The organism is Pseudomonas sp. VEM90 (assembly GCF_054611535.1).
In genome coordinates this window covers 1-56933 of sequence record NZ_JBTRAR010000032.1, presented here as the reverse complement: position 1 = coordinate 56933, position 56933 = coordinate 1, and the positions used below count along the sequence as shown (strand labels likewise).

Here is a 56933-nt window from a genome sequence, read left to right as displayed (position 1 = left end):
CAGTTCGATTCGGATGGTGATCTCTTCCTGGGCCATCACTGCCGAACCCTGCGCCTCGGTATAGCTCGGGCTGCGGCCGCCTTGGCTCGCAATGCAAACGTTGTCCAGGTAAACATCGATCAGGCTCACATCCAACTCCGGTACGCCGGCACGGCCTACGGCGGCAAGGATACGGCCCCAGTTCGGGTCGGAGGCGAACAGCGCGGTCTTGATCAGCGGCGAGTGGGCCACGGCGTAGCCGACATCCAGGCACTCCTGGTGGTTGCCACCACCGTTGACCTGCACGGTCACGAACTTGGTCGCACCTTCGCCGTCACGGACGATGGCCTGGGCCACTTCCATGCACACTTCGAACACGGCCTTTTTCAACGCTTCGAAGAGCGCGCCGCTGGCTTCGGTCACTTCCGGCAGGTCAGCCTTGCCGGTAGCGATCAGCATGCAGCAATCGTTGGTCGAGGTGTCACCATCGATCGTGATGCGGTTGAACGACTTGTTGGCGCCGTCCAGCATCAGGTCCTTGAGAACCTTCGGTGCCACCTTGGCGTCGGTGGCGATGTAGCCCAGCATGGTCGCCATGTTCGGGCGGATCATGCCTGCCCCCTTGCTGATGCCGGTGACGGTAACGGTCACGCCATGGTGCTGGAACTGGCGGCTGGCCCCCTTGGGCAGGGTGTCGGTGGTCATGATGCCGGTAGCGGCCTCAGCCCAGTTGTTTTCCGACAGGTTGTCGAGCGCGGCCTGCAGCGCGCCTTCGATCTTCTCGACCGGCAGCGGCTCACCGATCACGCCGGTGGAGAACGGCAGTACCGATTCGGCCGGTACGCCAGCCAGTTCGGCCAGCTTGGCGCAGGTGCGCTCGGCGGCGGCCAGGCCTGGCGCGCCGGTGCCGGCGTTGGCGTTCCCCGTGTTGGTCAGCAGGTAGCGCACGGTGCCCTGTACACGCTGCTTGGACAGGATCACCGGCGCTGCGCAGAAGGCGTTGAGGGTGAACACGCCGGCCACGCTGGAACCTTCGGCACAGCGCATGACCACCACATCCTTGCGCCCCGGGCGCTTGATACCGGCAGAAGCGATACCGAGTTCAAAACCCGGAACCGGGTGCAGGGTGGGCAAAGGACCAAGACCAACAGCCATTAGAGCGCTCCTAGAAAAAACGATGATGTCGAAAAAGGGGCCGCTTCGCGCCCCATCGCGACACAAGGCCGCTCCCACAAGGATCGCGCCCGTTCATGGACGAGCGCGGCACCTGTGGGAGCGGCCTTGTGTCGCGAAAGGGCCGCAAAGCAGCCCCAGGCTTGTACAACGTAAGGTTCAGATCACTCGATCTGACCATGGCAATGCTTGAACTTCTTGCCCGAACCGCACCAGCACGGCTCGTTGCGGCCCAGCTTCTGGTCATTGCGTACTGGCGCCGAGGCTACCGCTACTTCGGCTCCCTCTTCGCTCAGTTGCTCACTTTCCAGGCCGGATACGGCGGCGTGCTGGAATTGCATGCGGCTAGCCAGCTCTTCAGCCTCGCGGCGCAGGCGGGCTTCTTCTTCGGCCGGGTCTTCGCGGCGAACCTGTACGTGCGACAGCACGCGGATGGTGTCGCGCTTGATCGACTCCAACAGTTCCTGGAACAGGCTGAACGACTCGCGCTTGTACTCCTGCTTCGGGTTCTTCTGCGCATAACCACGCAGGTGAATACCGTGACGCAGGTGGTCCATGGTCGACAGGTGGTCTTTCCACAGGTCGTCCAGCACGCGCAGCAGAATCTGCTTCTCGAAGGTTCGCAGGGCCTCGAGACCAGCCTGGTCTTCCTTCTCGTTGTAGGCAGCGGTGATCTCGCTCAGCAGCTTCTCGCGCAAGGTCTCTTCGTAGAGGTGGTCGTCCTCGTCGAGCCATTGCTGGATCGGCAACTTGATGGCGAAATCGCTGGCCAGCGAAGCCTCCAGGCCGGCTACGTCCCACTGCTCTGGCAGCGACTGCGGCGGAATGTGCTGGCTGATGGTAGCGTCCAGTACTTCCTTGCGGAATTCGACGATGGTGTCGCCAATGTTATCGGCAGCCAGCAGACTGTTGCGCATGTGGTAGATCACCTTGCGCTGCTCGTTGGCGACGTCGTCATATTCGAGCAATTGCTTACGAATGTCGAAGTTGCGGCCTTCGACCTTGCGCTGGGCTTTCTCGATAGCGTTGGTGACCATGCGGTGCTCGATGGCCTCGCCCGACTGCATGCCCAGTGCCTTCATGAAGTTCTTCACCCGGTCAGAGGCGAAGATGCGCATCAGGCTGTCTTCCAGCGACAGGTAGAAGCGGCTGGAACCCGGGTCGCCCTGGCGACCGGAGCGGCCACGCAACTGGTTGTCGATACGGCGCGACTCGTGGCGCTCGGAAGCGATTACATGCAGGCCACCCGTTTCGATCACTTGCTGGTGACGCTTCTGCCAGTCGGCCTTGATCTGGGCGATCTGCTCGGCGGTCGGGTTTTCCAGGGCAGCCACTTCGGCTTCCCAGTTACCGCCCAGCAGGATGTCGGTACCACGGCCAGCCATGTTGGTGGCGATGGTCAGTGCACCTGGCGCACCTGCTTGCGCGATGATCTCGGCTTCCTTCTCGTGATACTTGGCGTTGAGCACCTTGTGGTCGATACCTTCCTTTTTCAGGAGGTTGGACATGTGCTCGGAAGTTTCAATGGTCGCGGTACCCACCAGCACCGGGCGGCCCAGCTTCATGCTTTCCTTGATGTCGGCGATGATCGCGGCGTATTTCTCGTCAGCGGTCAGGTACACCAGGTCGTTGTAGTCCTTACGCGCCAGCGGCTTGTTCGGCGGAATGACCATCACGTTCAGACCATAGATCGACTGGAACTCGAACGCTTCGGTGTCGGCGGTACCGGTCATGCCGGACAGCTTGGTGTACAGGCGGAAGTAGTTCTGGAAGGTAGTCGAAGCCAGGGTCTGGCTCTCGGCCTGGATGTTCAGGTTCTCTTTTGCCTCGATGGCCTGGTGCAGGCCCTCGGACAGGCGACGACCCGGCATGGTACGGCCGGTGTGTTCGTCGATCAGCAGAACCTGGCCGTCCTGGACAATGTACTCGACATTGCGGTGGAACAGCTTGTGTGCACGAAGACCGGCGTAGACGTGTGTCAGCAAGCCCAGGTTGTGCGCGGAGTACAGGCTCTCACCTTCGGCCAGCAGGCCCGCCTGGGCCAGCATCTCTTCGATGAACTGGTGACCGGCTTCGTTCAGCTCGACCTGGCGGCTCTTCTCGTCGATGCTGAAGTGGCCTTCCTGGGTGACCTGGCCTTCGACCTCTTCGATGTGCTGGGTGAGGCGCGGGATCAGGCGGTTGATCTCGATGTACAGCTTGGAGCTGTCCTCGGCCTGACCGGAAATGATCAGCGGGGTACGCGCTTCGTCGATGAGGATGGAGTCGACTTCGTCGATCACGGCGAAGTTCAGTTCACGCTGGAACTTCTCGTCCTGGCTGAACGCCATGTTGTCGCGCAGGTAGTCGAAACCGAACTCGTTGTTGGTGCCGTAGGTGATGTCGGCGGCATAGGCGGCGCGCTTTTCTTCCGGCGGCTGGAAGGCCGAAACGATACCGACCGACAGACCGAGGAATTCGTACAGCGGGCGCATCCAGTTGGCGTCACGGCGCGCCAGGTAGTCGTTGACGGTGACCACGTGCACGCCCTTGCCGGACAATGCGTTGAGGTAGACGGCCAGGGTACCGACCAAGGTCTTGCCTTCACCGGTGCGCATTTCTGCGATCATGCCCTCGTGCAGGGTCATGCCGCCGATCAACTGCACATCGAAATGGCGCATGCCCATTACGCGCTTGCCGGCCTCGCGGGCCACGGCGAAGGCTTCGGGCAGCAATTGGTCCAGTGTCTCGCCTTTGGCCAGGCGCTCTTTGAACTCTACGGTCTTGCCCCGCAGTTGCTCGTCGGAGAGGGCCACCATCTTCTCTTCGAAGGCATTGACGATACTCACCGTCTTGAGCATGCGTTTGACTTCACGCTCGTTCTTGCTTCCAAAAAGTTTTTTTAACAAAGGCGCAAACATATCGGCAGGATCTTCCACACGTAGGGATGGAGGGCGGCCCCGTGAGTCGCCCGTGCAGCCCATAGGCCGCATGCGAACGAGCATTCTACCCGGAAACGATGGTGAGGAAAGTGGTGGATTTCCACGATGCTGATACAGCGTTTTGGCAGGGGCCTGTTTTAGATAGGGGCATTTTCCCTGAGTTCAAGGCTTGGCAACATGAAAGCTATCGAGAACCAGTCTTGTCTTTGGCTGCCTGTGCCGGACTCTTCGCGGGTGAACCTGCTCGAGGTATCGATAACCCTGTGGGAGCGGGTTCACCCGCGAAGAGGCCGGCACAGGCAACGGAGATGTTAGACTGTGCCCACGTCACCTCACGCGTACTCCCATGGCCTATAAACCCTCCCCCGCCCAGCCGCCCTCCGCCCTGCTGCGCCAGGTGCGCCCGCTGCGCCTGCTACTGAACCAGGCCGAGCGCCTGGAGCACTTGCAGCGCCTGCTGGAAAGCCAGTTGCAACCGGCTGCCCGCGAGCACTGCCATGTGGCGTCCTGGCGCGATGGCACTTTGTTGCTGGTGGTAACCGACGGCCATTGGGCCACCCGCCTGCGCTACCAGCAGAAGCGTTTGCTGGCGGCACTGCAGGCCATGGAAGCATTCGGCAACCTCAGGCGCATTCTGTACAAGGTACAGCCGCCGCTGGTGCCGGCCAAGCGTGGCGGGCATGCTGCCGAGCTTTCTAACAGCGCGGCCGAGAGCCTGCGCGACACCGCCGAGGGCATTACCGACCCCAAACTGCGCGCAGCACTGGAACGGTTGGCCGCCCACGCCCTGGACAAGCCATAGAAAAGGCCACCCGAAGGTGGCCTTAATGAACTAGAGAGTGTTCGAACTTACACGGCCGCAACAGGGCGCATGTACGAGATCGGTGCCGTACTGGCATCTTCGAAAGTGACCACTTCCCAGGCATCGGTTTCAGCTATCAGCTTGCGCAACAGCTGATTGTTCAGCGCGTGGCCGGACTTGAAGCCCTTGAACTCGCCGATCAGGCTGTTGCCCAGCAGGTACAGATCGCCGATGGCGTCGAGGATCTTGTGCTTGACGAATTCGTCTTCGTAACGAAGGCCGTCTTCGTTGAGCACGCCGTCCTCATCGACCACGATGGCGTTCTCGACACTGCCACCCAACGCAAGGTTGTGCTTGCGCAGGTACTCGATGTCACGCATGAAGCCAAAAGTACGCGCGCGGCTGACTTCCTTCACGAACGAGGTGCTGGAAAAGTCGACGCTGGCGCTCTGGGTCCGGTTGCGAAGCACCGGGTGATCGAAATCGATCTCGAAGCTCACCTTGAAACCTTCGAAAGGCAGGAACGTGGCGCGCTTGTCGCCCTCTTCCACGGTTACCTCACGCAGGATGCGGATGAACTTCTTGGCTGCGTCCTGTTCTTCCAGGCCGGCAGACTGAATCAGGAATACAAAAGGACCGGCGCTGCCATCCATGATCGGCACTTCCGAGGCGGAGAGCTCGACGTAGGCGTTATCGATGCCCAGGCCCGCCATGGCGGAGAGCAGGTGCTCGACCGTATCGACCTTGACGTCACCGTTGACCAACGTCGTCGACATGGTTGTCTCGCCGACGTTGGCCGCACGCGCAGGGATCTCGACCACAGGGTCGAGGTCGGCGCGGCGGAAGACGATGCCGGTGTCAACAGGTGCAGGCTTGAGGGTCAGGTAAACCTTCTCCCCGGAGTGCAGACCGACACCTGTGGCACGGATGGTATTCTTCAGGGTGCGTTGTTTAATCATGGCATTGGCCGCTTCAGCGCAAATTGCGAACAGGTATCAACAAAGGCTGGGGATGATAACAGACCCAACCTTTGATGAATACCAATCACCTTTATACCCCTGATAAATTCCATTAATCAGCCTGACGACGCAGGAATGCCGGGATATCGAGGTAGTCCAGGTCATCCTGAGGGTTCAGTTTAGCGGCTGCGGCAGCACCTGCATGCGCCTGGTTGCGCATGACGGTCGGGCGCTCCAGGTCACGGTAGTTGACCGCTGGCTGCTCCTGGCGCACCGGCGCAGGATTGGACGCTTCGTACGCCTGCTGGGCAGTCTGCAGGGTGTTGTCGACGACCTTCACAGGCTTCTCGATGCGTGCACCCAGACCAGTGGCCACCACGGTCACGTGCAGTTCGTCACGCATGTCGGGGTCGATCACGGTGCCGACCTTGACCATGGCGTGGTCGGAGGCGAAGGCTTCGATGATGCTACCCACGTCGGAGTACTCACCCAGCGACAGGTCCGGGCCTGCGGTGATGTTCACCAGGATACCGCGGGCGCCCTGCAGGTTGACGTCTTCCAGCAGCGGGTTACGGATAGCTGCCTCGGTGGCTTCACGCGCACGGTTCGGGCCGCTGGCGCAACCAGTACCCATCATGGCCATGCCCATTTCACCCATCACGGTGCGCACGTCGGCGAAGTCGACGTTGATCATGCCGGGGCGCTTGATGATGTCGGAGATACCGCGTACGGCACCGGCCAGTACATCGTCAGCCTTGGCGAAGGCGGACAGCAGGCTGGCATCCTTGCCCAGGATGGTCAGCAGCTTCTCGTTGGGGATGGTGATCAACGAGTCGACGCTTTCAGCCAGCATGCGGATGCCTTCATCGGCGATCTGCATGCGCTTGCGGCCTTCGAACGGGAACGGACGGGTCACCACTGCAACGGTGAGGATCCCCATTTCCTTGGCCACTTCGGCAATGATTGGCGCTGCACCGGTACCGGTACCGCCACCCATGCCAGTGGTGATGAACACCATGTTGGTGCCCTGCAGCACTTCAGCGATGCGCTCACGGTCTTCCAGCGCGGCCTGACGGCCGACTTCCGGATTGGCACCGGCACCCAGGCCCTTGGTCACACCCGTGCCCAATTGCAGGATGGTGCGCGCGCCAATGTTTTTCAGCGCCTGGGCATCGGTGTTGGCGCAGATGAATTCCACGCCTTCGATGCTGCTCTTGACCATGTGATTGACGGCGTTGCCGCCACCACCACCAACGCCGATCACTTTGATGACCGGGCTTTGCGGGACGTTGTCTACGAGCTCGAACATTTTCCCTCTCCTTACAGTTCTCTAGTTGTCGCGCCTACCACTACTGCTTTGAAACTTAGAAGTTGCCCTGGACCCATTTCTTGAAGCGTTCAAGCACTGGGGCCTTCGGTTCATCGCCATAGCTGTTGCTGCTGCTGTTGCTGTTACCGGTCAGGGCCAAGTCTTCGGACTGCTTCAGCAGGCCGTAGGTGAGCAAGCCCACACCAGTGGAATAGATCGGGTTGCGCACCACGTCGCTCAGCCCCCGAACGCTGTGCGGCACGCCCAGGCGTACCGGCATGTGGAAGATTTCCTCGGCAAGTTCCACGGCGCCCTCCATCTTCGCGGTGCCGCCGGTGAGGACGATGCCAGCGGGCACCAGGTCTTCGTAGCCGCTGCGGCGCAGTTCGGCCTGGATCAGGGTGAAGAGCTCGTCGTAACGTGGCTCCACCACCTCGGCCAGGGCCTGGCGCGACAGCTCGCGCGGTGGACGATCGCCCACGCTCGGCACCTTGATGGTCTCGCCAGCGCCAGCCAGTTTGGCCAGGGCGCAGGCGTAGCGGATCTTGATTTCTTCGGCGTACTGGGTCGGGGTACGCAGGGCCATGGCGATATCGTTGGTCACCTGGTCGCCAGCAATCGGGATGACCGCCGTGTGGCGGATGGCGCCCTCGGTGAAGATGGCGATGTCGGTGGTGCCGCCACCGATGTCCACCAGGCACACGCCCAGCTCTTTTTCATCATCGGTCAGCACCGAGTAGGCTGAAGCCAGCTGCTCGAGAATGATGTCGTCGATTTCCAGGCCGCAGCGGCGCACACACTTTTCGATGTTCTGGGCGGCGTTGACCGCGCAAGTGACCACGTGAACCTTGGCTTCCAGGCGCACGCCAGACATGCCCAGCGGCTCGCGCACGCCTTCCTGGTTGTCGATCACGTAGTCCTGCGGCAAGGTGTGCAGCACGCGCTGGTCGGCCGGAATCGCCACGGCCTGGGCAGCGTCGAGTACGCGCTCCAGGTCGGCCAGGCTGACCTCGCGGTCACGAATGGCGACGATGCCGTGGGAGTTCAGGCTGCGGATGTGATTACCGGCCACACCGACGAACGCCGAGTGGATACGGCAACCGGCCATCAGTTGCGCCTCTTCCACGGCGCGCTGGATCGACTGCACGGTGGACTCGATGTTCACCACCACGCCTTTTTTCAGGCCACGGGACGGATGGGTGCCGATCCCGACGATTTCCAGGGTGCCGTCTTCGCCCACTTCGCCCACCAGCGCCACCACCTTGGAGGTGCCAATGTCCAGCCCGACGATCATTTTGCCGCTATGCGCGTTTGCCATGGTCCTGCCTCTCTCTAATTCTTCGCAACGGCGGGTTGGGCCGTCGTCGGTGCAATCGGTTCCCGCCAACCAACGGCAAGTCCGTTGGAATAACGCAGATCAATGCGGGCGATAGTGGTGATCTGGTCTTTGAGTGTCTTGTCGTAAATGGCAATGAAACGGCGCATCTTCTCCACCAGATGATCGCGCCCCAGCAGCAACTCGATGCCTGGCCCGGCACTGCTCGCACCGGTGGTCAGGAACCAGCTGCCTCGCTCGCGCAGCTCCAGGCGAGCGATGGAAAAGCCCAAGGGGCGCAGCATCTGGCTCAGTACCTGATACTGCTGCATGACTTGTTGCTGAGCACGCTGCGGCCCGGCCAGCTGCGGCAGGTGCTCATAGTTGGCCAGCTCGCGCGGGGTGAAAGCCTGACCCTGGTTGTTCAGCAGGGCTGCATCACCCCAGCGTGCCACCGGCAGCTGTTCTTCAAGGCGGATCACCACCTCGTCGGGCCACACCCGGCGCACTTCGGCGTGGGCGATCCACGGCATCTGCTCGAGCTCGGCCCGCATCGCCGGCAGGTCGACGCTGAAGAAGCTCGCCGCCACATAGGGCGCGATACGCTGCTGCACCGACTGCTGACTGATGTAGCTAAGGTCACCCTGCACATCGATCTTGGTGATCGGGCGGTCGGCGTACGGCATCAGGCGAACGGCGCCCTCATAGGCACCAAAGCCGGCCGCCACCAGCAACACCGGCCACAGCAAGCGCTTGAGGCCGCCCAGGCTTGGCCGAGGCAGGCGCGCCGATACGGGCTCGTCGGCCACCAGCCGGCTGGCACCACGCGGCACCGGCTTGCTACGGCCGGTAACGGGTTGCTGCTGACGTATCATTGCGCCTTGCATGGTTATTAACCTCGCGTCGCCACGCTTTCGGCCAGGATTGCCAGCACCAGTTGCTGGAAGTCCAGGCCAGCCGCGCGGGCCGCCATGGGCACCAGGCTATGATCTGTCATGCCCGGTGCAGTGTTGACTTCGAGCAGCCAGAACCGGCCCTGCTCGTCCTGCATCACGTCCAGCCGCCCCCAGCCCTCGATGCCAATGGCATTGCAGGCGCGCGCGGTCAGGTCGATCAGTTCCTGTTCCTTGACGCTATCCAGCCCGCACGGGATGCGGTACTGGGTATCGTTGGCGATGTACTTGGCGTCGTAGTCGTAGAACACGTGCGGCGTACCCAGGGCGATCGGCGGCAGCACCTGGCCGCGCAGTACCGCGATGGTGAACTCCGGACCGTGGATCCACTGCTCCACCAGTACCTGGGAATCGTATTTGGCGGCGTCCTGCCAGGCGGCGACCAGTTCCTGGGCGCTGTTCACCTTGGCCATGCCGATGCTAGAGCCTTCATGGGCGGGTTTGACGATAAGCGGGAAGCCCAGTTCCGTACTGGCCTGCAAACAATCGCTTTCGCTCGCCAACACTGCGTGGCGTGGTGTGGGAATGCCCAGGCTCTGCCACACCTGCTTGGTGCGCAGCTTATCCATCGCCAGCGCTGAAGCCAGGATGCCGCTGCCGGTGTAGGGGATGCCCAGGCACTCCAGCAAGCCTTGCATGCTCCCGTCTTCACCGCCACGGCCGTGGAGGATGATGAAGGCGCGGTCGATCTTCTCGCTTTGCAGGCGCGCGAGCAGGTCGTCACCGACGTCGATGGCGACCACGTCGACACCGGCAGTGCTCAGTGCATCAATCACTGCGGCGCCGGACTTCAACGACACCTCTCGCTCGGCGCTCTTGCCACCGTAAAGCACAGCGACGCGGCCGAACGCCTTGACGTCCAGGGTCGAGTGCAGCTTGTCGTAGGCGCTGGTCATTTCGACTTCTCCTGCTTGGCGCCTGCGAACAGCGGGCTTTTCATCAACTGCGGGGCCAGGCCGCCAACATCACCGGCACCCTGGCAGAGCAGGATGTCGCCAGCGCGCAGCAGTGGCTTGACCAGCGGCGCCAGCTCGGCGCCGCGCTCGATATAGATCGGGTCCAGCTTGCCGCGCTGGCGGATGCTGTGGCACAGCTGACGGCTGTCGGCACCGGGGATCGGCTCTTCACCGGCCGGGTAGACCTCCATCAGCAGCAGCACGTTGGCATCACCCAGCACCTGGACGAAATCGTCGTACAGGTCGCGGGTGCGGCTGTAGCGGTGCGGCTGGTAGACGATCACCAGACGGCGGCTTGGCCAGCCACCGCGTACAGCCTTGATCACCGCAGCCACTTCGGTCGGGTGATGGCCGTAGTCGTCGACCAGCATCACACTGCCGCCTTCGACCGGCAGCTCGCCGTACACCTGGAAGCGACGGCCGACACCCTGGAAGCCGGACAGGCCCTGGATGATGGCCTCGTCAGTAATGCCTTCGTCAGTGGCGATGGCAATGGTGGCCAGGGCGTTGAGCACGTTGTGGTTGCCGGGCATGTTCACGGAAACCTCCAACGGCTCGCGATCACGGCGCAGCACGGTGAAGTGGGTCTGCATGCCCTGCTGACGCACATTGATGGCGCGGATGTCGGCCTCTTCGCTGAAGCCGTAGGTCACGGTCGGGCGCTTCACCTGCGGCAGGATCTCGCGAACCACCGGGTCGTCCAGACACATCACCGCCAGCCCATAAAACGGCAGGTTGTGCAGGAACTCGACGAAGGTTTTCTTCAGCTTGTTGAAGTCACCTTCGTAGGTCGCCATGTGGTCGGCATCGATGTTGGTGACCACGGCCACCATCGGCTGCAGGTGCAGGAAGCTGGCATCGCTTTCGTCTGCTTCGGCGATCAGGTAGCGGCTGGTGCCCAGCTGGGCATTGGTGCCGGCAGCGGTAAGGCGGCCACCGATGACGAAGGTCGGGTCCAGGCCACCTGCGGCGAACACTGAAGCCAGCAGGCTGGTCGTGGTGGTCTTGCCGTGAGTACCGGCAACGGCCACGCCATGGCGGTAACGCATCAGCTCGGCGAGCATCTCGGCACGCGGCACCACCGGAATGCGCCGCTCCAGGGCGGTGGCGACTTCCGGGTTGGCCGGGTTGATGGCGCTGGACACCACCAGCACATCGGCGGTGGCGGCGTTCTCGGCGCGGTGGCCGACGAAAATCTCGGCGCCGAAGGACTCCAGGCGCTCGGTAACCGGCGAGGCCTTAAGGTCCGAACCGGACACTTCATAGCCCAGGTTCAGCAAGACTTCGGCAATACCGCACATGCCAACGCCGCCGATGCCGACGAAGTGAATGCGGCGAATACGGCCCATCTTCGGCTGGGGCATGGCTTTCTGGCTCTCAACCATGGGCCACCTCCAGGCAGATATCGACCACGGTGCTGGTTGCAGCAGGTTTGGCCAGGCGCCGTGCGGTGCCAGCCATGACGTTGAGTTTCTCGGGTTGCATCAGCACCTCGTTCAGGCGTTCAGCAAGTTGCGCTGCGCCAGTTGTCGCTTGTGGCATCAGGAAGGCAGCGCCTTCGCGGGCCAGATATTGGGCGTTGTGGGTCTGGTGATCGTCGATCGCATGGGGCAAAGGCACCAGCATCGAAGGCAGGCCTGCTGCCGCCAGTTCGCTGACGGTCAGGGCACCGGCCCGGCACACCACCAGGTCGGCCCAGCCATAAGCTTGGGCCATGTCTTTGATGAAGGGCTCTACCTGAGCCGCGACACCCGCCTCGTGATAACGCTCGGCGGTGATCGGCGCGTGTTGCTTGCCGGCCTGGTGGAACACCTCTGGCCGCAGCGCGGCGGGCACTTCGGACAGGGCCTTAGGCAACAATTTGTTCAATGGTTCCGCACCCAGGCTGCCCCCCAGCACCAAAAGGCGTGCACGGCGCTCGCCCAAGGGCGCACGTTGCGCGTCCATGAAGAGTTCCGGGCGCACCGGGTTGCCGGTGGTGCGACGTTTGTCGCTGGCCTCGAAGGTGTTCGGGAAAGCTTCGCAGACCCGCGCCGAGAGTGGCACCAGCAACCGATTGGCGGTACCGGCCCTGGCGTTCTGCTCATGGATCACCAGTGGCACGCCGCAAAGCCGCGCGGCCACGCCGCCGGGGCCGGTCACATAGCCGCCAAAGCCCAGGACACATACGGGCTTGAGCTGGCGAATGATGCGCCGTGCCTGCAGTACGGCCTTGACCAAGATGAAAGGCGCCTTGAGCAACGACAGCTTGCCCTTGCCACGCAAGCCGCTGACCTGAATCAGATGCAATGGCAAACCCGCCTGCGGCACCAGTTCGTTCTCGATGCCACGCGGGGTGCCCAGCCAGTGCACGCTGTAACCGCGCGCCTGGAACTCACGGGCGCAGGCGAGCGCCGGGAATACGTGCCCCCCGGTGCCGCCGGCCATGATCAATACATTTTTGCCTTCAGCGGCCATGACTGGTCTCCTCGGCAAAATCGCTTTCGCTGAATTCGTGCTCCTCACTGCCCAGGTGCGTGCGGCTCTCCCACTCGATGCGCAGCAACAGGCCCACGCAGGCGCAGCAGATCACCAGCGAGCTCCCCCCGTAACTGAGAAACGGCAGGGTCAGGCCCTTGGTCGGCAGCAGGCCGACGTTCACACCGATGTTGATCAGGAACTGGCCAATCCACAGGAAAGCCAGGCCGAACGCCATGTAGGCGGCAAAGAACTGTTTGGCTTTTTCGGCCCACAGGCCGATGTAAAGGGCGCGCACGGTGACAAACACGAACAGCGCGACGGTCAGCAGCGAGCCGACCACGCCCAGTTCTTCCGCCAGGACCGAGAACACGAAGTCGGTGTGCGCTTCAGGCAGGTAGAACTGCTTCTGCACGCTGTTGCCCAGGCCAACGCCCAGCCACTCGCCACGGCCAAAGGCAATCAGTGCCTGGGTCAGCTGGTAGCCGGAGCCGAACTGATCGGCCCAGGGGTCGGTGAAGGTAATAAGGCGCGCCATCCGGTAGGGCTGCGCCTGCACCAGGACAAATACCGCCAGCACCGCCAGCACCACCATCAGGCTGAAGCGGAACAGCCCCACCCCTCCCAAAAACAACATGGCCGCCGCCGCGCCCATCATCACCACGGTGGCGCCGAAGTCCGGTTCCATCAGCAGCAAGGCGGCCATGGGCAGCAGCACGATGAACGGCTTGAAGAAGCCCATCCAGGTTTCGCGCACCTCGGTCTGTCGGCGTACCAGGTAGCCGGCCAGGTAGATGACCACGAACACCTTGGCGATTTCCGAAGGCTGAACGTTGAAGAAGCTGAAACCGATCCAGCGCATGGAGCCGTTGACTTCACGGCCAATCCCCGGCACCAGTACCAGTACCAGCAGGCCGAAGGCGCCAAGCAGCATCATGAAGCCCATGCGCTGCCAAGTGGCGATCGGCACCAGCAGCGTTGCACCACAGGCCACCAGGCCAAGGAACACGTACACCAGGTGGCGGAACATGTGATATAGCGGGTTGCCGGACTGTACAGCAGCCACTTCCGAGGATGCCGAAGTGATCATCACCAGGCCCAGGCCCAGCAAGGCCAGGCAACCGGCGAGCATCGGGAAGTCCAGGTCGATGCCACGGCCGCTGATCAGCGGCGACGGGTAGGGCTTGAAGATGCCGAAGATCATGCAAGACCTCCCGCTGCCTGGGCGAACAGGCGCCCGCGTTCCTCGAAGTTCTTGAACATGTCAAGGCTGGCGCATGCCGGCGACAGCAGCACGGCATCGCCGGCCCGGGCCAGCTCGGCACACTGCTGTACGGCATCGTCAAGGGTCTTGACCCGAACCAGCGGCACAGCATCGCCCAACGCCTCGGCCAGGCGCTCGGCATCACGGCCAAGCAATACCACGGCGCGGCAGTAACGCTTGACCGGCTCGCGCAACGCAGTGAATTCGGCACCTTTGCCATCACCACCGGCGATCAGCACCAGCTTGCCTTCGATATCCGCGCCCAGGCCTTCGATGGCGGCCAGGGCAGCACCGACGTTGGTGGCCTTGGAGTCGTCGTACCAGTTAACGCCGTTACGCTCGCGCACCCACTGGCACCGGTGGGCCAGGCCACTGAACTCGCGCAGGGCCTCGAGCATCGGCTCGAACGGCAGACCGGCAGCATGGCCCAAGGCCAGTGCTGCCAGGGCGTTGCTCTGGTTGTGGGCGCCGCGAACCTTCAGTTCGCGCGCCGGCATCAATGCCTGGAACTCGAACGCCAGGTATTTTTCACCACCCACTTCGCGCAGGCCAAAGGCTTTGAAGTCCGGCTGGCCGAGGCCGAAGGTCCAGCATGGGCGGCCCTCCACGGGCAATGGCCGGCTGAGGGCATCCTGACGGTTCACCACCACCTGCCTGGCCCCGCGGAAGATCCGGTGCTTGGCCAGGTGGTAGGCCGGAAGGCCGCTATAGCGGTCCATGTGGTCTTCGCTGATGTTCAGAACGGTCGCCACTTCGGCGTTGAGCTGGTCAGTGGTTTCCAGTTGGAAGCTGGAAAGCTCCAGCACGTACAGTTCGATGTCATCGGCCAGCAGGTCGAGCGCCGGGGTACCGAGGTTACCGCCCACGGCCACGCGTTTACCGGCCTTGGCGGCCATTTCACCGACCAGCGTCGTGACGGTGCTCTTGGCGTTGGAACCGCTGATGGCAATGATCGGCGCCTTGGCATGGCGAGCAAACAGCTCGATGTCGCCAGACAGCTTCACGCCACGCGCGGCCGCCTGCTGCAAGGCCGGCGTGGCCAAGGCCAGACCGGGGCTCACGTACAACTCGTTGGCGCGGCACAGGAAGTCCACGTCCAGTTCACCACAGCGCACTTCCACCTGCGGGTAATCACGGCGCAGGGTTTCCAGTTCCGGCGGTTGCTCGCGGGTATCGGCGACCGCAAAGGCAATGCCCCGGCTCGCCAGGAAGCGAACCAGGGACATGCCGCTCTTGCCGAGGCCGACAACGATGCGGAATTGGTCGGAAGCGATCAAAGACACGCTCATCTACCTCAATTTCAGGGTTGCAAGGCCAATCAGTACCAGGATCACGGTGATGATCCAGAATCGGACGATCACCCGAGGCTCTGGCCAGCCCTTGAGTTCAAAGTGGTGGTGAATCGGCGCCATGCGGAACACGCGCTTGCCGGTCAGCTTGAAGGAGGCGACCTGGATGACCACCGACAGGGTTTCCACCACGAAGATGCCGCCCATGATGAACAGCACGATTTCCTGACGCACGATGACGGCGATGGTGCCCAGCGCGGCGCCCAGCGCCAGCGCGCCGACGTCACCCATGAACACTTGCGCCGGGTAGGTGTTGAACCACAGGAAGCCCAGGCCGGCACCGATCAGCGCGCCGCAGAACACGATCAGCTCGCCCGAGCCCGGCACGTAGGGGATCAGCAGGTACTCGGCGAACTTCACGTTACCCGACAGGTAGCAGAAGATGCCCAGCGCACCGCCGACCATCACCGTCGGCATGATTGCCAGGCCGTCGAGGCCATCAGTGAGGTTGACCGCGTTGCTCGAACCGACAATGACGAAGTAGGTCAGTACGACGAAGCCGACGCCCAGCGGAATGGTGACATCCTTGATGAACGGCAGGATCAGCGTGGTCTCGACGCTGGTTGGCGCCGTCTTGTACAGGAACACCGCCGCCGCCAGGCCGAACACCGACTGCCAGAAGTACTTCCAGCGGCTCGGAAGGCCACGGGAGTTCTTTTCGATCACCTTGCGGTAGTCATCGACCCAGCCAATGGCACCGAACGCCAGGGTGACGATCAGCACAACCCACACATAGCGGTTGCTCAGGTCGGCCCACAGCAAGGTGCTGATGGCAATGGCTGACAGGATCAGCGCCCCCCCCATGGTCGGGGTACCGGACTTGGACAGGTGCGATTGCGGGCCGTCGTTACGCACGGCCTGGCCAATCTGGCGAATTTGCAGGGTACGGATCATCCAGGGGCCCAGCCACAGCGCCAGGGACAACGCGGTCAGTACACCAAGAATCCCGCGCAGGGACAGGTACTGAAAGACCGCGAAGCCTTTATGGAACTGTTGCAGATACTCGGCCAACAGCAGCAGCATTAATGTTTCTCCCCGCTGGCACCGCACAATGCCGCCACGACGTTTTCCATCGCAGCGCTGCGCGAGCCCTTGATCAAGATAGTGGTGTCACTGGCTTTCTCGGCGCTAACCGCATCGATCAGCTCAGCTTGAGTAGCGAAATGGCGGCCATTGGCGCCGAACGCCTTGACCGCATGTGTCATGTTGGAACCCACTGCGTACAGGGCGTCGACCTTGCCACGCGCGTAGTCACCCACCTGACGGTGGCCTTCTTCCGCCCATTGCCCCAATTCGCCGATATCCCCAAGCACCAGAACGGTGCGTCCGGAAAAGCCGGCGAGTATATCAATGGCTGCGCACATAGAGGTGGGATTTGCGTTGTAACTGTCGTCGATTACCCGTACCCCGTTCGGCGCGATCTGCGCCACGGTACGCCCCTTGACCGGTTGCACGGCAGCCAGGCCTGCGGCAATACCGCTCAGGCTCAGACCAACGGCATGTGCTGCGGCGGCGGCGGCCAAGGCGTTGCTGACGTTGTGTTCACCCAGCACATTGAGTTGCACGGCTACCGTTTCACTGGCGCCATGCAGGGTAAAGGACGGGCAGCCACGGGCATCGCGACCAATGTCTGAAGCGTGGAAATCGGCTTTCGGGTTGCTGCGTGCGAAACTGACGACCTTGTGCGCACCGGCACGCGCCTTCCAGATATCAAAGGCTTTGTCGTCCAGGTTGAGAATGGCAATACCGCCCTCGCCCAGGCCTTCGAGAATCTCGCCCTTGGCTTCGACGATCTTGTCCGGGCCGCCGAATTCGCCAACGTGGGCAGTACCGGCGTTGTTGATGATGACCACCTGCGGTTGTGTCAGGCCCACGGTGTAGCGGATTTCGCCAATGCGCGAGGCGCCCAGCTCGATCACTGCGGCGCTGTGCTCCGGGGCGATTTCCAGCAGTGTCAGCGGTGCGCCGAGGTCATTGTTCAAGTTGCCGCGGGTGGCGTGCACCAGGCCACCGGTACGCAGGATGCTGGCGAGCATCTCCTTGACCGTGGTCTTGCCGCTGGAACCGGTAATGGCTACTACAGGCTTGTCGAAAGCCGCGCGGTTCAGGGCGCCGAGCTGACCCAGTGCTGCCCGGCAATCCTTGACCAGCAACTGCGGCAGGTCGACACCGGCCACTTCATGCTCGACCAGGGCGGCTACTGCGCCTTTGGCTTTTACATCAGCCAGGTAGTCATGGCCATCGAAACGCGGGCCGGCCAGGGCGACGAACAGTTGCCCGGCGCTGACACTGCGGCTATCGATGCTGACACCGGTGAACGTGGCGTCGGCACCAATTTGTTGACCATTCAGTGCTGTGGTCAGCTGGCTGAGTGACAGCGGCTTAAGCATGTGGAGCCTCCCAGGCTGCAAGTGCCTTTTCGGCTTCGGTCAAATCTGAGAAATCATGGCGCTCGCCATTGATTTCCTGGTAATCCTCGTGCCCCTTGCCGGCCAGCACGATCACGTCGTTGGCAGCGGCAGTGGCGATCAGGTGCGCAATGGCTTCGCCACGACCGGCGACGAACTCGACGTCGTCAGGCCTGGCGAAACCGGGGCGGATATCATCGAAGATGCGCAACGGATCTTCAGTACGTGGGTTGTCGTCGGTGACCAGTACGCGGTCGGCCAGGCGCTCGGCCACTTCGGCCATCAGCGGGCGCTTGCCGCGATCACGGTCACCGCCGCAGCCGAACAGGCACAACAACTTGCCATGAGCGTGCGGGCGCAGGGCCTCGAGTACTTTTTCAAGCGCATCCGGCGTGTGTGCGTAGTCGACTACCACCAGCGGCTTGTCGCCGCCACCCAGGCGCTGCATGCGGCCTACCGGCCCCTGCAATTGCGGGGTAACCTTGAGGATCTCGTCCAGCGCATAGTCCAGCGCCAGCAGGGTCGCCACCGCGGCAAGCATGTTGCTCAGGTTGAAGCGGCCCAGCAACTGGCTGCGCAAGATGCGCTCACCTTGGGCAGTGACGATCGTAGCGCGCACGCCATCGTCACTGAACACGGCTTCGCGGCAGAACAGCGAGGCCTCAGGGCTTTCCAGGCTATAGCTCAACAGCCGGGTTTCGATATGGTCGACACTCGGGCGGCGAGCAAAGTCGTCGGCCAGGCGACGACCAAAGCCGTCATCCAGGTTGACCACCTGGCAACGCAGGCTCGGCCAGGCGAACAGCTTGGCCTTGGCGGCCTCGTAGGCCTCCATGCTGCCGTGATAGTCGAGGTGGTCGCGGGACAGGTTGGTCATCACCGCAATGTCAAACTCCAGTGCGGCAACCCGGCCTTGCTCCAGGGCATGGGAAGACACTTCCATGGCCACGGCCTTGGCGCCGCCTTTCTTGAGGTCATTGAGGGTCGACTGCACGGCAATCGGGTCGGGCGTGGTCAGGCGGCCGCTCTGCAACTCGCCGTAGAAACCGGTACCCAGGGTGCCAATCAGGCCGCAGCGCTGGCCAAGCAGGTCGAGCGCCTGGGCTACCAGTTGGGTAACGCTTGTCTTGCCGTTGGTGCCGGTCACACCGACCAGATTCAACTGGCGGCTCGGTTCACCATAGAAGCGCCCGGCAATATCTGAAAGCTGAGCGATCAGGCCTTTGACCGGAATCAGGGGCGCATCGGTCAGCGGCAGCACGTTGGCGCCCTGTTCTTCATAGGCCACGGCGGCAGCGCCGCGGGCCAGGGCATCGGCGATATGCTCGCGACCATCGACCTTGGCACCCGGCACGGCCAGGAACAAGTCCCCCGGGCGCACACTGCGACTGTCCAGGGTCAGCTCACGGATCAACGGATCACGGCTGGCGTGGGCGAAAAGTTTGCTTAATGGCATTGTCATCATCCACGCCCTCCCTTGGCTGCTGCTGCATTGACTTGCGATGGCACGACTGGTGCCGGTGGCGGCAGGTTGTCTGGCGGCACGTTCATCAGGCGCAGGGTGCCGGACATGACGTTGCTGAATACAGGCGCCGAAACCAGGCCACCGAAGTAACCACCCTTTCTCGGCTCATCGATGACCACGACGATGGCGTAGCGCGGGTCGCTCATTGGCCCGAAGCCGGCGAACAGCGAGCGGTAGGCATTTTCGGTGTACCCCTTGGCACCCACGGTGGCCTTGCGCGCGGTGCCGGACTTGCCGGCCACGTGATAGAACGGCACCCGGGCCCGGAACACGCCGCGCGGCGCTTCGATCACCTGCTGCAACATGCCCTGAACAGTTTCGGCGACTTCCTTCGGAATGGCCTGCACGGCTTCCGGCGTCTTGTCGACCTTGATGATCGACAGCGGCACCATCTTGCCGTCGTTGGCCAGCGCCGCGTAGGCATGCACCAGCTGCAGGGCGGTCACCGACACACCGTAGCCATAGGACAGGGTTGCGGTCTCGGCCTTGCGCCACTCGCGGTGGTTGGGCAGGTTGCCGACACGCTCGCCCGGGAAGCCAAGGCCGGTGTACTGACCCAGGCCGACCTGGGACATGACCCGGTAGATGGCTTCGCCGCCGATGTCGAAGGCGATCTTGCTCATGCCAACGTTACTGGAGTTGATCAGGATGCCGGTCAAATCAAGAATCGGGCCCTCGCTGCGCGACACATCCCTGATGGTGTAGCGACCGATCTGCAGGCTGCCAGGGTACACCTCGACCTTGTCGCTCGGTTTCCAGCGGCCGCTCTGCAGCGCTGCACTCATGGTGATCGGCTTGACCGTGGAACCCGGCTCGAACACGTCGATGATCGCCCGGTTACGCATGGCCGCCGGGAACATGCTACGGCGGTTGTTGGGGTTGTAGGTCGGCTGGTTGACCATGGCCAGGACCTCACCGGTCTTGACGTCCATGATCACCAGGCTGCCGGCCTTGGCGTCCTGCTCGGCAATGGCGTTGCGCAGCTCACGGGTAGCCAGGTACTGCAGGCGCAGGTCTATCGACAACGCCAAGGTCTTCCCGGCCTTGGCGTTCTTGGTTACCTGAATGTCCTTGATCAGCCGGCCGCGCCGATCCTTGATCACCTGGCGCTTGCCGGGCACACCGGCCAGCCACTCGTCATAGGCCAGCTCCACCCCTTCGCGACCGTGGTCATCAAGGTCGGTAAAGCCGACCATGTGCGCAGCCACATCACCGGCCGGATAGAAACGGCGGAATTCTTCCAGGCCGTACACACCAGGTACTTTGAGGTCGAGCACATGCTGGCCCTGTTCGGGGGTCAGCCCTCGGACCAGGTAGATGAACTCCTTGTTGGCCTGCTGGGTCAGGCGCTCGGCAAGCCGCTGCGGGTTTTGCCCCAGCGCTGCGGCCAATTGCGGCCAGCGCTCCCTGGAGGCCTGCATCTCTTTGGGGTTGGCCCACAGGGTGGTGACCGGGGTACTCACGGCCAACGGCTCACCGTTGCGGTCGGTAATCAAGCCCCGGTGCGCCGGGATGGGGATATGACGCAGGCTGCGTGCATCGCCCTGTTCCTTGAGGAAGTCACGGTCAACCACCTGCAGGTCGATGATGCGCCAGCAAATGGCACCGACCATGATCGCCAGCAAACCGATCACCACGCGGAAGCGCCACGGGTAGAGTGCGCCTTCGAGTTTCATCATGGCGCCACCATCCGGACTTCGTCAGCTGACGGCACGCGCATGTTCAACTGTTCGGAGGCCAGGGTCTCGATGCGGCTGGCAGCGGTCCAGGTACTCTGCTCAAGAATCAACCGGCCCCATTCGGCCTGAACCTTGTCGCGCTCGTTCAATTCACCGTACAGGGTGTTGAGCAATTGACGGTTCCAGTGCGCACTGTAGGACACGGCAATGGCCGAAACCAGTACGCCGATGAACAGCAGAAGCATCAGGAAGCTTCCGCCTGGCAAAGGTTTGGCAAGCAGCCTGCTCACCGCAGCTTCTCCGCCACGCGCATCACGGCACTACGCGACCGCGGGTTGGCCTTGAGCTCGGCCTCGGAGGCGAACTGAGCCTTGCCGATGAGCTTGATCTTCGGCTCGAAGACCTTGTGCTGAACCGGCAGGTTACGCGGCAGGTTGTCGGCCTCCCCCTTCACCAGCTTGCGCATGAACAGCTTGACGATGCGATCTTCCAGCGAATGGAAACTGATGACCGCCAGGCGACCACCGACTTCGAGCGCATCGAGCGCAGCCTCAAGGCCAGCCTCCAGGTCACCCAGCTCGTTGTTGACGTGAATGCGCAGCCCCTGGAAGGCACGGGTAGCCGGGTTCTTGCCCTTTTCCCAGGCCGGATTGGCCACTTTGAGCACCTCCGCCAGGTCGGCGGTACGGGTAAAGGGCTGTTTTTCGCGGCGTTCGACCACTGCACGCGCCATGCGCCCGGCAAAGCGTTCCTCACCGTACTCCTTGAAGACGCGGGCGATTTCTTCCACGGGCGCAGTGGCGATGAACTCGGCGGCACTGATGCCTTGGTCCGGGTTCATGCGCATGTCCAGCGGGCCATCATTGAGGAAACTGAAGCCACGCTCTGGATCATCCAGCTGCGGCGAGGACACGCCCAGGTCCAGCAACACGCCACTGACCTTGCCGTGCAGGCCGCGCGCTGCCACTTCCGCGCCCAACTCGGCAAAACTGCGCTGCACAATGACAAAGCGGCCGTCTTCGGCCGCCAGCGCTTGCCCCGTGGCAATCGCCTGTGGATCTTTGTCGAAGCCCAAGAGCCGCCCTTGCGGCCCGAGCTTGCTGAGAATCAGACGGCTGTGTCCGCCACGGCCGAAAGTGCCGTCCAGATAGCAACCGTCGGCGCGCAGGGCCAATGCCTCGACAGCTTCATCGAGCAGGACGGTAATGTGGTTGAAGCCGCTATCTATGGTCACAGGATCAGGTCACGCAATTCGTCGGGCATGGCGCCCGGTTGTTGGATAGCTGCAAGGTCGGCTGCCGAAACCACGTTCCAGGCATCTTCATCCCACAGCTGGAATTTGTTCAGTTGCCCCACCAGCATCGCCTTCTTGTCGAGCTTGGCGTACTCACGCAGGCGGGGCGGCACCAGGAAACGCCCACTGCCATCGAGCTCCAGGTCAACCGCATTACCGATCAGCAAACGCTGCAGGCGGCGGTTTTCCTCACGCAACGACGGCAAGGCACGCAACTTGGCTTCTATCTGTTCCCACTCGTCGAGGGGATAAACACACAAGCAAGGGTCTACGGCGTCAATGGTCACGATCAGTTGGCCATTGCAACGTGAGTCGAGCTCGTCACGGTACCGGCTCGGCATGGCGAGACGGCCCTTGGCATCGAGGCTGACGGCGTTGGCTCCGCGGAACACGGCTGTGATTCCCCACAATGTTAGCTTTTTTGTGTCAGAAAACCCACTTCATCCCACTTTCTGCCACTTGCGCACACTATAGGAATCCGCCCGCAGCACCGTCAAGGCACGTTCATAAGGAAAAGCCTTACAGGACCGCGATTTAGCGCGACAACGGAATGTGGAAGGACTGCCAGAGAGAAAAAAACACGAGAAAAATCAAACCCACGCAAGCGAATGGAGTTCGAAGTTAAAGTAATTTATTAAGAGTAAGATTTTTTCGGTATTACCAGAGAGGATCTGCTATCGATTCAAGCAGGAAGAGAAAGGTGGAGAGTCGATCTGTAAGCCGGGTTTTGTCGAGGACAGTCATTCCTCTACGACGGCCATCACTGGACGCCTCTAGCAACCTACCCGGTTCCGACGCGGGCCACGCCTGATGGAACCCTATTTGGTCTTGCTCCGAGTGGGGTTTACCTAGCCACGAACTGTTGCCAGCCGTGCGGTGCGCTCTTACCGCACCTTTTCACCCTTACCGGCACCGAAGTGCTTAGGCGGTTATTTTCTGTGGCACTTTCCGTAGGCTCACGCCTCCCAGGCGTTACCTGGCACTCTGCCCTATGGAGCCCGGACTTTCCTCCCCCTGCTGCTCACACAACAAAAAAGTTGCGGAACAAAAACAGGCAGCGACTGTCCGATCGACTCTCCGCCGCCAAGGTTACCGGCACGCGCGCGCAAGAACAAGCGATACCGACATTTATATCAAACTGCCACTACTCAGCTTTCTGCTTTTCCAGGGCAAGTTGATACAACAGGTTCTTGCGCACACCGGTAATTTCCGCTGCAAGCGCCGCAGCCCGCTTGAGTGGCAACTCCGCCAATAGCAGGTCGAGCACGCGCTGAGCTTCGGCACTGATGGCCTGCTCGCCCTCCGGCGCGCTCCAACCGCCGACCAGCACCACGCACTCACCGCGCTGCTGGTTGCTGTCGCCAGCTACGAAAGCCCGCAGCTCAGCCAGCGGCAAGCCCTTGAGGGTCTCGAAGGTCTTGGTCAGCTCGCGCGCCAGCAAAGCCGGACGGTCGCCACCAAATACCACCTCCATGTCTTCAAGACATTCCAGGATTCGATGCGGGGCTTCATAGAAGATCAACGTGCGCGGCTCTTCCTTCACCTGCTCCAGCCGCGCTCGACGCCCTGTCTGCTTGGCCGGCAGGAAGCCTTCGAAGATGAAACGGTCCGACGGCAGGCCTGCCGCCGATAGTGCGGCGATCAAGGCACAGGCGCCCGGCACCGGCACCACGCTCACCCCCGCGGCACGCGCCTGACGCACCAGGTGATAGCCCGGGTCGGAAATCAGAGGCGTGCCGGCATCGGAGACCAGCGCCACATTTTCACCCGCCAGCAGCTTGGAGAGAAAACGCCCGCCTTCGTCGCGCTCGTTGTGCTCATGACAAGCGGCCAACGGCGTGTCGATGCCAAAGTGTTGCAGCAGGCGGATCGAATGACGGGTGTCTTCGGCGGCGATCAGGGCCACGTCCGCCAGCACCTTCAGCGCCCGGGCGCTCATGTCGTCGAGGTTGCCGATGGGGGTTGCCACCACATACAGCGTCCCCACCGTGGATTTCGAAGCCCCTGCCACATCAGTCACTGCGCACACCTGTCATTCGGATCAAAGGCGCCATTGTAGCCCGAGCGCCTGCAACAGGGCGTAAAGAACTTCGCCGGCGATCAGGAACACGCCACCTATAGTGAAGGATCGACACAGCAACATCGCGCCCCGGCCAGTGCTTGGGTACAATTGCCGGCCAACTTGATCGAGTAACAGGACCTTTACATGATCGCTTGCCTGCGGCTGCTCACAGCCCTCTGCCTCGCCGCCCTGCTGGCAGCCTGCGCCAGCTCGCCCTCATCCAGCCTGGGCGAACTGCCACGCACCCCGGACGCCAGCATCGAGCAACTGCTCGAAAAGGCCGCTTCCAGCAAGTCTGCGGAAGACGCCGCTCTGCTGCGCCTGAGCGCGGCCGATCTGGCCTACAAGCAGAAGGACTTCCCACGCGCCGCACGCATTCTCGAGCAGGTCCAGCTGGACACACTCAAGCCGGCCCAGCAAGTATTCGCCAGCACCCTCGCGGCCGAACTGGCCATGAGCCGCAACCAGCCCAAGGCGGCCCTGACCGCCCTGGCCCACCCCAGTCTGCAGCGCCTTGCCGAGCTGCCGCCAGAGCAACAGGCGCGCACCTATACCGTGCACGCCGCCGCACTTGAAGCCGATGGCCAGGCCCTGGCTGCCGCACAGCAGCGCATACTGCTGGCGCCACTGCTCAGCGGCCAGGCGGCCAGCGCCAACAATGACGCCACCTGGGCACTGGTCGCCTCGCTGCCTGCAGAGCAACTGCAGCAGCCAACCAACGATCAGACACTGGCCGGCTGGACCAGCCTGGCGTTCGCCGTGAAAAGCGCAGGCACCCTGGAGCAGCAGCAAGCAGCCATCGAGGCCTGGGTCAAACAGCACCCGGACCACCCTGCCGCCCAGCAACTGCCGGTAGCGCTGATCAAGCTCAAGGAACTGGCCAGCCAGCCGCTGACCAGGATCGCCCTGCTGCTGCCTCAGGAAGGCCCACTGGCCGGTGTTGCCCGCGCACTGCGTGACGGCTTCATGGCCGCTCACTTCCAGGCCCAGCAAACCGGCCAGCCAGCGCCTGCGGTGCAGGTGTTCGACAGCTCGCGTATCGGCTCGCTGGACGACTTCTATCGCCAGGCCCAAGCCGCCGGCGTGCAGCTGGTCATCGGCCCGCTGGAAAAACCATTGGTCAAACAACTGGCCGCCAAACCACAACTGCCGATCACCACCCTGGCCCTGAACTACGCTGACGCCGGCCAGAAGGCGCCGCCACAGTTGTTCCAGTTCGGCCTGGCTGCCGAAGACGAAGCCCGTGAAGTCTCCCGCCGCGCCCGCGCCGATGGCATGGTCCGCGCCGTAGCCCTGGTACCGCGCGGCGAATGGGGTGACCGTGTCCTGGCCGCCTTCCGCCAGGACTGGGAAGGCAATGGCGGAACCCTGCTCGCCGCCGAACGCATCGCCCAGCCGGTCGCCCTGGCCCAGCAGATTGCCGACCTGTTCCAGCTACGCCAGAGCGAAGGCCGCGCCAAGAGCCTGCAAAGCACGGTAGGCGGCCGCATCGCTGCACAACCGTCGCGCCGTCAGGACATCGACTTCATCTTCCTCGCCTCGACCCCACAACAGGCGCAGCAGATCAAGCCGACCCTGAACTTCCAGTACGCCGGTGACGTGCCGGTCTATGCCACTTCGAACCTGTACAGCGCCAGCGGCGACGTCAACCAGTACAATGACATGAACGGCATCCGCTTCTGCGAAACACCGTGGCTGCTCGACACCAGCAACAGCCTGCGTCAACAGGTTGTACAGCAGTGGCCGCAAGCCGCTGGCAGCCTCGGCCGCCTGTATGCCATGGGCGTCGATGCCTACAGCCTGGCACCGCGCCTGGGCCAACTGAAAGCGCTACCGGACAACCGCATCCTGGGCCTTTCGGGCAGCCTGAGCATCAATGCCAACCAGCGCGTCGAGCGCCAGTTGCCATGGGCCGAGTTTACCGGCGGCCAGGTCAAGCGCCTGCCTGACACCGTGCGTTGATGGCCTCAGCATCGCCAACCAGCGCCGGGCAAGCGGCAGAAACCCAAGCCCTTGAGTACCTTCAAGGGCAAGGGCTGCAGTTGCTGGCACGCAACTGGCGATGCAAAGGCGGTGAGCTTGATCTGGTCATGCTCGACGCCGATACAGTAGTATTCGTCGAAGTCCGCTACCGCTTGCACGCGGCCTTCGGAGGCGCCCTCGACAGTATCGACGGGCGCAAGCAGAAACGGTTGGTGCTTGCTGCCAGCCTGTTCCTGCAGAAGGAGGCTCACTGGGGCAACCACCCCTGCCGCTTCGACGTAGTCGCCCTGCAGGGCAGCCACCACGCAGGCAGACCGCTTCAATGGCTGAAAAACGCCTTCGAATGCTGAACCCACTTTGTTTTTTTCGCTCTATGTATCGCGGGCTGGTCGTTGTTGCGCGTAGCAAAGGCCACCGCCCCACTTAAGGTCACCAGATGGACATGCAATCCCGAATTCGCCGGCTGTTCGAGGCCAGCATCGAAACCAAGCAACAGGCAATGGACATCCTGGCACCGCACATCGAGCAGGCCAGCCTGGTCATGGTCAATGCGTTGCTCAACGAGGGCAAGATGCTCGCCTGCGGCAACGGCGGCTCGGCCGGCGATGCCCAGCACTTTTCATCGGAGCTGCTCAACCGCTTCGAGCGCGAGCGCCCCAGCTTGCCGGCCATCGCGCTGACCACCGACAGCTCGACCCTGACCTCGATCGCCAACGACTACAGCTACAACGAAGTCTTTTCCAAGCAGATCCGCGCCCTGGGCCAACCCGGTGATGTTCTGCTGGCGATCTCCACCAGCGGCAATTCGGCCAACGTGATCCAGGCGATCCAGGCCGCACATGACCGTGAAATGATTGTCGTAGCATTGACTGGTCGCGACGGCGGCGGCATGGCTTCACTGCTGCTGCCCGAGGACGTGGAAATCCGCGTGCCCTCGACAGTTACTGCGCGCATCCAGGAAGTCCACCTGCTGGCGATCCACTGCCTGTGCGATCTGATCGACAGCCAACTGTTCGGGAGTGAAGAATGACCCCTATGCGCCTCGGCCTGATGGCCCTGACCCTGTGCCTGAGCGTCACTGGTTGCAGCTCGGTACTCACCTCCACCCGCAATTCGCCGATCGAGGACGATCGCGGCACGCGCACCATTGGTAGCAAGATCGACGACTCGCTGATCGAAACCAAGGCCGCCGTGAACATTTCCAAGGCCAGCCCAGACCTGGACAAGGGCTCGCACATCGTTGTCAGCAGCTACAACGGCATCGTCCTGCTGGCCGGCCAGACCCCGCGCGCCGACCTCAAGAGCCTCGCAGAGCAAACCGCCAGCCAGGTACAGCGAGTCAAGAGAGTGCACAACGAGCTGCAAGTGATGCAGCCTTCCTCCATTTTGGCGCGCAACAACGACGCCTGGCTGACCACCAAGATCAAGACCCAGATGCTGACCGACAGTGCCGTGCCCAGCTCACGCATCAAGGTGATTACCGAAAACGGCATCGTCTACCTGCTTGGTCTGGTCACCCGCCAAGAAGCCAACTCGGCCACTGCCGTAGTGCAGGGCGTGTCAGGCGTGCAGAAGATCGTCAAGCTGTTCGAGTACATCGATTGAATCAGTGATCGCCTGCGCGGGCCTCTTCGCGGGTAAACCCGCTCCATCGCAGACACAAAAAAGGCGATCCATCTGGATCGCCTTTTTTGTTACTTGACCACTTTCAGGCTTGGCCGACCACTCGGACGCGGCGGCTGCCCCCCACCTTCTGGCGGGCCATCGTCATCCGGCTGCACATCATCGTCTTCCAGCTCGTCGCCATCCATCAAAGGCGGCTCCAGCTCAAAGACCATACCCTGGCCATTTTCGCGGGCGTAGATACCCAGGATGGCACCAACCGGCACAAACAGCGAGTGAGCCACGCCACTGAAGCGCCCCTCAAAGCTGACGGCATCATTGTCCATGTGCAGGCTGCGCACGGCACTTGGCGAGATATTCAAGACGATCTGGCCATCACTGGCGAAACCATCCGGCACCTGAACTTTCGGGAATTCGGCATTGACCAGCATATGGGGCGTGCAATCGTTGTCGACGATCCACTCGTACAGTGCTCGAACCAGATAGGGGCGACTGGAGTTCATCAACGGCTCCTTAAAGCTTGCGCATTTCACGTTCTACGGAGGACAGGCTCGCCTGGAAAGGCTCGCGGGCGAACTGGCGCTCCATGTAATCCAGCAGCGGCTTGGCTTGCCGCGGCAACTCGATACCCAACACCGGCAAACGCCAGAGTATGGGCAATAGACAGCAATCGACCAGGCTTTGCTCATCACTCATGAAGCAGGCGAACTCGCTGAACAACGGCGAGACCCCGGTCAGGCTTTCGCGCAAGGCCTTGCGCGCCTCGGTTCGGGCAGCTTCACTGCTACGCGGGTCAAGCACGGTATCGGCCAAGGCACACCAGTCGCGCTGGATGCGGTGCATCAGCAGACGGCTGTTGCCACGCGCAACCGGGTATACCGGCATCAGCGGCGGGTGCGGGTAACGCTCCTCGAGGTATTCCATCACCACGGTCGATTCATACAACGCCAGGTCACGGTCGACCAAGGTCGGCACGCTGCCATAAGGATTGACCTCGGCCAGCTTCGGCGGCAGGCGGGCGGGATCGACATCGATAAACTGCACGCTGACGCCCTTCTCGGCCAGAACCAGGCGCACCCGATGAGAATAGTGATCAGCGGGATCGGAATAGCAGGCTAACCTGTTGGTTGCGCCCATGTAGCGGCTCCTCGCACGGATGCTTGTGCAACTTTAAATGAAAACGCGCCCGGGGTGACCTGGCAATACTGCTAGGCCACCCCGGGCGCGTTCAACAACCAGAAACTACTGCGTGATCAGTGCACGTCCTTCCAGTATTCACGCTTGAGCAAGTAGGCGAATACGAAGAAGAAAGCCAGGTACAGCAACACATAGGTGCCGATGCGCTGGCTCTCCAGCTTGACTGGGTTGGCCGAATAGGCCAGGAAGGTCACAAGGTTCTTGACCTTCTCGTCGAACTGCTCGGTCGTCAGGGTACCGGAATTCGGCGTAATGGTCAGCTGATCGCAAGCTTCATGGGTCAACGGGCTGCCGGTCAACGGGTCGAATTGCTTCTTGCCATCAACCACAGTCTGCACCTGCTTGCAACCTACCACCTGGTTGCCTTGCAGACCTACCAGCACGTTAGGCATGCCGACGTTCGGGAATACCTTGTTGTTCACCCCGTAAGGGCGCGATGGGTCCTCATAGAAGCTGCGCAGGTAAGTGTAAAGCCAGTCAGTACCGCGTACGCGGGCCACCAGGGTCAGGTCGGGCGGCGCAGCACCGAACCAGGTCTTGGCGTCGCTGGGCTTCATGCCGATCTGCATGTGGTCACCGATCTTGGCACTCGTGAACACCAGCTTCTCGAGCATCAGCTCATGCGGAATCCCCAGATCATCAGCCACCCGCTCGTAACGCTGGAACTTGGCACTGTGGCAACCCATGCAATAGTTGGCAAAGGTACGCGCACCGTCCTGCATGGCGGCCTTGTCAGTCAGGTCGATATCGACCTTGTCCAGCTCCAGGCCAGTTTCGGCAGCGAAGGAAAAGGCAGGCATCACTGCCAGCAACAATACTGCAATCAACTTTTTCATCAGCCAGTCACCCTTTCCGGAACCGGTTTGGTCTTCTCGAGCCTTGTGTAGAACGGCATCAGCAGGAAGTAGGCGAAGTACAGCACCGTGCACACCTGCGACAACAAGGTACGCCCAGGTGTCGGCGCCAGTACGCCCAGTACACCGAGGATGACGAAGGCCACGCAGAACACCAGCAGGAAGGCCTTGCTGATCCAGCCCTTGTAACGCATGGAACGTACCGGGCTGCGGTCGAGCCAGGGCAGCACGAACAGCACGGCGATCGCCGCACCCATGGCAATGACGCCCATCAACTTGTCAGGCACCGCGCGCAGGATTGCGTAGAACGGTGTGAAGTACCACACCGGCGCGATGTGCGCTGGCGTCTTGAAGGCGTTGGCCTGCTCGAAGTTCGGTTTCTCCAGGAAGTAACCGCCCATTTCAGGGAAGAAGAACACCACGGCACAGAACACGAAGAGGAAAACCACCACGCCGACAATGTCCTTGACGGTGTAGTACGGGTGGAACGGAATGCCATCCAGCGGAATACCGTTTTCGTCCTTTTTCTTCTTGATGTCGACACCATCAGGGTTGTTCGAACCCACTTCGTGCAGGGCGAGGATGTGCAGCACCACCAGGCCAAGAATCACGATTGGCAGGGCAACCACGTGCAGGGCGAAGAAGCGGTTCAGGGTGATACCCGAGATCAGATAGTCACCGCGGATCCACTGAGTAAGGTCGCCACCGATCACCGGGATGGCACCGAACAGCGAGATGATCACCTGGGCACCCCAGTACGACATCTGCCCCCATGGCAGCAGGTAGCCCATGAACGCTTCAGCCATCAGCGCCAGATAAATCAGCATACCGAACAGCCAGACCAGCTCACGTGGCTTCTGATAAGAGCCGTAGAGCAGGCCGCGGAACATGTGCAGGTAGACCACGATGAAGAACGCTGACGCCCCCGTGGAGTGCAAGTAGCGCAGGATCCAGCCGTATTCCACGTCACGCATGATGTACTCGACCGAGGCAAACGCCTCTTCCGCCGAGGGCGTGAAGCTCATGGTCAGCCACACGCCGGTCACGATCTGGTTGACCAGCACCAGCAATGCCAGCGAGCCAAAGAAGTACAGGAAGTTGAAGTTCTTGGGTGCGTAATACTTGCTGAGGTGGTCTTCCCACATCTTGGTGGCGGGGAAGCGAGCATCAATCCAGTCCATGAACTTGCTCATCATGCGTTCTCCTGGTCGACGCCAATGACGATGATCTCGTCCGACTCATAAGAGTGCGGTGGCACGGGCAGGTTGAGAGGCGCTGGCTGGGACTTGTAGACACGGCCAGCCAGGTCATAGTGAGAGCCGTGGCATGGGCAGAAGTAACCACCTACCCACTTCGGCCCAAGGTCGGCGGGCGCCACCTCTGGTCGGAAGGTGGGCGAGCAGCCCAGGTGCGTGCACAGGCCGACGAGAATGAGAATTTCCGGCTTGATCGAACGAACCTCAGGGTCGACGTACGCCGGCTGTACCGAGGCCTTGGACTCGGGATCGGACAGGTCAGCCGTGATTTTTTTCAGATTGCCAAGGATTTCCTCCGTTCGCCGCACGATGAATACGGGCTGGCCACGCCACTCGGCCACCATCTGCTGCCCTGCCTCGACCTTGGCGACGTTGACCTTCACCGGTGCACCTGCGGCTTTCGCCTTGGCACTGGGAAACCATGACCCCACGAACGGTACCGCAGCCCCCACTGCCCCCGCCGCCCCGACCACGGATGTCGCGGCTACGAGGAAGCGGCGCCGGCCTGCGTTGACGCCGTCATTGCTCATTCAGTCCTCTCCCATCAGCTTGCTTGGCCAGTTGGACCTGGCCTGTACTTAGGTTGTGTCAATGGCACTAAAAATTGGCCGCCATGGTAAGAAACAAATCCACACACTGACAAGGTGATTACCCCGGCAAGGGCGACAACCCACGCTTTGCTTGATCTGCGTCTATGCGACAAGCGGCCACTGACTGCTGACAGGTTAGTTCAAGCCCAAAAAAAAAGCCCGGTTCCAAGGAACCGGGCTTTTTTCGACTGCCGAAGCGGTATTAACGCTTGGAGTACTGAGGACGCTTACGCGCTTTACGCAGACCCACTTTCTTACGCTCAACTTCACGAGCGTCGCGGGTGACGTAGCCAGCACGACGCAGAGCGCCACGCAGGGTTTCGTCGTATTCCATCAGAGCGCGGGTGATACCGTGACGGATCGCACCGGCTTGACCGCTGACACCACCACCGGAAACGGTGACGTAGATGTCGAATTTCTCAACGGATTCAGTCAGCTCGAGCGGCTGGCGAACAACCATGCGAGCGGTTTCGCGACCGAAGAACACGTCCAGAGAACGGTTGTTGATGGAGATGTTACCAGTACCCGGACGCAGGAATACGCGAGCGGTTGCGGTCTTGCGACGGCCAGTGCCGTAATTTTGAGTCGCCGACATAATGAACTATCCCGTTAGATCTTCAGTTCTTGAGGCTGCTGAGCAGTGTGTGGGTGAGCAGCACCCGCGTACACTTTCAGCTTACGGTACATGTCGCGACCCAGCGGGTTCTTAGGCAGCATGCCCTTGACCGCAGTTTCGATAACACGCTCAGGGGCCTTGGCGATCAACTTCTCGAAGTTGATTTCCTTGATACCGCCTGGGAAACCGGAGTGGGAGTAGTACATTTTGTCGGAAGACTTGGCACCAGTCACACGAACCTGCTCGGCGTTGATAACGACGATGTAGTCGCCGGTGTCAACGTGAGGGGTGTATTCTGGTTTGTGTTTGCCACGCAGACGGGTAGCGATTTCGGTAGCCAGACGACCCAGGGTCTGGCCAGCGGCGTCGACTACGAACCACTCGCGCTTTACTGTTTCCGGTTTAGCAGTAAAAGTTTTCATTCTCTAAAGCCTCAGAGGCCGCCCAGCGAAAAATAGACGGCGAATCTTACTGGATAGTGCACAGCTTGCCAAGGGCAAGCGCGCAGCCGAACACAGACGCTTTTGGGGGCTCGGGTCGGGCACGCCAATGTTCGACGGGGTTCTTCCTGCGTGATGGTGCATCACTTCCGCCACGCGGAGAGGGGCTGAATTATCCAGATTGCGCGAAAAATTTCAACCTGCTTTGATGAGCATCCATTGCCAAGGAGTGACTAACCGATGGAATACCGCCAGCTCGGCCGTACCGATCTCAACGTCAGCGCCCTGTGCCTGGGTACCATGACCTGGGGCGAGCAGAACATCCAGGCCGAGGCCTTCGCACAAATTGCCCGGGCCAAAGCCGCCGGGGTCAACTTCATCGACACCGCCGAGATGTACCCGGTCCCTCCCCGCCCGGAGACCTACGCGGCCACCGAGCGCATCATCGGCAACTGGTTCCGCGAACATGGCGACCGCGACGCGTGGATCCTGGCCAGCAAGGTTGCAGGCCCGGGCAACGGCATCAGCCATATCCGCGACGGGCAGCTCAAGCACAACCGTCAGCACATCGTTGCGGCGCTGGACGAAAGCCTGAAGCGCCTGCAGACCGACCGAATCGACCTGTACCAGTTGCACTGGCCAGAGCGCAGCACCAACTTTTTCGGCAAGCTGGGCTACCAGCACCTGCCGCAGGATCACTTCACCCCACTGGAAGAAACCCTCCAGGTGCTCGACGAGCAGGTACGTGCGGGCAAGATCCGCCACATCGGCCTGTCCAACGAAACACCGTGGGGCACCATGAAATTCCTGCAATTGGCCGAGAGCCATGGCTGGCCGCGGGCGGTATCGATCCAGAACCCGTACAACCTGCTCAACCGCAGCTTCGAGGTGGGCCTGGCAGAAGTGGCCATACGCGAACAGTGTGGCCTGCTGGCCTATTCGCCGCTGGCCTTCGGCATGCTCTCGGGCAAGTACGAGAACGGCGCACGGCCGGACAATGCACGCCTGACCCTGTTCAGCCGCTTTGCCCGTTACTCCAACCCACAAACCGTGGCGGCCTGCAGCCGCTACGTGCAGCTGGCCCGCGAGCACGGCCTGGACCCGGCGCAAATGGCCTTGGCGTTCGTCACCCGACAGCCGTTCGTGACCAGCAACATCATTGGCGCCACCAGCCTGCAGCAGCTGGACAGCAACCTGGCCAGCCTTGAACTGAACCTGAGCGCCGATCTGCTGACAGCGATCGAAGCCATTCATCAGGAGCAACCCAACCCGGCGCCTTGATCCAAACACTGCGCCCCGCCTCGCGCCGCTGCTCCATGGGGTAGACACAATCGCCAAAAAATAAGACGATCCAGCCGGTGATTGACCACTCTACCCTATAAGAACAATGACAATGATGTTTACCCAACCCTCAGCGTCGCTGCGGCGCGTCAGCATCCTGGCCATTGACAAGGTGTTTGCTTCGACCTTGATGCAGGCCAAGGACTTCTTCCACCTCGCCAGCCTGCGCTACAGCAAGCAGCTGGGCCTGGGCTTGCAGCCCATGTTCGAAATCCGCCTGGTGAGCCCCGACAGCCAGCCCGTGGACAGCTTCAGCAATGTGCAGTTACCGGTTGACGGCGGCCTGGACGACGCTGATGTGATCATCCTTCCGGCCTACTGGGATGATTTCGACAACCTGCTGCAACGTTATCCACAGGTGCTGCCGTGGCTCCGTGAACAGCACGCGCGTGGCGCGGTGCTGTGCGCCGAGGCCAGTGGTGTGTTCTGGCTGGCCGAATCCGGTCTGCTCGATGGCAAGGAGGCGACCACCTACTGGCGCTTCTTCAACAGCTTTGCCGAACGCTTCCCGCAGATCCGCCTGAACCAGGACAAGCACCTGACCGATGCCGACAATATCTATTGCGCCGGCGGTGCAACTTCAGCCTGCGACCTGTACATCTACCTGATCGAACGCTTTTGCGGCGCCAACGTGGCCCGTGCGGTGTCCCGCGATATCCTTTACGAAGTGCAGCGCAACTACACCCCGGGGCGCATGGGCTTTGGCGGGCAGAAGCTGCACCAGGACCTGATCATCCTGCAGATCCAGCACTGGCTGGAGGAGCACTTCGCCGACAAGTTCCGCTTCGAGGATGTGGCCCGCAACCACGGCATGAGCATCCGCAACTTCATGCGCCGCTTCCAGGGCGCAACAGGTGACAAGCCCCTGCACTACCTGCAACGGCTACGCATCGAAACAGCCAAGGGGTTGTTGTCGAGTACGCGCAAAAGCATCAAGACCATCAGTTACGAGGTGGGGTATGACGATGCCAGTTTCTTTGCGCGACTGTTCCGCCAGCACACCGAGTTGTCGCCGAACCAGTATCGGCAGCAGTTCATGCAGGAAGCCTGAGAGGCCTCCAGAGCGGCAGGTTTCGCGCTTGAAGCGACAAGGAAAAACCAGGGCGGATCGCGCGTTGCCCTGAATGTTCCTTGCCGCCTGAAGCTTGCCGCTGCCGTTAAGGCTTGTGCGCGCGCGCCAGGAATTCGTGCGACTGCATCTCCAGCAACCGGCTCAGGGTACGCTGGAACTCGAAGCTCAGACGCCCACCGGTATACAGGTCCTTCAACTCCACCTCGGCCGAGATGATGAGCTTGACGTTGCGATCGTAAAACTCGTCCACCATGTTGATGAAGCGGCGGGCGATGTCGTCGGTGGTGACACCCATCTGCTCCACGTTGCTCAGCAATACGGCGTGGAAGATCTTGCCCAACTCAATGTAGTCGTTCTGGCTGCGCGGCCCGTCGCACAGGGCGCGGAAATCGAACCAGGCGACGTCGTCGCAAGTACGCAGGGCATTGATCGGGCGGTTCTCGATCATCAGCACGTCGTTCTCGATCGCCTGGGTGCACTCAGGGGTGAGCGCCTTGAAGCTGGCGCGCATGCTCTGGTGCGCCGCGTCATCGAGCGGGAAGTGGAACAGTTCAGCCTGCTCCAGGTGACGCAGGCGGTAGTCGACCCCGCTATCGACGTTAACCACGTCGGTGTACTGCTTGATCATGGCGATGGCCGGCAGGAAGCGCGCACGCTGCAGGCCGTCCTTGTACAGGCCGTCCGGCACGATGTTGGAGGTGGCCACCAGCGACACGCCATTCTTGAACAGCTCTTCCATCAAGGTGCCGAGGATCATGGCGTCGGTAATGTCCGACACGAAGAATTCGTCGAAGCAGATCACCTTGGCTTCTTCGCTGAAGCGCCTGGCAATGATGGTCAGCGGGTTCTTCTCGCCCTTGAGGGTTTTCATTTCCTCGTGCACACGCTTCATGAAGCGGTGGAAGTGCGTACGCATCTTCTGCTTGAACGGCAGCGCTTCGTAGAAAGTATCAACCAGGTAGGTCTTGCCTCGCCCTACCCCACCCCAGAAGTACAGGCCCTTGACCGGGGTCTGCTCCTTCTTGCCGAACAGCTTGCCGAACACGCCCGGCTTGTTGTTCTGCGCGTGCACCAGGTCGTCGTACAGGCGCTGGAGGTGACGCACCGCAGTTTCCTGCGCCGCGTCATGGAAGAAGTCGGGACGTTTCAGATCTGCTTGATAGCGTTCTAAGGGAGTCATGATTCGTTAGCGAGGCAACAAAAAACGGGCCGTCACTGTAGCGACAGGCCCGCTTAATGGCAATCAGTCTGTGGGAGCGGGCGTGCCCGCGAACACCGGCAAAGCCGGTGCCATGCACCGCGGCGCCTGTTTCGCGGGCACGCCCGCTCCCACCGTTTGCCAACCTCAGTCCTGCTGTGGTGCCAAGGCTTCGTTCAGGCTCTGAATGGCCGCATCACGGGCTTCAGCGTTGTCGAACTGCGGCCCTTCGGCGACCTGCTCGCCATTGAGCCACAGGCCGAAGCTCAGGCCTTCGACGCGGACATCGGCCTCGCCACCCTGCTGCAACTGCTTGCTCACGGCGCCGGCACTCTTGCCGTCGGCGAAGCTGCGCGACAGCAGCAGTTGCTCACCGTCAGCGGCCAGCAGGCGGAAACGGAAGCTGCCGTCTTCGTCACGGAAGCTGACGAAGCGTGCGCTCTTGGTGGCTTTTTTCTTCACTTCGGTGCTGGCCTGCACGCTGCTGCGGAACGAACGCAAGCCAACGGCCTCGCGCAACTGCTCGAGGAACGGCGTGGCGATCTTGCGGGCCTTGGCGGCGCCGGCCAGCAGGATGTCTTCCAGGTCCGCCGGCCGGGCAATCAGCTGGTGATAGTACTCGCGCTTTTCGGCCAACTGGCCGTCCAGCAGCTGGAACAGGCGCTGCTTGGCATCGCCCCAGCCCAGGCCCTGCAGCAGCTCTTCGCGGAAACCGGCGCATTGTTCAGGCGTGGAGAAGGCCTGGTACAGGGTGAACAGGTGCGCGTTGTCCGGGTCTTTCGCCTCACCTGGCGCGCGCGAATCGGTGACGATGCGCGAGATGGCGTCTTTCATGTCCTTGGCGCTGGTGAACAACGGGATGGTGTTGTCATAGCTTTTGGACATCTTGCGCCCGTCCAGGCCCGGCAGGGTCGCCACGCTTTCCTCGATCACCGCCTCCGGCAAGGCGAAGAAGTCCTTGCCCTGACCGAACAGGTGGTTGAAGCGCTGGCCGATATCGCGGGCCATTTCCACGTGCTGGATCTGGTCACGGCCGACTGGCACCTTGTTGGCGTTGAACATCAGGATATCCGCAGCCATCAGCACCGGGTAGCTGAACAGGCCCATGGTCACGCCGGCGTCCGGGTCTTCGCCGTTCTCGACGTTCTTGTCCACCGAGGCCTTGTAGGCATGCGCACGGTTCAGCAGGCCTTTGGCAGCAACGCAGGTAAGCAGCCAGGTCAGCTCGGGGATTTCCGGGATGTCGGACTGGCGATAGAAGGTCACCTTGTCCGGGTCCAGGCCACCGGCCAGCCAGGTGGCAGCAATTTCCAGGCGCGAACGCTGGATGCGCAGCGGGTCGTCGCACTTGATCAGGGCGTGGTAGTCGGCCAGGAAGTAGAACGAGTCGACACCGGGCTGCTGGCTGGCACGGATCGCCGGGCGGATGGCGCCGGCGTAGTTGCCCAGGTGCGGAGTGCCGGTGGTGGTGATACCGGTAAGAATGCGCGTGGTCATGGGTGTTCGCTTATTCAGGCTTGGCTCAGTTCGAAAGGCGCGGCAGCAGCAGATCCTTCAGATCGGTCAGCTTGCCATGGAAGAAGTGTCCGCATTCTGCCACTTTCAGCAGCTCATGGGGACGCGACAGGCTGTCGGACCATTCGTAAACCAGCTGCGGCGCGACGACTTCGTCGGCGTCCGGCTGCACCACGGTGATCGGGCAGCGCTGCGGCAGCGGAAATTCGGCGGTCAGGCGCATGACTGCCGGGGCGATCATGAACAGGTGCTGCAACTCGACACCTGCTGCTTCAAGGCGCCCGGCCAGGCTGGTGGCAACGAAACCACCGAACGAAAAGCCCATCAGCACCAGCGGTAGCCCGGGGTGCCTGGCACGCAGCCATGCTGCAGCGGCCTCTGCATCGGCCACTTCACCAGCGCCCATGTCATGGCTGCCAGCACTTTGCCCGACGCCACGGTAGTTGAAACGCAAGGTCACATAACCGGCATCACGTGCGGTGCGCTGCAGGGTCGAGACAACCTTGTTGAGCATGGTGCCGCCCTGGACCGGGTTAGGATGGCAGATCAGCACCGCGCCACGGGCTTGCGCCACGTCGAGGTACAAAGCTTCAAGCTGGCCGCAAGGGCCATCGATGAACAAGGGGGTTTCGCGGACAAGCAAGGCACTACTCCGTGACCTCGGGAAGGGTCGATTCGTCTAGGTGTGAAATTCTGTTCTGATTTGCGATCGCTCGCGGTATACAGCGCAGGTCTGAGCCGTTAACGTAAAGCAAAGCCGTTTATAGAGGAAGGACTCGTGGAACTCTCGCTCCTTGTTTGGTTGTTGCCAACCCTGGCCCTGGTCATCGGTGTGGCAGTCGGTTTCATTGTTGCCCGCCTGCTGCCCAATGCGGCGCCGAGCAACACCCAGCGTCAACTGGATGACATCCAGAAGCGCTTCGACAGCTACCAGAACGAAGTGGTCACCCACTTCAACAGCACCGCCATGCTGGTCAAGAAACTGACCCAGAGCTACCAGGACGTACAGGATCACCTGGCTGAAGGCGCCAACAGTCTGGCCCTCGATGACGTCACTCGCCAACGCCTGCTGGCTGCGCTGCACTCCGATGCACCGCAAGGCCCGCGTGACCGCCTGACCCCACCTAAAGACACCGCCGAAGTGCCGCGCGACTATGCGCCGAAAGCGCCCAACTCGCCAGGCATGCTGGATGAGAGCTACGGGCTCAAGCGTTGATCTGCTGAACATGCAAAAGGCCTCGCAAGAGGCCTTTTTTGTGGGCTGGATTCACTGGCCCCTTCGCGGGCACGCCCGCTCCCACAGGTACACCACAGCATGTGAAACTTGTGGAATACCTGTGGGAGCGGGCGTGCCCGCGAAGGGGCCAGTGCAGGCAACCTAACAGCAGGCCTGCAATGCCTGTTCGACATCTGCCAGCAGGTCCTCCACATCCTCCAGCCCCACCGACAGACGCACCAGCCCCTCCGATATCCCGTGATGCGCCCGCTCCTGCGGCGTGTAGCTGGAATGGGTCATGCTCGCCGGGTGCTGTGCCAGCGATTCTGCATCCCCCAGGCTCACCGCCCGGGCAAAGAGCTGCAGCGCATTCATGAAGCGCCGCCCCGCCTCAATGCCACCCTTGAGCTCAAACGCAATCATCCCCCCAGGCAAACGCATCTGTCGCTGGGCCAACGCGTACTGGACAAAAGACGGTAGCCCCGGGTAATGAATCAATTCCACCTGCGGCTGCCGAGCCAGAAACTCGGCCACCTTCTGAGCATTGGCGCAATGCCGGTCCATTCGCAGGGCCAGGGTCTTGATCCCGCGCATCAGCAGCGCCGCGTCATGGGGCGACAGCACTGCCCCGGTCATATCCTTCAGCCCTTCCAGGCGAATGCGATCGACCAACGCCTTGCGCCCCACCACCAGACCCGCAGTGATATCACCGTGGCCACTGAGGTACTTGGTTGCCGAGTGCACCACCAGGTCCGCCCCCAGCTCCAGTGGCCGCTGCAGGTACGGCGTACAGTAGGTGTTATCGACCACCACATGCACATCATGCCCCCGCACCGCCTCGACAACCGCCTCAATGTCCACAAGCTGCATATTGGGGTTGGCCGGTGTTTCGAAGTAGATCATCCGTGTTTTGCTGTTGATCGCCGCCTTCAGGGCCATGGAATCGTTGAGATCGACATGGCGAACTTTGACGCCGAACTCACCAATACCGTGGTGCAGAAAAGCGAAGGTGCAGCCATACAAGGTGCGCCCCACAATCAGCTCATCGCCAGGCCGTAGCAGGGTCCAGATGGTTGAGGTAATCGCACCCATCCCTGATGCCAACGCCAACCCCGCCTCACCACCCTCCAGCGAAGCCATGCGCTGCTCCAGCAAGGCCAGCGTGGGGTTGGAGATGCGACTGTAGAAGTGCCCCGCCTCCTCTCCGGCGAAGCAGGCAGCGCCGTACTCAACAGTGGGAAAGGCATAGGTGGCCGTCTGGTACACCGGCGGCACCAAGGCGCCACCGTGGGACAGCGGGTCGTAGCCATGGTGAATGGCCCGCGTGGAAAAACCGGTGTTGTCGTGGGAGTCGCGCATGGCAACGGCCTCTTGTGGTTTGTTGTAAGCTTATGCCACCGAGCTGCCCAATTTTTTCCAAAATAGCCTACACATAGGCATGCTTTCTGGAACAAAAACAATAATCAACGGACCAGGAGGGCAAAAAATGCCTTCAAGCCTCGACCGCACCGACCGCGCCCTGCTCGCCGCCTTGCAGGACAACGCCCGCCTCACCGTTGCCGAACTCGCCGATCAGGTGGCACTGACCACCTCGCCCTGCTGGCGACGGGTGAAGCTGCTGGAAGAAAACGGCTACATCACCGGCTACCAGGCCATCCTCTCGCCCAAGTCGCTGGGGTTTGGCGTGACCGCGTTCGTCAGCATCATGATGGACTCGCACACCAAGGACATGGCGCTGGCGTTCGAACAGCGGCTGATGGAAATTCCCGAAATCGTCGCCTGCCACAACATCTCCGGGCGCTATGACTTTCTGCTGGAGATACTGGCACGGGACCTGGAGTCGTTTGGGGAATTTACCCGGGAGGTGCTGCAGCGGTTGCCGGGGGTGAAGGAGATCTATTCGAGTTTTTCGTACAAAGCAGTGAAGGAAAGGCGGGTGATACCTGTGTCGGAGAAACATATCTGAAACGGATCTTTCCGAACAACACGAAGCTTCCTACTGATTGACAGGCTGCAGCTGACATACCGCAAATTCGATATACGTAAACCTAGCCCATGTAGTGATCAGGAGAACCTACATGGCACGGGACAACACCTATTATCTTAACGAGGCTTTATTTATTAATGCGCAGGCCCCCACCGGCGCTGAACTACGGTTAATCGGTAATGGTGGAGGTGGCCCAGGTAGCGGGGGATGGGGATTTAGCGAAGGCATTCCGCCGGGCACCAGCCCTACCAAACCCGATATTGCCAGGGTTATTTCCACGCGCAGGGTGCTGACAGAAGAATTTCAAGGCATCGAGAAGGGCTCTGCAGATAAGTATGCTCACGAAATAAACCAGCTCCCTGAAACCATCAATGCATTGAAAGCCCAGATCAAAGCTGAGGCTAACAGTACAAATGGCGGGGTACCACCACGCTCAGCAGAACAGCAAATCCTATCATCGCGAATCAGTCAGCTTCGAGAGAATTATTTACAAATTTTGCCCGACGCCAACAGCTACTTTGGCGTACCTGCATTCTACAAGCGCGGCGACTCAATGATGAGCCGGTTCTTGGACCCGGGCTTCTTCGCTGCCACAACGGGCGAAGAGTTAGGTATTGAATGGGCCACGAGGCTGGAGAAGTCTTGGGATGGCGCATACCGCCTACATCTGGAAGCTCAGAAACACCAGGCACTGGCAGACGAACTTCAAGGGCTGGCAGACCAAGTAGATCAGGAAGAGCTCAGTCACCAACCTCCAGATCTGTCGAAAATGATTTCGCGCAGAACGGCGCAGATTCACACAGAGCGGCAAATACACTTCGATTGTTTACCCAATGTTCTTCAGCATGAACTGGGGCAAACCGTCATCGACGACGCGCTTACGCCTGCCCAGACCTTCAGTGCCTACCTGGCAACCGCGGCTGCCTTGGTGCAGGCCAAGCAATCACAAATTCCGCAACACTCTGATTACAACCCCCGAATCAGCGGGCCCCTGTCGAAGCCCCAACTTGAAGGGCTTTTGCATCTTGTAGACGAGCAACGGCTACGCAGGGCTGGTCCGCGCTGGCAGGAATACCATCTGGCACTCGCGCTAACCGAATCGATCAGGTTTTTGGGCGTATATGCAGGTGCCACGCAAAACCTGATGCAGCGTGCCGCTGACGTGGAAAACCTCCAGACCCAACTTGCTGCACAGGAAGAAGCTGCACGCCAGCAGGCCGAAGCCGAGCGCTTGGCTGCAGAAGCCGAGCGGCAAAGGCAAGAGACGCTGCGGCGTAATATCTCCTATATCAATGAAGCGCGTTTATCGGGATCGACGCCAGCCGTAATCCCGATTGGTACAGCAACATTCGCGGTGGCCGAAACGTCTTATAAGGCTTTGAGCGAAGCGATCACAGCGGCGATTACCCGCCTCGTTGCGACTACCATCTCCTCGCTTGCGGTAGGCACCCTCGCGATGGCCTGGCCATCAACGCTGGGTAACAGTGAGCGCAGGTACCTGATCAGCACCCCACTAGCCAGCCTTACGCCGCCCGGCGGGCCGGACCTTGCAGCCTTGGCTCTGTCATCAGCCAGCATCGACTTACCCTATTTGTTGGCAGGCGCCGAGCATGACAACGGCCTGGACCTGTATGTGGTGCCTGGGGGCAGGCCAGTACCGGTGCGCACGGCGACATTCGATACTGAACGTCTGGTCTACAGCCTTGCACTGGAAAATCCGCAGCGGATTCTGACCTGGACACCGGCCAACGCGCCGGGTGGTGAAGCCGGAAGCTCCACCAGCTTGCCGCCAGCAGCGCCCGGTACCGTCGTTTACACCGGCAGTACCCTGAACCCCGTCAGCACCAAAACAGAGGGTTACCCGGCGCTGGACTTGCTGGACCAGGAACGGTTGATCATCACCTTTCCCATGGACTCGGGATTACCGCCTATTCTGGTGGTATTCAAGAGTCCGCGATACGAGGCTGGTACATCAACCGGGAACGGTGCACAGGTAACAGATACATGGCGTAAATCGGCAGCCAGCCTCGAAGGGGCTCCAATTCCTGCTCAGATTGCTGATCTTCTGAGGGATAGAGAATATAGGAGCTTTAACGCGTTCCGGCGGCAATTTTGGAAGGCGGTGGCTAATGACCCCGAGCTTTCGAAGCAGTTTAGCCCTCAAGACATCCGTCGAATCAGAAAACATGGATACTCGCCTTGGGTCGATAGAGATGACAAGTATATGAGCAAACGCTCCCACGAAATTCACCACGTCGTGCCTATCAGCGAGCAAGGTGGTGTATATGATATGGACAACTTAATAATTTTGACGCCCAAAGCCCACAACCACATTCACTATGGAAAATCCGGTCTTGAAAAATAAATTTGAAGATTATACAAAACAAGAGTTCCTTACCTTCCTCCAAGTGATTGATACAGCTATCGAGGATGAGCCAGACAACGTACTGGTACCTTTGATTGAACATTTTGAGAAAATTACCGAGCACCCGTCTGGTAGTGATCTTTTTTTTAGACCGCAAGGCAGCAACCGGGGTGAGCCTGAGCAAGTACTTGAAATAGTCGAAACGTGGCGCCTGGCCAATGGCAAAGAAGGTTTCAAAGCTAGCTGAATAGAATGAGGCCCTGATCACCCAGGGTCTCAACATATCCGGATGCCATGACGCGCCGCTGAGAATGCTGGCACCGCACCCGGAGTCATTTGGCAAATTTACCCGGCAGTTTTTCATCCAAAGCGGTGAAGGATAAACAGGCTCCAAGACCATTCTTACAAATCACCAGGAACGATCCTACTGACATACAGCCTACCCCTGACATACAGAAAGCTGGTCCCCGGGCACACTTTCCCTGCCTTTCACCCAGGGACGACTCCATGGCCAGCCTTCTTCCAGAATTCATCATCCGTAAACTCGCAGGTCAAACATTCCACAGCTTCGACCATTTCTCCCAAGCTTTCTGGCTGGCGACCGCAGAAGACCCAATCTACAGCCAGCAATTCATCCCCGCCCAACTCAACCGCCTCAAGAAAGGCTGGCCCCCTCGCGCGCCATTCCATGAAACGGCAAAGGGACTGCGCTCGTATCAGATATGCCACCTGAACCCGCCCGAGTGGGGTGGGCTGATGTACGACGCTGAAAACCTGCGGATCATGAGCGCTATGCAATACGCGCTTTCTTCGGAGGCAACATGGTAATCAGCTTGAAGCACAGCCTCACCGACTACACCCACAGTGAGGTCCGGTCGATTGTTGGGGCGTTGATTCAGGCGACAGGCTCGCGTGATTGGCAGGACCGATTGCTGGAGCATTTTATCGATGTGGTTGAGCATCCTGATGGCGCCGACCTTATCTATAGCCCCGACAAGGGACGGGGAAGATGCTCCGAGCAGGTCATGGCGCGCATCTTGGAATGGAGAGCCTCAAAGGGGCTTGCAGTGTTCAGAATTAAAGATAGCTAGCCGCCCGGGTCTGGATACAGTTCTGAGGCTAGCGAAGAACCTTTGGGAACGGCGGTGCAAGACACCGGCCTTGCCGGTATTCGCGGCTAAAGCCGCTCCTACACTGATTGTGAAAACTTTCAGATTGTCAGCAAGGCAGTTGCTCTTACAGGCACCGCACAAACCAGGATTACGCGCATAAAAAAACCCGCCGAAGCGGGTTTTTTCTTACAGGCTAGCGCTTAAATCGCGCCACGCTGACGCAGCACGTCCAGCACCTGTTTCACGCCTTCGTCCACGCTGGTGGCCTGGGTGTCGATCACAAGATCAGCATCCAGCGGCACATCGAACGGGAAGCTCTCGCCCGGGATGTTGTCGCCACCGGCAGCGTACAGGCCTTGCGGGTCACGCTCGCGGCAGACCAGCGGCGAGGCCTGGACGTAAACGGTCACCAGGCGCTCCTTGCCGATCAGCGCCTTGGCCTGTTCGCGGCCTTCGGCATCCGGGGCCACGAACGCAGCCAGGGTCAGCATGCCGGCTTCGTTGAACTGGCGCGCCACGTGGGCGGCGCGGCGCCAGTTCTCGGTGCGGCCGGCGCGGTCCTGTGGCAGGCCCTTGTTCAGGTCGTGACGCAGGTTCTGGCCGTCGAGCACGTACACCGCGCGGCCCATGTCGAACAGCTTGCGCTCCACGGCATAAGCCAAGGTGCTCTTGCCAGCACCGGACAGGCCGCTGAACAGCACGGTGGCTGGCTGCTGGCCGAAGCGCAGGGCGCGCTCTTCGGTGGACACGTGGGCCTGCTTGCCATGATGGCCGGTGCTGCCGTGTGGCAACACGGGCGGGGCGATGATCATGCCGGCGCCAACGGTACCGTTGGTCAGGCGGTCGATGACGATGAACGCACCGGTGGTGCGGTTGCTGTCGTAACCGTCGAGGGCAATCGAGGTGTCCAGGGCAACCTTGACGCGGCCGATTTCGTTCAGTTGCAGTGCGCTGGCAGCGCCCTGCTCCAGGGTGTTCACATCGACCTTGTGGGTGATGCTGGCAATCGAGCCTGGCACGTAGCTGGTGGCACGCTTGATGTCGTATTTCTTGCCCGGGAGCATCGGCTCCTCGGCCATCCACACCAGCATGGCGTCGAAGTGGTCAGTTACCGGCGGGACGTTGTCGGCATGTACCAGCAGGTCGCCACGGGAGATGTCGATCTCGTCTTCCATGGTCAGGGTCACGGCCTGGCCTGGGCCGGCGTTTTCCAGTTCACCTTCGTAGGTGACGATGGACTTGACCCGGCTGCTCTTGCCCGACGGCAGCACGACAATCTCGTCACCTTTGTGCACCACGCCGCTGGCGATGGTGCCAGCAAAGCCGCGGAAGTTCAGGTTGGGACGGTTGACGTACTGCACCGGGAAACGCAGGTCGGTGAAGTTGCGGTCAGCCGAAACCTCGACGGTTTCGAGGATTTCCATCAGCGTCGGGCCGGCGTACCACGGCGATTGCTCGCTGTGGTTGACCACGTTGTCACCCTTGAGCGCCGACATCGGCACGAAGTGCAGGCTGCTCGGGGTCAGGTTGATGGCTTCGGCAAACTTCAGGTAGTCGGCCTTGATCGACTCGAAGACGCCTTCATCGAAGCCCTTCAGGTCCATCTTGTTGACCGCGACCACGATGTGCTTGATGCCCAGCAACGACGCGATGTAGCTGTGGCGGCGGGTCTGGGTCTGCACGCCGTAGCGGGCATCGACCAGGATGATCGCCAGGTCGCAGGTGGACGCACCGGTGGCCATGTTGCGGGTGTACTGCTCGTGGCCCGGAGTGTCGGCGATGATGAACTTGCGCTTGGCGGTGGAGAAGTAGCGGTAGGCGACATCGATGGTGATGCCCTGCTCGCGCTCGGCCTGCAGGCCATCTACCAGCAACGCCAGGTCGACTTCTTCGCCGGTGGTGCCGACTTTCTTCGAATCACGGGTGATGGCCTCGAGGTGGTCCTCGTAGATCATCTTCGAATCGTGCAGCAGGCGCCCGATCAGGGTGCTCTTGCCGTCGTCAACGTTGCCGCAAGTCAGGAAGCGCAGCAGTTCCTTGCGCTCATGCTGGGCCAGGTAGGCGAGGATGTCCTCGCTGATCAGATCAGATTGGTGCGACATGGAGTAACCCTGAAATTAGAAGTAGCCTTGGCGTTTCTTGTCTTCCATGGAACCGGCGCCATCGTGATCGATGACACGGCCCTGGCGTTCGGACGTACGGGTCAGGAGCATTTCCTGAATGATGTCCGTCAGGGTCTCGGCTTCCGATTCGACAGCGCCCGTCAGCGGGTAGCAGCCGAGGGTACGGAAACGCACCTTCTTCTTGACGATGCGGGCTTTTTCTTCCTCGGAGAGGTGCTCGAGGATGCGCTCGTCGTCGATCATGATCAGGGTGCCGTTCTTCTCGATGACTTCACGCTCGGCGGCGAAGTACAGCGGCACGATCGGGATGCCTTCAAGGTAGATGTACTGCCAGATGTCCAGTTCGGTCCAGTTCGACAACGGGAAGACGCGGATCGACTCGCCCTTGTTGACCTTGCCGTTGTACACATTCCACAGCTCGGGGCGCTGGTTCTTCGGGTCCCAGCGGTGCTTGCTGTCACGGAACGAATACACACGCTCCTTGGCCCGCGACTTCTCTTCGTCGCGGCGCGCACCACCGAAGGCAGCGTCGAAACCATGCTTGTCCAGCGCCTGCTTCAGGCCCTGGGTCTTCATGATATCGGTGTGCTTGGAGCTGCCATGGGTGAACGGGTTGATACCCTGCGCCACACCCTCGGGGTTGACGTGGGTGATCAGCTCCAGGCCCATTTCCTCGACCATCTTGTCGCGGAAGCTGTACATCTCCTGGAATTTCCACTGGGTGTCGACGTGCATCACCGGGAACGGCAGCTTGCCCGGGAAGAAGGCCTTGCGCGCCAGGTGCAGCATCACGGCGGAGTCCTTGCCGATCGAGTACAGCATCACCGGGTTGTCGAACTCGGCGGCCACCTCGCGGATGATGTGGATGCTCTCCGCCTCCAGCTGTTTCAAGTGCGTCAGTTTGTCGACCATGGCTACTCACGAAAAACGATCTTATGGACGGCCTGCGGGCCGTGTTCGAGCGAGCCACTTTATCACAGCGGCTGCTTCTATTTAGGAGGCTGGCTAGATCGAAAAAATCTAACGATATGACTGGGGGTTTGGGCTGGCAGGGCCGGCCTCTTCGCGGCTGAACCCGCTCCTACAGGCCCGTGTAGGAGCGGGTTCACCCGCGAAGAGGGCGACACCGCTATCAGATGGGATTAGGGCAATCGATGAACAGGTGCTCCACGGCAAACCGTCGTGCCAGGTAATCGCCCAGCGCCTGCACCCCATAGCGCTCGGTGGCATGGTGCCCGGCAGCAATGAAGCTGACGCCATTCTCGCGCGCACTGTGGTAGGTCTGCTCGGACGCCTCACCGGTCAGGTACAGGTCCACCCCGGCGGCAATCGCCGTGTCGATATAGCCCTGCCCGCCGCCGGTGCACCAGCCCACCCGGCGGATCATGTCGTTGCCTTCGACCAGCAACGGCTCACGCCCCAGCACGCCTTGAACCCGACGGGCAAAATCGCGCGCGGTCATGGATTCGGCCAGCGAACCGATCAGCCCGACCACTTTGGGGTTTTCCGGGTCAAGTGGCCCTTCGACAGTGATCTCCAGTTGCCGCGCCAGTTGCACGTTGTTGCCGACTTCCGGGTGCACGTCCAAGGGCAGGTGAAACGCCAGCAGACTGATATCGTTATTCAGCAAGGTCTTCAGGCGACGCTGGCGAATCCCGGTGATGCACGGGTTCTCGCCCTTCCAGAAATAACCATGGTGCACCAGCACCAGATCGGCCTCGGCCTCGACCGCGGCATCCAGCAATGCCTGGCTGGCGGTAACACCACTGACAATGCGGCTGACCTGCGGCCGGCCTTCGACCTGCAGGCCATTTGGGCAATAATCCTGGATCTTCGCACTGCCCAGATAACGCTCGGCTTCCTCGACCAGGGTACTTAGAGCAACGGCCATGAAAATCTCCTCGAAAACTGCGCTTTTCTCGGGCGCAACGCCTGACGAACGCCCGTATAATGCCGGCCATTATGGGCCGTCGCCGTCACTGGGGGAACCGGTGTATGATCGCGCGCGCTCATGCCCCACTGCCAGGCCGCTGGCCCCTGCTCTTTCCAGGATTCGTTCATGTTCAAGGCTTTGCGTTACTTCGGCTGGCCCCTGCTTACCGGCATACTGATTGCCATGCTGATCATCCAGCGTTTTCCGCAATGGGTCGGGCTGCCCAGCCAGGACGTCAACCTGCAGCAAGCGCCTCAGACCACGCGGATCATGCAAGGTCCGGTGTCGTACGCCGACGCCGTGACCCTGGCCGCCCCGGCGGTGGCCAACCTGTACACCACCAAGGTGGTGAACAAAAGCGCCCACCCGCTGTTCGAAGACCCGCAGTTCCGCCGCTTCTTCGGTGACAACCTGCCCAAACAGCGCCGCTGGGAATCAAGCCTGGGCTCGGCGGTAATCATGAGCCCTGAGGGCTACCTGCTGACCAACAACCATGTCACCAGCGGCGCCGACCAGATCGTCGTCGCCCTGAAGGATGGCCGCGAGACTTTGGCCCGCGTGATCGGCAGCGACCCGGAAACCGACCTTGCGGTGCTGAAGATCGACTTGAAGAACCTGCCGGCAATCACCATCGGCCGTTCCGACAACATTCGCATCGGCGACGTGTCGCTGGCCATCGGCAACCCGTTCGGCGTCGGCCAGACTGTGACCATGGGCATCATCAGCGCCACTGGCCGCAACCAGCTGGGGCTGAACAACTACGAAGACTTCATCCAGACCGACGCGGCGATCAACCCGGGCAACTCCGGTGGTGCGCTGGTGGATGCCAATGGCAACCTGATCGGTATCAATACCGCGATCTTCTCCAAGTCCGGTGGCTCGCAGGGTATCGGCTTCGCCATCCCGGTAAAGCTGGCACTGGAGGTGATGAAGTCGATCGTCGAACATGGCCAGGTGATCCGTGGCTGGCTGGGCATCGAAGTACAGCCACTGAGCCAGGAGCTGGCAGAGTCGTTCGGCATGAAGGACCGCCCAGGCATCGTGGTGGCGGGCATCTTCCGCGAAGGGCCAGCCGCCAAGGCCGGGCTGCAACTGGGTGACGTGATCCTGAGCATCAATGGCGAGCCGGCCGGTGACGGGCGCAAGTCGATGAACCAGGTAGCGCGGATCAAGCCCAACGAGAAGATCACCATTGAGGTGATGCGCAACGGGCAGCCGTTGAAACTGATCGCCGAGGTGGGGCTGCGGCCGCCGCCGGCGCCGGCTGCCAGCCAGGAAAATAAGTAAAGCCGGGGCCGCGTTGCGGCCCTTCGCGGGCACGCCCGCTCCCACAGGATTTACGCAGGCTCCAAAGCCAGCGCTAAACCTGTGGGAGCGGGCGTGCCCGCGAAGGGCTGCCGAGCAGCCCAAACAGCATCAGTGGAGGATCTGGCTGAGGAACAACTTGGTCCGGTCACTGCGCGGCCGGTCGAAGAAATCATCCGGCGCGGCCTGCTCCACAATCTCGCCCTTGTCCATGAAGATAACCCGGTTCGCCACGGTACGGGCAAAGCCCATTTCGTGAGTCACACAGAGCATGGTCATGCCATCCTCGGCCAGGCCCACCATGGTATCGAGTACTTCCTTGACCATTTCCGGGTCCAGTGCCGAGGTCGGCTCGTCGAACAGCATGATCTTGGGCTTCATGCACAACGCGCGGGCAATGGCCACACGCTGCTGCTGGCCGCCGGACAGCTGCCCGGGGTACTTGTGTGCCTGCTCCGGAATCCGCACACGCTCCAGGTAGTGCATGGCAATTTCCTCGGCCTTGCGCCGGGGCATCTTGCGCACCCACATTGGCGCCAGGGTGCAGTTCTCCAGAATGCTCAGGTGCGGGAACAGGTTGAAGTGCTGGAACACCATACCCACCTCGCGGCGGATGGCCTCGATCTGCTTGAGGTCGTTGGTCAGCTCCACGCCATCGACCACGATACGCCCTTGCTGGTGCTCTTCCAGGCGGTTAAGGCAGCGGATGGTGGTGGACTTGCCCGAACCGGACGGCCCGCACAGCACGATGCGTTCGCCCTGGCGCACGTTCAGGTTGATGTCCTTGAGCACATGGAACTGGCCATACCACTTGTTCACACCCTGCATCTGGATGATGCCTTCGGGGCCAGCAGGCTGCTTGATCGCTTCACTCATTTCGAAACTCCTAACGCTTGTGGCCAGTGTCCAGCTTGCGCTCCAGATGCATGGAGTAGCGGGACATACCGAAACAGAAAATCCAGAACACCAGGGCGGCGAACACGTAGCCCTCGGTGGCCATGCCCAGCCAGGCCGGGTCTGCGGCGGCTTGCTTGACGCTGTTGAGCAGGTCGAACAGGCCAATGATGATCACCAGGCTGGTGTCCTTGAACAGGGCAATGAAGGTGTTGACGATGCCGGGAATCACAAGCTTCAGCGCCTGCGGCAAGATCACCAGCCCCATCGAGCGCCAGTAGCCAAGGCCCATGGCCGCGGCGGCTTCGTACTGGCCCTTGGGGATGGCCTGCAGGCCGCCGCGCACCACCTCGGCGATGTACGCCGACTGGAACAGGATTACACCGATCATCGCCCGCAGCAGCTTGTCGAAGCTCATGCCTTCGGGCAGGAACAACGGCAGCATCACCGACGACATGAACAACACGGTGATCAGCGGTACGCCGCGCCAGAACTCGATGAAGGTCACACACACCACCTTCACGGCCGGCATCCTCGAACGCCGGCCCAGGGCCAGCAGGATGCCCAAAGGCAAGGCGCCGACAATGCCCACGGTGGCGATCACCAAGGTCAGCATCAGCCCACCCCACTGGCTGGTGGGTACGTTTTGCAGGCCCAGATACCCCCCATGCAGCAGGGTATAGGCCAACACCGGGTACAGCACCAGGAAGGCCAGGCCGTAGAAGGCCTTGCGCGGGAAACGCTTGATGAACAATGGCGCGGCGCCGATGACTGCAAGCCACACGGTCAGGTCCACGCGCCAGCGCAGCTCGGCGGGGTAGTAGCCGTACATGAACTGGCCGAAGCGCTGCTGCACGAACACCCAGCAGGCGCCCTCCTTGGTGCAATCGGCACGGGTGGTGCCGACCCAGTTGGCGTCGAGCAACGCCCACTGTAGCATTGGCGGCACAATCAGCCATATCAGGTAGATCGCGAACAGGGTCAGCAGCGTGTTGAGCCAGTTGGAGAACAGATTGGCGCGCATCCATGCGAGCACGCCGACGGTTTTCACCGGTGGCGGCATGTCAGGTTTGAAAACATGGGCATTCACGGGCGTATCCTCATCGCTCGATCAGCGCAATGCGCTTGTTGTACCAGTTCATCAGCAGCGAAATGCTGATGCTGATGGCGAGATAGACGCTCATGGTGATGGCAATCACCTCGATGGCTTGTCCGGTCTGGTTGAGCACGGTACCGGCGAACAGCGAGACCATCTCCGGATAGCCGATACCGGCCGCCAGCGACGAGTTCTTCGCCAGGTTCAGGTACTGGCTGGTCAGCGGCGGAATGATCACCCGCAGTGCCTGGGGGATGATCACCTTGCGCAGGGTCGGGCCCTCGCGCAGGCCCAACGAGCGAGCCGCTTCGGTCTGGCCATGGCTGACCGAACGGATGCCGGAACGCACGATTTCGGCGATGAAGGCTGCCGTATAGATAGTCAGCGCCAAGGTCAGCGCCAGCAGCTCTGGGATCAGCACCCAGCCCCCGACGAAGTTGAAGCCCTTGAGCTGCGGCATATCCCAGGTTACCGGGCTGCCGAACACCAGCACGCTCAGGCTCGGGATGGCGATGAACAGCAGCAGCCCCGCCCAGAACTTGTGGAACGGCACGCCAGTTTCGTTAAAGCGCTTGTTGGCGTAGCGCACCATCACGACTATAGCGGCAATGGCGATTGCCAAGGCCACCACAAATGGCCAGAAGCCATCAGCCATGGACGCGCCAGGCATGTTCAAGCCACGGTTGCTGATGAAGAACTTGTCATCGAAGTTGATGCTGCCCCGCGGTCCCGGCAGAGTCAGGAACACGGCGAAGTACCAGAACAGGATCTGCAACAACGGCGGAATGTTGCGGAAGGTTTCCACATACACGGTCGCCAGTTTGTTGATCATCCAGTTCGGTGACAGGCGAGCCACACCGATGATGAAGCCCAGTATCGTCGCCAGAATGATGCCGATGAAGGTCACCAACAGCGTATTGAGCAGGCCGATAACGAACACCCGCGCATAACTGTCGGATTCCACATAGGGGATCAGGTGCTGGGCGATACCGAAGCCGGCACTGCGGTCGAGGAACTCGAAGCCCGAGGTGATGCCCCGGTGTTGAAGGTTGGTCTGCGTGTTGTGGAACAGGTACCAGCCCAGACCGACCACGAAGACGATCGTGAGAATCTGGAACAGCCACGCGCGCACACGCGGATCATTCAGGGATAGCCCCTTTTGTGCGCCGATTTGATTTTGCATGAAGTGCCCCGGAAAGAAGGGATTCGAACAGCCTGCGGCGGCCGAATGCCGCCGCAGGGTGCAGCCATCAGCGCACTGGAGGCGCGTACTGGATGCCGCCGTTGTTCCACAGGGCGTTCATGCCACGGTCGATCTTCAGGTTAGTGCTCTGGCCCAGGTTCTTCTCGAACACTTCGCCATAGTTACCCACTTGCTTGACGATCTGCACTACCCAGTCTTTGGGCAGCTTGAGGTCCTTGCCGTACTCGCCATCCGCACCCAGCAGTCGGGCGACATCCGGGTTCTTGGTGGACTTGGCTTCGGCCTCGACGTTCTTGGAGGTGATGCCCGCCTCTTCGGCGTTGAGCATGGCGAACAGGGTCCACTTGACGATGCTGAACCAATCCTCGTCGCCTTTGCGCACTACCGGGCCCAGCGGTTCCTTGGAGATGGTTTCCGGCAACACCACGTATTCGGTCGGCGCGGCCAGTTTGGAGCGCTGGGCGAACAGCTGCGATTTGTCCGAAGTCAGCACATCGCAACGGCCAGACTCCAGCGATTTGGCGCTCTCGTCAGAGGTGTCGAAGGTAATCGGGGTGTACTTCAGGCCGTTGGCGCGGAAGAAGTCCGAGACGTTCAGCTCGGTGGTGGTACCGGCCTGGATGCAGATGGTCGCGCCATCGAGCTCTTTGGCGCTGGAAACGCCGAGCTTCTTGTTGACCAGGAAGCCAACGCCGTCATAGTAGGTGACACCCGTGAATACCAGGCCCATGCCGGCATCGCGCGAGCTGGTCCAGGTGGTGTTACGCGACAGCACATCGACCTCGCCCGATTGCAGGGCGGTGAAGCGTTCCTTGGCGTTGAGCTGGCTGAACTTGACCTTGGTGGCATCGCCGAATACGGCGGCAGCCACGGCGCGGCAGACATCGGCGTCGATGCCGACGATCTTGCCCTTCGCATCAGGTACCGAGAAGCCTGGAAGACCGTCGCTCACGCCACACTGGACGAAGCCCTTCTTCTTTACCGCATCGAGGGTGGCGCCGGCCTGGGCATTGCTCACGGCGCCCAGCGCGGCGGCAGCGGTCAGGACTGCCAGGGTGGTTTTCAACATCTTCATTCACAACCTCCAAATCGCTCTTGTTGTATCGAGCCGGAATTGCACCGCACCCTTTTGAGGCGTATCCGACCCGTATTGGCTTGTTATTGGGTCAATTGGCGCAATGGACTGTTCTGTGACAGCCTTCGCGTGCAGAGGGTGTTACCGTCACGGCCTGCCCTTTGCATCACAGGTTGAGTTGCAAAGCGCGTACCAGATTGTCGCGCTGTAGCGTTTAAGCGCTCGTCAAGTAGGAAAAGTTGTATCGTTGCGACATTCTTTTTCCGACAATCATTCCCGGTGCCTACTTTTCACGCACGCCATAACAAGACCCGCACATTTTCGGAGCAGTCATGACCAACCCGCTGATTCTCGAACCACAGAAAACCGCTGACGCCTGTGTGATCTGGTTGCACGGTCTGGGGGCCGACCGTTACGACTTCCTACCTGTGGCCGAATTCATGCAGGAGCGCTTGCTCAGCACGCGCTTCATCATGCCCCAGGCACCGACCCGGCCCGTGACCATCAATGGCGGCTATGCCATGCCCAGCTGGTATGACATCAAGGCCATGACCCCGGCCCGCGCCATCGACGAAGCGCAACTGGAAGAGTCAGCCGAACAGGTGGTTGCACTGATCAAGGCCGAGCAGGCCAAAGGCATCAACCTGTCGCGGATCTTCCTGGCCGGCTTCTCCCAGGGCGGCGCGGTGGTGCTGCACACTGCCTATATAAAGTGGCAGGAAGCACTGGGCGGGGTGATCGCCCTGTCCACCTATGCCCCCACCTTCAATGAGCAGCACCAGTTGAGTGCCTGCCAGCAACGCACCCCGGCCCTGTGCCTGCATGGCGTGCATGATCCGGTGGTAATCCCGTCCATGGGCCGTACCGCCTTCGAGTACCTGAACATCTGGGGCGTCGCTGCCCGCTGGTACGAATACCCGATGGAACACGAAGTGGTGGTCGAAGAACTGAACGATATCCACGACTGGCTGAGCAAGCAGCTGCAATAGGCAGCCTCGCTTGTAGTTGTGGGCGTATTCCGCTACGCCGCGCCCGGATCTTGCATTACACTGCCCGGCGTACATTCCTTAATCAGTTGATGAGACGACCGTGCTCAAAGCACTCAGAAAAATATTCGGCAAGGGAGAGGCCGCGCCGCAAGCCGCCGCTCCTGCTGCCAGCGTGACGCCGGAAGCCCGGCCCGCGGCAAAACCGGCCGCACCACATGCCACCCCCGCCCCCAAGGCTGAGCCACCTGCCGCCGCTACGCCACCTGCCGAACAACCGGCCAAGGACAAACCGCGCCGCGAACGCAAGCCCAAGCCGCAGGCGAGCCTGTGGAAGCCCGAAGACTTCGTGGTCGAGCCACAGGAAGGCAAAACCCGCTTCCACGACTTCAAGCTGTCCAACGAGCTGATGCACGCCATCCACGACCTGGGCTTCCCGTACTGCACGCCGATCCAGGCGCAGGTCCTGGGTTACACCCTGCGGGGCCAGGACGCCATCGGCCGGGCCCAGACGGGTACCGGCAAGACGGCCGCCTTCCTGATCTCGATCATTTCCCAGTTGCAGCAGACGCCACCGCCTAAAGAGCGCTACATGGGCGAACCGCGCGCGCTGATCATTGCCCCCACCCGCGAACTGGTGGTGCAAATCGCCAAGGACGCCGCTGCCCTGACCAAGTACACCGGCCTGAACGTGATGAGCTTCGTCGGTGGCATGGACTTCGACAAGCAGCTCAAAGCCCTGGAAGCGCGCCACTGCGATATCCTGGTGGCTACCCCTGGCCGCCTGCTGGACTTCAACCAGCGCGGCGAAGTGCACCTGGACATGGTCGAGGTGATGGTGCTTGACGAAGCCGACCGCATGCTCGACATGGGCTTCATCCCCCAGGTCCGCCAAATCATTCGTCAGACACCGCCGAAAAGCGAGCGCCAGACCCTGCTGTTCTCCGCCACCTTCACCGACGATGTGATGAACCTGGCCAAGCAGTGGACCACCAACCCGGCCATCGTCGAGATCGAGCCGGAGAACGTGGCCAGCGAAACGGTCGAGCAGCACGTGTATGCGGTGGCCGGCAGCGACAAGTACAAACTGCTGTACAACCTGGTGACCCAGAACAAGTGGGAACGGGTGATGGTGTTCGCCAACCGCAAGGACGAAGTGCGGCGCATCGAGGAGAAGCTGGTACGCGACGGCATCAATGCCGCCCAGCTGTCGGGCGACGTGCCGCAGCACAAGCGCATCCGAACCCTGGAGAGCTTCCGCGAAGGGCGCATCACCGTGCTGGTGGCCACCGACGTGGCCGGGCGCGGGATCCATATCGATGGCATCAGCCACGTGATCAACTTCACCCTGCCAGAGGACCCGGACGACTACGTGCACCGCATTGGCCGTACCGGCCGTGCCGGCACCAGCGGTGTGTCGATCAGCTTTGCCGGTGAGGATGACTCGTATCAGCTGCCGGCGATCGAAGCGCTGCTGGGGCGCAAGATCAAGTGCGAGATGCCGCCGGATGAGCTGCTCAAGCCGGTGCCGCGCAAGCATCACTGAC

At 61.2% G+C, this 56933-nt stretch carries 53 protein-coding genes and 1 other RNA gene (1 of these 54 running past the window's edge); 16 read left to right on the top strand and 38 right to left on the bottom strand.

Features of this window, described 5'->3' with window-relative positions:
* Nucleotides 1–1134, bottom strand: partial view of a bifunctional glutamate N-acetyltransferase/amino-acid acetyltransferase ArgJ gene (gene argJ / locus ACYCCG_RS24185; protein WP_459672023.1) — the 5' portion only. It extends 84 nt beyond the left edge of the window; only the first 1134 of its 1218 coding nucleotides appear in the window; the start codon lies at nt 1132–1134; its stop codon lies off the left edge, out of view.
* Between the two features lie 182 nt (nt 1135–1316).
* A complete protein-coding gene (gene secA, locus ACYCCG_RS24180) occupies nt 1317–4052 on the bottom strand; it encodes a preprotein translocase subunit SecA (protein ID WP_176682617.1) in 2736 nt (911 codons plus the stop codon).
* Nucleotides 4053–4419: 367 nt separating this feature from the next.
* Between secA and ACYCCG_RS24175 the strand changes: the two genes are divergently transcribed.
* Nucleotides 4420–4875 carry a DUF721 domain-containing protein gene (locus ACYCCG_RS24175; RefSeq protein WP_176682616.1) on the top strand — a complete coding sequence of 152 codons (456 nt, stop codon included), beginning with the start codon at nt 4420–4422 and terminating at the stop codon, nt 4873–4875.
* Between the two features lie 47 nt (nt 4876–4922).
* Here the strand turns inward: ACYCCG_RS24175 and lpxC are convergent, their stop codons facing one another.
* The 18 genes from lpxC to rsmI all read right to left on the bottom strand — a co-directional run bounded on the left by lpxC (nt 4923) and on the right by rsmI (nt 24363).
* The gene (lpxC, locus tag ACYCCG_RS24170) at nt 4923–5834 is read right to left on the bottom strand and encodes a UDP-3-O-acyl-N-acetylglucosamine deacetylase (protein ID WP_003251873.1); all 912 of its coding nucleotides are present in this window, start codon (nt 5832–5834) and stop codon (nt 4923–4925) included.
* 112 nt (nt 5835–5946) lie between these two features.
* The gene (gene ftsZ / locus ACYCCG_RS24165; RefSeq protein WP_003251871.1) at nt 5947–7143 is read right to left on the bottom strand and encodes a cell division protein FtsZ; all 1197 of its coding nucleotides are present in this window, start codon (nt 7141–7143) and stop codon (nt 5947–5949) included.
* 55 nt (nt 7144–7198) lie between these two features.
* Nucleotides 7199–8461, bottom strand: a complete 1263-nt coding sequence (gene ftsA / locus ACYCCG_RS24160; RefSeq protein WP_003251867.1) for a cell division protein FtsA — start codon at nt 8459–8461, stop codon at nt 7199–7201.
* Between the two features lie 14 nt (nt 8462–8475).
* Entirely contained in the window at nt 8476–9345 is an 870-nt protein-coding gene (locus tag ACYCCG_RS24155; RefSeq protein ID WP_176682615.1) for a cell division protein FtsQ/DivIB, read from the bottom strand.
* 5 nt (nt 9346–9350) lie between these two features.
* Nucleotides 9351–10307 (bottom strand): D-alanine--D-alanine ligase, encoded by a 957-nt coding sequence (locus ACYCCG_RS24150; protein ID WP_021784157.1) that lies wholly within the window; start codon nt 10305–10307, stop codon nt 9351–9353.
* Nucleotides 10304–11752, bottom strand: a complete 1449-nt coding sequence (gene murC, locus ACYCCG_RS24145) for a UDP-N-acetylmuramate--L-alanine ligase (RefSeq protein WP_176682614.1) — start codon at nt 11750–11752, stop codon at nt 10304–10306. Before murC ends, ACYCCG_RS24150 begins: the two co-directional genes overlap by 4 nt.
* Nucleotides 11745–12824 carry an undecaprenyldiphospho-muramoylpentapeptide beta-N-acetylglucosaminyltransferase gene (murG, locus tag ACYCCG_RS24140; protein WP_176682613.1) on the bottom strand — a complete coding sequence of 360 codons (1080 nt, stop codon included), beginning with the start codon at nt 12822–12824 and terminating at the stop codon, nt 11745–11747. The genes murC and murG overlap by 8 nt, the downstream gene beginning before the upstream one ends.
* Nucleotides 12814–14028 (bottom strand): putative lipid II flippase FtsW, encoded by a 1215-nt coding sequence (ftsW, locus tag ACYCCG_RS24135; RefSeq protein ID WP_218115239.1) that lies wholly within the window; start codon nt 14026–14028, stop codon nt 12814–12816. Before ftsW ends, murG begins: the two co-directional genes overlap by 11 nt.
* Complete coding sequence (murD, locus tag ACYCCG_RS24130) at nt 14025–15371, bottom strand: UDP-N-acetylmuramoyl-L-alanine--D-glutamate ligase (RefSeq protein ID WP_209969721.1); 1347 nt, start codon at nt 15369–15371, stop codon at nt 14025–14027. Before murD ends, ftsW begins: the two co-directional genes overlap by 4 nt.
* Before the next feature lie 6 nt (nt 15372–15377).
* A complete protein-coding gene (gene mraY / locus ACYCCG_RS24125; protein WP_016498046.1) occupies nt 15378–16460 on the bottom strand; it encodes a phospho-N-acetylmuramoyl-pentapeptide-transferase in 1083 nt (360 codons plus the stop codon).
* Complete coding sequence (locus ACYCCG_RS24120) at nt 16460–17827, bottom strand: UDP-N-acetylmuramoyl-tripeptide--D-alanyl-D-alanine ligase (RefSeq protein WP_209963688.1); 1368 nt, start codon at nt 17825–17827, stop codon at nt 16460–16462. Before ACYCCG_RS24120 ends, mraY begins: the two co-directional genes overlap by 1 nt.
* Nucleotides 17820–19310 (bottom strand): UDP-N-acetylmuramoyl-L-alanyl-D-glutamate--2,6-diaminopimelate ligase, encoded by a 1491-nt coding sequence (locus tag ACYCCG_RS24115; protein ID WP_339444278.1) that lies wholly within the window; start codon nt 19308–19310, stop codon nt 17820–17822. Before ACYCCG_RS24115 ends, ACYCCG_RS24120 begins: the two co-directional genes overlap by 8 nt.
* Entirely contained in the window at nt 19307–21046 is a 1740-nt protein-coding gene (locus ACYCCG_RS24110) for a peptidoglycan D,D-transpeptidase FtsI family protein (RefSeq protein WP_176682789.1), read from the bottom strand. The genes ACYCCG_RS24115 and ACYCCG_RS24110 overlap by 4 nt, the downstream gene beginning before the upstream one ends.
* On the bottom strand, nt 21046–21339 hold the full coding sequence (ftsL, locus tag ACYCCG_RS24105; RefSeq protein WP_209963683.1) for a cell division protein FtsL: 294 nt from the start codon (nt 21337–21339) through the stop codon (nt 21046–21048). The genes ACYCCG_RS24110 and ftsL overlap by 1 nt, the downstream gene beginning before the upstream one ends.
* Entirely contained in the window at nt 21336–22283 is a 948-nt protein-coding gene (rsmH, locus tag ACYCCG_RS24100) for a 16S rRNA (cytosine(1402)-N(4))-methyltransferase RsmH (protein WP_003251843.1), read from the bottom strand. The genes ftsL and rsmH overlap by 4 nt, the downstream gene beginning before the upstream one ends.
* Entirely contained in the window at nt 22280–22735 is a 456-nt protein-coding gene (gene mraZ / locus ACYCCG_RS24095) for a division/cell wall cluster transcriptional repressor MraZ (RefSeq protein ID WP_021784148.1), read from the bottom strand. The genes rsmH and mraZ overlap by 4 nt, the downstream gene beginning before the upstream one ends.
* Before the next feature lie 308 nt (nt 22736–23043).
* Nucleotides 23044–23420, bottom strand: an RNA gene (rnpB, locus tag ACYCCG_RS24090) — RNase P RNA component class A.
* Between the two features lie 67 nt (nt 23421–23487).
* Nucleotides 23488–24363: a 16S rRNA (cytidine(1402)-2'-O)-methyltransferase gene (rsmI, locus tag ACYCCG_RS24085; RefSeq protein ID WP_176682609.1), complete on the bottom strand. Its 876-nt coding sequence runs from the start codon at nt 24361–24363 to the stop codon at nt 23488–23490.
* Nucleotides 24364–24549: 186 nt separating this feature from the next.
* Here rsmI and ACYCCG_RS24080 point away from each other — a divergent pair, with 186 nt between their 5' ends.
* From ACYCCG_RS24080 to ACYCCG_RS24065, 4 genes are all read left to right on the top strand, one after another.
* Nucleotides 24550–26367, top strand: a complete 1818-nt coding sequence (locus tag ACYCCG_RS24080) for a penicillin-binding protein activator (protein WP_209963676.1) — start codon at nt 24550–24552, stop codon at nt 26365–26367.
* On the top strand, nt 26367–26738 hold the full coding sequence (locus ACYCCG_RS24075) for a YraN family protein (protein ID WP_176682607.1): 372 nt from the start codon (nt 26367–26369) through the stop codon (nt 26736–26738). The genes ACYCCG_RS24080 and ACYCCG_RS24075 overlap by 1 nt, the downstream gene beginning before the upstream one ends.
* 86 nt (nt 26739–26824) lie before the next feature.
* On the top strand, nt 26825–27418 hold the full coding sequence (locus ACYCCG_RS24070) for a phosphoheptose isomerase (protein ID WP_012053657.1): 594 nt from the start codon (nt 26825–26827) through the stop codon (nt 27416–27418).
* Nucleotides 27415–27993 carry a BON domain-containing protein gene (locus ACYCCG_RS24065; protein WP_021784144.1) on the top strand — a complete coding sequence of 193 codons (579 nt, stop codon included), beginning with the start codon at nt 27415–27417 and terminating at the stop codon, nt 27991–27993. The genes ACYCCG_RS24070 and ACYCCG_RS24065 overlap by 4 nt, the downstream gene beginning before the upstream one ends.
* An 89-nt stretch (nt 27994–28082) precedes the next feature.
* Here the strand turns inward: ACYCCG_RS24065 and ACYCCG_RS24060 are convergent, their stop codons facing one another.
* From ACYCCG_RS24060 to rplM, 7 genes are all read right to left on the bottom strand, one after another.
* Nucleotides 28083–28514, bottom strand: coding sequence for a ClpXP protease specificity-enhancing factor (locus ACYCCG_RS24060; protein WP_084850855.1), 432 nt, complete (start codon nt 28512–28514; stop codon nt 28083–28085).
* Between the two features lie 10 nt (nt 28515–28524).
* Nucleotides 28525–29148: a glutathione S-transferase N-terminal domain-containing protein gene (locus tag ACYCCG_RS24055; RefSeq protein ID WP_021784142.1), complete on the bottom strand. Its 624-nt coding sequence runs from the start codon at nt 29146–29148 to the stop codon at nt 28525–28527.
* A gap of 116 nt (nt 29149–29264) precedes the next feature.
* Complete coding sequence (locus ACYCCG_RS24050) at nt 29265–30044, bottom strand: cytochrome c1 (protein WP_459672012.1); 780 nt, start codon at nt 30042–30044, stop codon at nt 29265–29267.
* A complete protein-coding gene (locus ACYCCG_RS24045; RefSeq protein ID WP_028697485.1) occupies nt 30044–31255 on the bottom strand; it encodes a cytochrome b in 1212 nt (403 codons plus the stop codon). The genes ACYCCG_RS24050 and ACYCCG_RS24045 overlap by 1 nt, the downstream gene beginning before the upstream one ends.
* Nucleotides 31255–31848 carry a ubiquinol-cytochrome c reductase iron-sulfur subunit gene (petA, locus tag ACYCCG_RS24040; RefSeq protein WP_459672009.1) on the bottom strand — a complete coding sequence of 198 codons (594 nt, stop codon included), beginning with the start codon at nt 31846–31848 and terminating at the stop codon, nt 31255–31257. Before petA ends, ACYCCG_RS24045 begins: the two co-directional genes overlap by 1 nt.
* A 262-nt stretch (nt 31849–32110) precedes the next feature.
* Entirely contained in the window at nt 32111–32503 is a 393-nt protein-coding gene (rpsI, locus tag ACYCCG_RS24035; RefSeq protein WP_003251821.1) for a 30S ribosomal protein S9, read from the bottom strand.
* Between the two features lie 14 nt (nt 32504–32517).
* On the bottom strand, nt 32518–32946 hold the full coding sequence (gene rplM / locus ACYCCG_RS24030) for a 50S ribosomal protein L13 (protein ID WP_003251819.1): 429 nt from the start codon (nt 32944–32946) through the stop codon (nt 32518–32520).
* 258 nt (nt 32947–33204) lie between these two features.
* Here rplM and ACYCCG_RS24025 point away from each other — a divergent pair, with 258 nt between their 5' ends.
* Nucleotides 33205–34245: an NADP(H)-dependent aldo-keto reductase gene (locus ACYCCG_RS24025; RefSeq protein WP_176682601.1), complete on the top strand. Its 1041-nt coding sequence runs from the start codon at nt 33205–33207 to the stop codon at nt 34243–34245.
* Nucleotides 34246–34435: 190 nt separating this feature from the next.
* Nucleotides 34436–35356: a GlxA family transcriptional regulator gene (locus tag ACYCCG_RS24020; protein ID WP_172402841.1), complete on the top strand. Its 921-nt coding sequence runs from the start codon at nt 34436–34438 to the stop codon at nt 35354–35356.
* Between the two features lie 106 nt (nt 35357–35462).
* Here the strand turns inward: ACYCCG_RS24020 and zapE are convergent, their stop codons facing one another.
* From zapE to ACYCCG_RS24005, 3 genes are all read right to left on the bottom strand, one after another.
* Nucleotides 35463–36557, bottom strand: a complete 1095-nt coding sequence (zapE, locus tag ACYCCG_RS24015; protein WP_176682600.1) for a cell division protein ZapE — start codon at nt 36555–36557, stop codon at nt 35463–35465.
* Between the two features lie 165 nt (nt 36558–36722).
* A complete protein-coding gene (locus ACYCCG_RS24010; protein ID WP_339444281.1) occupies nt 36723–38072 on the bottom strand; it encodes a tryptophan--tRNA ligase in 1350 nt (449 codons plus the stop codon).
* Between the two features lie 25 nt (nt 38073–38097).
* Complete coding sequence (locus tag ACYCCG_RS24005; RefSeq protein ID WP_176682598.1) at nt 38098–38733, bottom strand: alpha/beta hydrolase; 636 nt, start codon at nt 38731–38733, stop codon at nt 38098–38100.
* 135 nt (nt 38734–38868) lie between these two features.
* Between ACYCCG_RS24005 and ACYCCG_RS24000 the strand changes: the two genes are divergently transcribed.
* Entirely contained in the window at nt 38869–39306 is a 438-nt protein-coding gene (locus ACYCCG_RS24000; protein ID WP_010952432.1) for a Z-ring associated ZapG family protein, read from the top strand.
* A gap of 162 nt (nt 39307–39468) precedes the next feature.
* On the opposite strand, the gene ACYCCG_RS23995 is transcribed toward ACYCCG_RS24000, so the two are convergent.
* Nucleotides 39469–40665 (bottom strand): methionine gamma-lyase, encoded by a 1197-nt coding sequence (locus tag ACYCCG_RS23995; RefSeq protein WP_392545578.1) that lies wholly within the window; start codon nt 40663–40665, stop codon nt 39469–39471.
* Nucleotides 40666–40792: 127 nt separating this feature from the next.
* Between ACYCCG_RS23995 and ACYCCG_RS23990 the strand changes: the two genes are divergently transcribed.
* The 5 genes from ACYCCG_RS23990 to ACYCCG_RS23970 all read left to right on the top strand — a co-directional run bounded on the left by ACYCCG_RS23990 (nt 40793) and on the right by ACYCCG_RS23970 (nt 44749).
* Nucleotides 40793–41272, top strand: a complete 480-nt coding sequence (locus tag ACYCCG_RS23990; protein WP_003251803.1) for an Lrp/AsnC family transcriptional regulator — start codon at nt 40793–40795, stop codon at nt 41270–41272.
* Nucleotides 41273–41384: 112 nt separating this feature from the next.
* Nucleotides 41385–43658 carry an S-type pyocin domain-containing protein gene (locus ACYCCG_RS23985; RefSeq protein WP_459672006.1) on the top strand — a complete coding sequence of 758 codons (2274 nt, stop codon included), beginning with the start codon at nt 41385–41387 and terminating at the stop codon, nt 43656–43658.
* A complete protein-coding gene (locus ACYCCG_RS23980; RefSeq protein WP_209963659.1) occupies nt 43648–43905 on the top strand; it encodes a bacteriocin immunity protein in 258 nt (85 codons plus the stop codon). Before ACYCCG_RS23985 ends, ACYCCG_RS23980 begins: the two co-directional genes overlap by 11 nt.
* Before the next feature lie 260 nt (nt 43906–44165).
* Complete coding sequence (locus ACYCCG_RS23975) at nt 44166–44486, top strand: S-type pyocin (RefSeq protein WP_209963656.1); 321 nt, start codon at nt 44166–44168, stop codon at nt 44484–44486.
* Entirely contained in the window at nt 44480–44749 is a 270-nt protein-coding gene (locus tag ACYCCG_RS23970; RefSeq protein WP_209963652.1) for a bacteriocin immunity protein, read from the top strand. Before ACYCCG_RS23975 ends, ACYCCG_RS23970 begins: the two co-directional genes overlap by 7 nt.
* 221 nt (nt 44750–44970) lie before the next feature.
* Here ACYCCG_RS23970 and cysN read toward each other — a convergent pair whose 3' ends face one another.
* The 3 genes from cysN to ACYCCG_RS23955 form a co-directional block, all read right to left on the bottom strand.
* Complete coding sequence (gene cysN, locus ACYCCG_RS23965; RefSeq protein WP_084852049.1) at nt 44971–46872, bottom strand: sulfate adenylyltransferase subunit CysN; 1902 nt, start codon at nt 46870–46872, stop codon at nt 44971–44973.
* Between the two features lie 15 nt (nt 46873–46887).
* The gene (gene cysD / locus ACYCCG_RS23960) at nt 46888–47805 is read right to left on the bottom strand and encodes a sulfate adenylyltransferase subunit CysD (RefSeq protein ID WP_003251799.1); all 918 of its coding nucleotides are present in this window, start codon (nt 47803–47805) and stop codon (nt 46888–46890) included.
* Nucleotides 47806–48025: 220 nt separating this feature from the next.
* Nucleotides 48026–48784: a Nif3-like dinuclear metal center hexameric protein gene (locus ACYCCG_RS23955; protein ID WP_021784130.1), complete on the bottom strand. Its 759-nt coding sequence runs from the start codon at nt 48782–48784 to the stop codon at nt 48026–48028.
* Nucleotides 48785–48952: 168 nt separating this feature from the next.
* Between ACYCCG_RS23955 and algW the strand changes: the two genes are divergently transcribed.
* Entirely contained in the window at nt 48953–50113 is a 1161-nt protein-coding gene (algW, locus tag ACYCCG_RS23950) for a Do family serine endopeptidase AlgW (RefSeq protein WP_021784129.1), read from the top strand.
* Nucleotides 50114–50242: 129 nt separating this feature from the next.
* Here the strand turns inward: algW and ACYCCG_RS23945 are convergent, their stop codons facing one another.
* The 4 genes from ACYCCG_RS23945 to ACYCCG_RS23930 form a co-directional block, all read right to left on the bottom strand.
* Nucleotides 50243–51007, bottom strand: a complete 765-nt coding sequence (locus ACYCCG_RS23945; protein WP_003251792.1) for an amino acid ABC transporter ATP-binding protein — start codon at nt 51005–51007, stop codon at nt 50243–50245.
* A 10-nt stretch (nt 51008–51017) separates the two neighbouring features.
* A complete protein-coding gene (locus ACYCCG_RS23940; RefSeq protein WP_209963641.1) occupies nt 51018–52115 on the bottom strand; it encodes an amino acid ABC transporter permease in 1098 nt (365 codons plus the stop codon).
* Nucleotides 52116–52125: 10 nt separating this feature from the next.
* Nucleotides 52126–53304, bottom strand: coding sequence for an amino acid ABC transporter permease (locus tag ACYCCG_RS23935; RefSeq protein WP_252459477.1), 1179 nt, complete (start codon nt 53302–53304; stop codon nt 52126–52128).
* A gap of 67 nt (nt 53305–53371) precedes the next feature.
* Nucleotides 53372–54400 carry an amino acid ABC transporter substrate-binding protein gene (locus tag ACYCCG_RS23930; RefSeq protein ID WP_176682593.1) on the bottom strand — a complete coding sequence of 343 codons (1029 nt, stop codon included), beginning with the start codon at nt 54398–54400 and terminating at the stop codon, nt 53372–53374.
* Nucleotides 54401–54732: 332 nt separating this feature from the next.
* Here ACYCCG_RS23930 and ACYCCG_RS23925 point away from each other — a divergent pair, with 332 nt between their 5' ends.
* Together ACYCCG_RS23925 and rhlB are read left to right on the top strand one after the other, a co-directional pair.
* Nucleotides 54733–55389: an alpha/beta hydrolase gene (locus tag ACYCCG_RS23925; RefSeq protein ID WP_176682592.1), complete on the top strand. Its 657-nt coding sequence runs from the start codon at nt 54733–54735 to the stop codon at nt 55387–55389.
* A gap of 100 nt (nt 55390–55489) precedes the next feature.
* The gene (gene rhlB, locus ACYCCG_RS23920) at nt 55490–56932 is read left to right on the top strand and encodes an ATP-dependent RNA helicase RhlB (RefSeq protein ID WP_176682591.1); all 1443 of its coding nucleotides are present in this window, start codon (nt 55490–55492) and stop codon (nt 56930–56932) included.
* Nucleotide 56933 lies beyond the last annotated feature (1 nt).

What these genes read in the sequence shown, in the direction of transcription:
- ftsW (WP_218115239.1), bottom strand. Translation starts at nt 14,028, where the DNA reads ATGATCTTCGGCATCTTCAAGCCCTACCCGTCGCCGCTGATCAGCGGC.
- ACYCCG_RS24070 (WP_012053657.1), top strand. Translation starts at nt 26,825, where the DNA reads ATGGACATGCAATCCCGAATTCGCCGGCTGTTCGAGGCCAGCATCGAA.
- ACYCCG_RS24055 (WP_021784142.1), bottom strand. Translation starts at nt 29,148, where the DNA reads ATGGGCGCAACCAACAGGTTAGCCTGCTATTCCGATCCCGCTGATCAC.
- cysD (WP_003251799.1), bottom strand. Translation starts at nt 47,805, where the DNA reads ATGGTCGACAAACTGACGCACTTGAAACAGCTGGAGGCGGAGAGCATC.
- ACYCCG_RS24120 (WP_209963688.1), bottom strand. Translation starts at nt 17,827, where the DNA reads ATGCTTAAGCCGCTGTCACTCAGCCAGCTGACCACAGCACTGAATGGT.
- ACYCCG_RS24060 (WP_084850855.1), bottom strand. Translation starts at nt 28,514, where the DNA reads ATGAACTCCAGTCGCCCCTATCTGGTTCGAGCACTGTACGAGTGGATC.
- ACYCCG_RS24065 (WP_021784144.1), top strand. Translation starts at nt 27,415, where the DNA reads ATGACCCCTATGCGCCTCGGCCTGATGGCCCTGACCCTGTGCCTGAGC.
- ACYCCG_RS23945 (WP_003251792.1), bottom strand. Translation starts at nt 51,007, where the DNA reads ATGAGTGAAGCGATCAAGCAGCCTGCTGGCCCCGAAGGCATCATCCAG.
- ftsZ (WP_003251871.1), bottom strand. Translation starts at nt 7,143, where the DNA reads ATGTTCGAGCTCGTAGACAACGTCCCGCAAAGCCCGGTCATCAAAGTG.
- ACYCCG_RS24050 (WP_459672012.1), bottom strand. Translation starts at nt 30,044, where the DNA reads ATGAAAAAGTTGATTGCAGTATTGTTGCTGGCAGTGATGCCTGCCTTT.
- murG (WP_176682613.1), bottom strand. Translation starts at nt 12,824, where the DNA reads ATGGCCGCTGAAGGCAAAAATGTATTGATCATGGCCGGCGGCACCGGG.
- ACYCCG_RS24155 (WP_176682615.1), bottom strand. Translation starts at nt 9,345, where the DNA reads ATGCAAGGCGCAATGATACGTCAGCAGCAACCCGTTACCGGCCGTAGC.
- ACYCCG_RS24080 (WP_209963676.1), top strand. Translation starts at nt 24,550, where the DNA reads ATGATCGCTTGCCTGCGGCTGCTCACAGCCCTCTGCCTCGCCGCCCTG.
- algW (WP_021784129.1), top strand. Translation starts at nt 48,953, where the DNA reads ATGTTCAAGGCTTTGCGTTACTTCGGCTGGCCCCTGCTTACCGGCATA.
- ACYCCG_RS24010 (WP_339444281.1), bottom strand. Translation starts at nt 38,072, where the DNA reads ATGACCACGCGCATTCTTACCGGTATCACCACCACCGGCACTCCGCAC.
- petA (WP_459672009.1), bottom strand. Translation starts at nt 31,848, where the DNA reads ATGAGCAATGACGGCGTCAACGCAGGCCGGCGCCGCTTCCTCGTAGCC.
- ACYCCG_RS23975 (WP_209963656.1), top strand. Translation starts at nt 44,166, where the DNA reads ATGGCCAGCCTTCTTCCAGAATTCATCATCCGTAAACTCGCAGGTCAA.
- ACYCCG_RS23990 (WP_003251803.1), top strand. Translation starts at nt 40,793, where the DNA reads ATGCCTTCAAGCCTCGACCGCACCGACCGCGCCCTGCTCGCCGCCTTG.
- ftsA (WP_003251867.1), bottom strand. Translation starts at nt 8,461, where the DNA reads ATGGCAAACGCGCATAGCGGCAAAATGATCGTCGGGCTGGACATTGGC.
- ACYCCG_RS23985 (WP_459672006.1), top strand. Translation starts at nt 41,385, where the DNA reads ATGGCACGGGACAACACCTATTATCTTAACGAGGCTTTATTTATTAAT.
- ACYCCG_RS24025 (WP_176682601.1), top strand. Translation starts at nt 33,205, where the DNA reads ATGGAATACCGCCAGCTCGGCCGTACCGATCTCAACGTCAGCGCCCTG.
- ACYCCG_RS24020 (WP_172402841.1), top strand. Translation starts at nt 34,436, where the DNA reads ATGCAGGCCAAGGACTTCTTCCACCTCGCCAGCCTGCGCTACAGCAAG.
- ACYCCG_RS24150 (WP_021784157.1), bottom strand. Translation starts at nt 10,307, where the DNA reads ATGACCAGCGCCTACGACAAGCTGCACTCGACCCTGGACGTCAAGGCG.
- mraY (WP_016498046.1), bottom strand. Translation starts at nt 16,460, where the DNA reads ATGCTGCTGCTGTTGGCCGAGTATCTGCAACAGTTCCATAAAGGCTTC.
- ACYCCG_RS24175 (WP_176682616.1), top strand. Translation starts at nt 4,420, where the DNA reads ATGGCCTATAAACCCTCCCCCGCCCAGCCGCCCTCCGCCCTGCTGCGC.
- ACYCCG_RS23995 (WP_392545578.1), bottom strand. Translation starts at nt 40,665, where the DNA reads ATGCGCGACTCCCACGACAACACCGGTTTTTCCACGCGGGCCATTCAC.
- ACYCCG_RS24045 (WP_028697485.1), bottom strand. Translation starts at nt 31,255, where the DNA reads ATGAGCAAGTTCATGGACTGGATTGATGCTCGCTTCCCCGCCACCAAG.
- ACYCCG_RS24075 (WP_176682607.1), top strand. Translation starts at nt 26,367, where the DNA reads ATGGCCTCAGCATCGCCAACCAGCGCCGGGCAAGCGGCAGAAACCCAA.
- ACYCCG_RS23955 (WP_021784130.1), bottom strand. Translation starts at nt 48,784, where the DNA reads ATGGCCGTTGCTCTAAGTACCCTGGTCGAGGAAGCCGAGCGTTATCTG.
- ACYCCG_RS23970 (WP_209963652.1), top strand. Translation starts at nt 44,480, where the DNA reads ATGGTAATCAGCTTGAAGCACAGCCTCACCGACTACACCCACAGTGAG.
- zapE (WP_176682600.1), bottom strand. Translation starts at nt 36,557, where the DNA reads ATGACTCCCTTAGAACGCTATCAAGCAGATCTGAAACGTCCCGACTTC.
- ACYCCG_RS24115 (WP_339444278.1), bottom strand. Translation starts at nt 19,310, where the DNA reads ATGATGACAATGCCATTAAGCAAACTTTTCGCCCACGCCAGCCGTGAT.
- cysN (WP_084852049.1), bottom strand. Translation starts at nt 46,872, where the DNA reads ATGTCGCACCAATCTGATCTGATCAGCGAGGACATCCTCGCCTACCTG.
- ACYCCG_RS23925 (WP_176682592.1), top strand. Translation starts at nt 54,733, where the DNA reads ATGACCAACCCGCTGATTCTCGAACCACAGAAAACCGCTGACGCCTGT.
- lpxC (WP_003251873.1), bottom strand. Translation starts at nt 5,834, where the DNA reads ATGATTAAACAACGCACCCTGAAGAATACCATCCGTGCCACAGGTGTC.
- secA (WP_176682617.1), bottom strand. Translation starts at nt 4,052, where the DNA reads ATGTTTGCGCCTTTGTTAAAAAAACTTTTTGGAAGCAAGAACGAGCGT.
- murC (WP_176682614.1), bottom strand. Translation starts at nt 11,752, where the DNA reads ATGGTTGAGAGCCAGAAAGCCATGCCCCAGCCGAAGATGGGCCGTATT.
- rplM (WP_003251819.1), bottom strand. Translation starts at nt 32,946, where the DNA reads ATGAAAACTTTTACTGCTAAACCGGAAACAGTAAAGCGCGAGTGGTTC.
- ACYCCG_RS23935 (WP_252459477.1), bottom strand. Translation starts at nt 53,304, where the DNA reads ATGCAAAATCAAATCGGCGCACAAAAGGGGCTATCCCTGAATGATCCG.
- ACYCCG_RS23930 (WP_176682593.1), bottom strand. Translation starts at nt 54,400, where the DNA reads ATGAAGATGTTGAAAACCACCCTGGCAGTCCTGACCGCTGCCGCCGCG.
- ACYCCG_RS24110 (WP_176682789.1), bottom strand. Translation starts at nt 21,046, where the DNA reads ATGAAACTCGAAGGCGCACTCTACCCGTGGCGCTTCCGCGTGGTGATC.
- rpsI (WP_003251821.1), bottom strand. Translation starts at nt 32,503, where the DNA reads ATGTCGGCGACTCAAAATTACGGCACTGGCCGTCGCAAGACCGCAACC.